The 57,671-nt window shown below is 63.4% G+C and carries 55 protein-coding genes (1 of these 55 running past the window's edge); 42 read left to right on the top strand and 13 right to left on the bottom strand.

What is annotated here, in order from left to right; translation table 11 throughout:
* The 4 genes from RCH11_RS02695 to RCH11_RS02680 all read right to left on the bottom strand — a co-directional run.
* On the bottom strand, positions 1-7 hold the 5' end (the start) of the coding sequence (locus RCH11_RS02695; RefSeq protein ID WP_327055453.1) for a hypothetical protein. The gene continues 131 nt to the left of window position 1, outside the view; only the first 7 of its 138 coding nucleotides appear in the window; its start codon is at positions 5-7; the stop codon falls past the left edge of the window.
* Positions 8-16: 9 nt separating this feature from the next.
* On the bottom strand, positions 17-400 hold the full coding sequence (locus tag RCH11_RS02690; protein ID WP_327055452.1) for an RNA-binding S4 domain-containing protein: 384 nt from the start codon (positions 398-400) through the stop codon (positions 17-19).
* Between the two features lie 53 nt (positions 401-453).
* Complete coding sequence (locus RCH11_RS02685) at positions 454-960, bottom strand: hypothetical protein (RefSeq protein WP_327055451.1); 507 nt, start codon at positions 958-960, stop codon at positions 454-456.
* A gap of 254 nt (positions 961-1,214) precedes the next feature.
* A complete protein-coding gene (locus RCH11_RS02680) occupies positions 1,215-1,340 on the bottom strand; it encodes a hypothetical protein (protein ID WP_327055450.1) in 126 nt (41 codons plus the stop codon).
* 45 nt (positions 1,341-1,385) lie between these two features.
* Here RCH11_RS02680 and RCH11_RS02675 point away from each other — a divergent pair, with 45 nt between their 5' ends.
* The 4 genes from RCH11_RS02675 to RCH11_RS02660 all read left to right on the top strand — a co-directional run bounded on the left by RCH11_RS02675 (position 1,386) and on the right by RCH11_RS02660 (position 3,974).
* Entirely contained in the window at positions 1,386-2,003 is a 618-nt protein-coding gene (locus RCH11_RS02675) for a CDP-alcohol phosphatidyltransferase family protein (RefSeq protein ID WP_327055449.1), read from the top strand.
* Positions 2,004-2,074: 71 nt separating this feature from the next.
* Positions 2,075-2,551 carry an FHA domain-containing protein gene (locus RCH11_RS02670; RefSeq protein ID WP_327055448.1) on the top strand — a complete coding sequence of 159 codons (477 nt, stop codon included), beginning with the start codon at positions 2,075-2,077 and terminating at the stop codon, positions 2,549-2,551.
* The gene (gene ftsR, locus RCH11_RS02665) at positions 2,551-3,252 is read left to right on the top strand and encodes a transcriptional regulator FtsR (protein ID WP_327055447.1); all 702 of its coding nucleotides are present in this window, start codon (positions 2,551-2,553) and stop codon (positions 3,250-3,252) included. Before RCH11_RS02670 ends, ftsR begins: the two co-directional genes overlap by 1 nt.
* 173 nt (positions 3,253-3,425) lie before the next feature.
* Positions 3,426-3,974 (top strand): MerR family transcriptional regulator, encoded by a 549-nt coding sequence (locus RCH11_RS02660; protein WP_327055446.1) that lies wholly within the window; start codon positions 3,426-3,428, stop codon positions 3,972-3,974.
* Between the two features lie 565 nt (positions 3,975-4,539).
* Here RCH11_RS02660 and RCH11_RS02655 read toward each other — a convergent pair.
* Together RCH11_RS02655 and RCH11_RS02650 are read right to left on the bottom strand one after the other, a co-directional pair.
* Positions 4,540-4,698: a hypothetical protein gene (locus RCH11_RS02655; RefSeq protein ID WP_327055445.1), complete on the bottom strand. Its 159-nt coding sequence runs from the start codon at positions 4,696-4,698 to the stop codon at positions 4,540-4,542.
* 94 nt (positions 4,699-4,792) lie between these two features.
* Positions 4,793-5,599 carry a ParA family protein gene (locus RCH11_RS02650; protein ID WP_327055802.1) on the bottom strand — a complete coding sequence of 269 codons (807 nt, stop codon included), beginning with the start codon at positions 5,597-5,599 and terminating at the stop codon, positions 4,793-4,795.
* A 122-nt stretch (positions 5,600-5,721) separates the two neighbouring features.
* On the opposite strand from RCH11_RS02650, the gene RCH11_RS02645 reads away from it, so the two are divergent.
* From RCH11_RS02645 to RCH11_RS02635, 3 genes are all read left to right on the top strand, one after another.
* On the top strand, positions 5,722-9,126 hold the full coding sequence (locus RCH11_RS02645) for a pyruvate carboxylase (protein ID WP_327055444.1): 3,405 nt from the start codon (positions 5,722-5,724) through the stop codon (positions 9,124-9,126).
* Between the two features lie 98 nt (positions 9,127-9,224).
* Positions 9,225-10,553 (top strand): MinD/ParA family ATP-binding protein, encoded by a 1,329-nt coding sequence (locus RCH11_RS02640; RefSeq protein WP_327055443.1) that lies wholly within the window; start codon positions 9,225-9,227, stop codon positions 10,551-10,553.
* 76 nt (positions 10,554-10,629) lie between these two features.
* Positions 10,630-11,118 (top strand): peptide deformylase, encoded by a 489-nt coding sequence (locus RCH11_RS02635; protein ID WP_327055442.1) that lies wholly within the window; start codon positions 10,630-10,632, stop codon positions 11,116-11,118.
* A 37-nt stretch (positions 11,119-11,155) separates the two neighbouring features.
* On the opposite strand, the gene RCH11_RS02630 is transcribed toward RCH11_RS02635, so the two are convergent.
* Complete coding sequence (locus RCH11_RS02630; RefSeq protein WP_327055441.1) at positions 11,156-12,976, bottom strand: AMP-dependent synthetase/ligase; 1,821 nt, start codon at positions 12,974-12,976, stop codon at positions 11,156-11,158.
* 194 nt (positions 12,977-13,170) lie between these two features.
* Between RCH11_RS02630 and RCH11_RS02625 the strand changes: the two genes are divergently transcribed.
* The 3 genes from RCH11_RS02625 to RCH11_RS02615 all read left to right on the top strand — a co-directional run bounded on the left by RCH11_RS02625 (position 13,171) and on the right by RCH11_RS02615 (position 16,305).
* Complete coding sequence (locus RCH11_RS02625) at positions 13,171-14,118, top strand: ROK family glucokinase (protein ID WP_327055440.1); 948 nt, start codon at positions 13,171-13,173, stop codon at positions 14,116-14,118.
* Between the two features lie 51 nt (positions 14,119-14,169).
* Positions 14,170-14,859 carry a lysophospholipid acyltransferase family protein gene (locus tag RCH11_RS02620; protein WP_327055439.1) on the top strand — a complete coding sequence of 230 codons (690 nt, stop codon included), beginning with the start codon at positions 14,170-14,172 and terminating at the stop codon, positions 14,857-14,859.
* 72 nt (positions 14,860-14,931) lie between these two features.
* On the top strand, positions 14,932-16,305 hold the full coding sequence (locus RCH11_RS02615; RefSeq protein ID WP_327055438.1) for a class II 3-deoxy-7-phosphoheptulonate synthase: 1,374 nt from the start codon (positions 14,932-14,934) through the stop codon (positions 16,303-16,305).
* A 196-nt stretch (positions 16,306-16,501) separates the two neighbouring features.
* On the opposite strand, the gene pknB is transcribed toward RCH11_RS02615, so the two are convergent.
* Positions 16,502-18,451 (bottom strand): Stk1 family PASTA domain-containing Ser/Thr kinase, encoded by a 1,950-nt coding sequence (gene pknB, locus RCH11_RS02610; protein WP_327055437.1) that lies wholly within the window; start codon positions 18,449-18,451, stop codon positions 16,502-16,504.
* A gap of 99 nt (positions 18,452-18,550) precedes the next feature.
* Entirely contained in the window at positions 18,551-19,873 is a 1,323-nt protein-coding gene (locus RCH11_RS02605; protein ID WP_327055436.1) for a LysM peptidoglycan-binding domain-containing protein, read from the bottom strand.
* A 189-nt stretch (positions 19,874-20,062) separates the two neighbouring features.
* On the opposite strand from RCH11_RS02605, the gene RCH11_RS02600 reads away from it, so the two are divergent.
* Positions 20,063-20,404: an Rv2175c family DNA-binding protein gene (locus tag RCH11_RS02600; protein ID WP_327055435.1), complete on the top strand. Its 342-nt coding sequence runs from the start codon at positions 20,063-20,065 to the stop codon at positions 20,402-20,404.
* A 14-nt stretch (positions 20,405-20,418) separates the two neighbouring features.
* On the opposite strand, the gene RCH11_RS02595 is transcribed toward RCH11_RS02600, so the two are convergent.
* Positions 20,419-21,540: a polyprenyl synthetase family protein gene (locus RCH11_RS02595; protein ID WP_327055434.1), complete on the bottom strand. Its 1,122-nt coding sequence runs from the start codon at positions 21,538-21,540 to the stop codon at positions 20,419-20,421.
* A 77-nt stretch (positions 21,541-21,617) separates the two neighbouring features.
* On the opposite strand from RCH11_RS02595, the gene RCH11_RS02590 reads away from it, so the two are divergent.
* From RCH11_RS02590 to dnaE, 21 genes are all read left to right on the top strand, one after another.
* Positions 21,618-21,983, top strand: coding sequence for a DUF3040 domain-containing protein (locus tag RCH11_RS02590; protein ID WP_327055433.1), 366 nt, complete (start codon positions 21,618-21,620; stop codon positions 21,981-21,983).
* 229 nt (positions 21,984-22,212) lie between these two features.
* The gene (gene mraZ / locus RCH11_RS02585) at positions 22,213-22,644 is read left to right on the top strand and encodes a division/cell wall cluster transcriptional repressor MraZ (RefSeq protein ID WP_327055432.1); all 432 of its coding nucleotides are present in this window, start codon (positions 22,213-22,215) and stop codon (positions 22,642-22,644) included.
* Between the two features lie 106 nt (positions 22,645-22,750).
* Positions 22,751-23,704 carry a 16S rRNA (cytosine(1402)-N(4))-methyltransferase RsmH gene (rsmH, locus tag RCH11_RS02580; RefSeq protein ID WP_327055431.1) on the top strand — a complete coding sequence of 318 codons (954 nt, stop codon included), beginning with the start codon at positions 22,751-22,753 and terminating at the stop codon, positions 23,702-23,704.
* Positions 23,701-24,294, top strand: a complete 594-nt coding sequence (locus tag RCH11_RS02575; protein ID WP_327055430.1) for a hypothetical protein — start codon at positions 23,701-23,703, stop codon at positions 24,292-24,294. The genes rsmH and RCH11_RS02575 overlap by 4 nt, the downstream gene beginning before the upstream one ends.
* 82 nt (positions 24,295-24,376) lie before the next feature.
* Positions 24,377-26,164 carry a peptidoglycan D,D-transpeptidase FtsI family protein gene (locus RCH11_RS02570; RefSeq protein ID WP_327055429.1) on the top strand — a complete coding sequence of 596 codons (1,788 nt, stop codon included), beginning with the start codon at positions 24,377-24,379 and terminating at the stop codon, positions 26,162-26,164.
* 13 nt (positions 26,165-26,177) lie between these two features.
* Positions 26,178-27,716, top strand: a complete 1,539-nt coding sequence (locus RCH11_RS02565) for a Mur ligase family protein (protein WP_327055428.1) — start codon at positions 26,178-26,180, stop codon at positions 27,714-27,716.
* A complete protein-coding gene (locus RCH11_RS02560) occupies positions 27,717-29,123 on the top strand; it encodes a UDP-N-acetylmuramoyl-tripeptide--D-alanyl-D-alanine ligase (protein ID WP_327055427.1) in 1,407 nt (468 codons plus the stop codon). It abuts the gene before it with no gap.
* Entirely contained in the window at positions 29,120-30,223 is a 1,104-nt protein-coding gene (gene mraY, locus RCH11_RS02555) for a phospho-N-acetylmuramoyl-pentapeptide-transferase (protein WP_327055426.1), read from the top strand. Before RCH11_RS02560 ends, mraY begins: the two co-directional genes overlap by 4 nt.
* Complete coding sequence (murD, locus tag RCH11_RS02550; RefSeq protein WP_327055425.1) at positions 30,223-31,746, top strand: UDP-N-acetylmuramoyl-L-alanine--D-glutamate ligase; 1,524 nt, start codon at positions 30,223-30,225, stop codon at positions 31,744-31,746. Before mraY ends, murD begins: the two co-directional genes overlap by 1 nt.
* Positions 31,736-32,953, top strand: coding sequence for a putative lipid II flippase FtsW (gene ftsW / locus RCH11_RS02545; RefSeq protein ID WP_327055424.1), 1,218 nt, complete (start codon positions 31,736-31,738; stop codon positions 32,951-32,953). Before murD ends, ftsW begins: the two co-directional genes overlap by 11 nt.
* The gene (locus tag RCH11_RS02540; RefSeq protein WP_327055423.1) at positions 32,950-34,041 is read left to right on the top strand and encodes a UDP-N-acetylglucosamine--N-acetylmuramyl-(pentapeptide) pyrophosphoryl-undecaprenol N-acetylglucosamine transferase; all 1,092 of its coding nucleotides are present in this window, start codon (positions 32,950-32,952) and stop codon (positions 34,039-34,041) included. Before ftsW ends, RCH11_RS02540 begins: the two co-directional genes overlap by 4 nt.
* Positions 34,038-35,456 (top strand): UDP-N-acetylmuramate--L-alanine ligase, encoded by a 1,419-nt coding sequence (murC, locus tag RCH11_RS02535; RefSeq protein ID WP_327055422.1) that lies wholly within the window; start codon positions 34,038-34,040, stop codon positions 35,454-35,456. Before RCH11_RS02540 ends, murC begins: the two co-directional genes overlap by 4 nt.
* Before the next feature lie 260 nt (positions 35,457-35,716).
* Positions 35,717-36,478 carry an FtsQ-type POTRA domain-containing protein gene (locus RCH11_RS02530; RefSeq protein WP_327055421.1) on the top strand — a complete coding sequence of 254 codons (762 nt, stop codon included), beginning with the start codon at positions 35,717-35,719 and terminating at the stop codon, positions 36,476-36,478.
* Between the two features lie 146 nt (positions 36,479-36,624).
* Positions 36,625-37,785, top strand: coding sequence for a cell division protein FtsZ (gene ftsZ / locus RCH11_RS02525; protein WP_327055420.1), 1,161 nt, complete (start codon positions 36,625-36,627; stop codon positions 37,783-37,785).
* A complete protein-coding gene (locus RCH11_RS02520; RefSeq protein WP_327055419.1) occupies positions 37,763-38,458 on the top strand; it encodes a YggS family pyridoxal phosphate-dependent enzyme in 696 nt (231 codons plus the stop codon). The genes ftsZ and RCH11_RS02520 overlap by 23 nt, the downstream gene beginning before the upstream one ends.
* 35 nt (positions 38,459-38,493) lie before the next feature.
* Positions 38,494-38,982: a cell division protein SepF gene (locus RCH11_RS02515; protein ID WP_327055418.1), complete on the top strand. Its 489-nt coding sequence runs from the start codon at positions 38,494-38,496 to the stop codon at positions 38,980-38,982.
* 185 nt (positions 38,983-39,167) lie between these two features.
* Positions 39,168-39,473: a YggT family protein gene (locus RCH11_RS02510; RefSeq protein ID WP_327055417.1), complete on the top strand. Its 306-nt coding sequence runs from the start codon at positions 39,168-39,170 to the stop codon at positions 39,471-39,473.
* Positions 39,474-39,656: 183 nt separating this feature from the next.
* Positions 39,657-40,505 (top strand): DivIVA domain-containing protein, encoded by an 849-nt coding sequence (locus RCH11_RS02505; RefSeq protein WP_327055416.1) that lies wholly within the window; start codon positions 39,657-39,659, stop codon positions 40,503-40,505.
* Positions 40,492-41,109 carry a signal peptidase II gene (gene lspA, locus RCH11_RS02500; protein WP_327055415.1) on the top strand — a complete coding sequence of 206 codons (618 nt, stop codon included), beginning with the start codon at positions 40,492-40,494 and terminating at the stop codon, positions 41,107-41,109. The genes RCH11_RS02505 and lspA overlap by 14 nt, the downstream gene beginning before the upstream one ends.
* Positions 41,110-41,117: 8 nt before the next feature.
* A complete protein-coding gene (locus RCH11_RS02495; RefSeq protein WP_327055414.1) occupies positions 41,118-42,038 on the top strand; it encodes an RluA family pseudouridine synthase in 921 nt (306 codons plus the stop codon).
* 71 nt (positions 42,039-42,109) lie between these two features.
* A complete protein-coding gene (gene dnaE / locus RCH11_RS02490) occupies positions 42,110-45,622 on the top strand; it encodes a DNA polymerase III subunit alpha (protein WP_442788989.1) in 3,513 nt (1,170 codons plus the stop codon).
* Between the two features lie 260 nt (positions 45,623-45,882).
* On the opposite strand, the gene RCH11_RS02485 is transcribed toward dnaE, so the two are convergent.
* Both RCH11_RS02485 and RCH11_RS02480 read right to left on the bottom strand, forming a co-directional pair.
* Complete coding sequence (locus RCH11_RS02485) at positions 45,883-46,200, bottom strand: hypothetical protein (protein ID WP_327055412.1); 318 nt, start codon at positions 46,198-46,200, stop codon at positions 45,883-45,885.
* Between the two features lie 452 nt (positions 46,201-46,652).
* Positions 46,653-47,171 (bottom strand): flavin reductase family protein, encoded by a 519-nt coding sequence (locus RCH11_RS02480; RefSeq protein ID WP_327055411.1) that lies wholly within the window; start codon positions 47,169-47,171, stop codon positions 46,653-46,655.
* A 99-nt stretch (positions 47,172-47,270) separates the two neighbouring features.
* On the opposite strand from RCH11_RS02480, the gene hisD reads away from it, so the two are divergent.
* From hisD to RCH11_RS02465, 3 genes are read left to right on the top strand one after another with little or no spacing between them, the layout of a single operon-like run.
* Positions 47,271-48,581, top strand: a complete 1,311-nt coding sequence (gene hisD, locus RCH11_RS02475; RefSeq protein WP_327055410.1) for a histidinol dehydrogenase — start codon at positions 47,271-47,273, stop codon at positions 48,579-48,581.
* A gap of 43 nt (positions 48,582-48,624) precedes the next feature.
* Positions 48,625-49,098, top strand: a complete 474-nt coding sequence (gene nrdR / locus RCH11_RS02470) for a transcriptional regulator NrdR (protein WP_327055409.1) — start codon at positions 48,625-48,627, stop codon at positions 49,096-49,098.
* Between the two features lie 50 nt (positions 49,099-49,148).
* Complete coding sequence (locus RCH11_RS02465; protein WP_327055408.1) at positions 49,149-50,177, top strand: quinone-dependent dihydroorotate dehydrogenase; 1,029 nt, start codon at positions 49,149-49,151, stop codon at positions 50,175-50,177.
* Between the two features lie 112 nt (positions 50,178-50,289).
* Here RCH11_RS02465 and RCH11_RS02460 read toward each other — a convergent pair whose 3' ends face one another.
* Complete coding sequence (locus RCH11_RS02460) at positions 50,290-50,883, bottom strand: DUF3043 domain-containing protein (protein ID WP_327055407.1); 594 nt, start codon at positions 50,881-50,883, stop codon at positions 50,290-50,292.
* Positions 50,884-50,923: 40 nt separating this feature from the next.
* On the opposite strand from RCH11_RS02460, the gene RCH11_RS02455 reads away from it, so the two are divergent.
* The 7 genes from RCH11_RS02455 to RCH11_RS02425 all read left to right on the top strand — a co-directional run bounded on the left by RCH11_RS02455 (position 50,924) and on the right by RCH11_RS02425 (position 57,571).
* Positions 50,924-52,333 carry a dipeptidase gene (locus tag RCH11_RS02455; RefSeq protein ID WP_327055406.1) on the top strand — a complete coding sequence of 470 codons (1,410 nt, stop codon included), beginning with the start codon at positions 50,924-50,926 and terminating at the stop codon, positions 52,331-52,333.
* A gap of 82 nt (positions 52,334-52,415) precedes the next feature.
* On the top strand, positions 52,416-52,805 hold the full coding sequence (gene erpA, locus RCH11_RS02450; RefSeq protein WP_327055405.1) for an iron-sulfur cluster insertion protein ErpA: 390 nt from the start codon (positions 52,416-52,418) through the stop codon (positions 52,803-52,805).
* 234 nt (positions 52,806-53,039) lie between these two features.
* Positions 53,040-53,924 (top strand): aa3-type cytochrome oxidase subunit II, encoded by an 885-nt coding sequence (ctaC, locus tag RCH11_RS02445; protein ID WP_442788999.1) that lies wholly within the window; start codon positions 53,040-53,042, stop codon positions 53,922-53,924.
* A gap of 10 nt (positions 53,925-53,934) precedes the next feature.
* Positions 53,935-55,692: an aa3-type cytochrome oxidase subunit I gene (ctaD, locus tag RCH11_RS02440; protein ID WP_327055403.1), complete on the top strand. Its 1,758-nt coding sequence runs from the start codon at positions 53,935-53,937 to the stop codon at positions 55,690-55,692.
* A gap of 3 nt (positions 55,693-55,695) precedes the next feature.
* A complete protein-coding gene (locus RCH11_RS02435) occupies positions 55,696-56,163 on the top strand; it encodes a cytochrome c oxidase subunit 4 (protein ID WP_327055402.1) in 468 nt (155 codons plus the stop codon).
* Positions 56,132-56,596 carry a GNAT family N-acetyltransferase gene (locus RCH11_RS02430; RefSeq protein WP_327055401.1) on the top strand — a complete coding sequence of 155 codons (465 nt, stop codon included), beginning with the start codon at positions 56,132-56,134 and terminating at the stop codon, positions 56,594-56,596. The genes RCH11_RS02435 and RCH11_RS02430 overlap by 32 nt, the downstream gene beginning before the upstream one ends.
* Before the next feature lie 591 nt (positions 56,597-57,187).
* Positions 57,188-57,571, top strand: coding sequence for a RidA family protein (locus tag RCH11_RS02425; protein ID WP_327055400.1), 384 nt, complete (start codon positions 57,188-57,190; stop codon positions 57,569-57,571).
* Positions 57,572-57,671 lie beyond the last annotated feature (100 nt).

The raw sequence follows: 57,671 nt of genomic DNA, 5'->3' as shown, positions 1-57,671 counted from the left end.
TTGACACGACCCGGAATCACTCTGGTGAGTCGCGGCCGCGCAGCCTCTCCAGGTCACGTCGTTCGCGTTTGGTTGGACGTCCCGCTCCTCGGTCCCGACGGATCGTCGCCGCCACTTCTTCCTTCGGTGGAGGCGGTGGGGTCAGGTCGATGACGCACTCTGCGGCCACCACCGCGCCGACGCGTTTCGCCACGAGGCGGGCGACCCGAACCGTGCGTTCGAGGTCCGTGTTTCGTAACCGAACCTCATCGCCGATGTGCACAGGCTGGGCGGCTTTGGCTCTCTCGCCATTGACGTGCACGTGTCCGGCACGGCAGGCGGCCGTCGCTGCCGAACGGGTCTTTGAGAGTCGCACGGCCCAGATCCAGCTGTCGACGCGCGTGCTCGACGGGGCATCCATTGTTTGACTCTACGGCCTGGGAAATGCGGTGCAGGTGCGCAATGCGGCGCGGCTCAGGCGTCGGAGAGAGCACCCTTCCAGCTGACAAGTCCGCGTACCGTCTCGCTCCTGTCATCCGCGAGGCGCCTCATCACGTCGGCTGGCGCGAAAAAATTGACGGCGACGAATCCGCGCACGCGCTCTGAAGGATCATTGGCGAGCGAGCGCAGCACGACAAACGGAGCCGTCTCATTCCGGGCGACGCACGCACGAACCCCCTCGTCGGGGTCTTTCGATAGCGCAACGAAGAGATCTTCAGGGGTGTTGAAGCTGCTTGCCGCACTCTCGCGGATCTTTGGGTTTGCATCCGCTGCCAACAGCCGAAGGCGGCGGATCTTGCTTTCGGTCACCAGGGGAGCAGGATGGAGCCTCGACGCATCTTCGCTCGTCAGCATCGACGGACGGTGATCGCGCATGGCCTGGCGCTGGGCGGGGGTATTGAAGCGGATGCACGACATGAACGACACGTTACCGACAGCGCCCGTCGGACGCGCCCAAACACCCCGGCGATCATCGAACACGCATCATTGCTCGGGTGACGGCTCGTACCTGCCGCCGCCGAGCAAATCTCGATAGCACCGAGGGGGATATCCCGGTTCTCCAGCACCGTGAGAGTTGGGAGACTGATCACAGCCAAGCAATGGTCCGCGCTACCCGAGTAGCCGCCCTTCCGGGCGAAGTGAGCCGTGAGCGGGACACCCCAGAGGGTCACGAGCACGCGCATCAGGTCGAGGCGCGCGTGCTGCAGGCCAGCTTTTCCGCCGAAGATCCAGGGTCAGACGACCGGAAGCAACGACCAGAGTCGATCGACCCAGGAGTTATCGCTCGTGAACATCGAGGCGGCCTGGGCGATGACGCATGCCGCCACGAACACGAAAGCGACGATAACCAGCGGTGCCATGAAGCGAAGCTGAAGCTCACCCGGCTCGCGGATAGACTTTGGCTCGTGGAACCTCAGCAGAGCTACCAGGTGAGTTCCCGGATTTTCACGATCCCCAACATCCTGAGCTTCGTCCGGCTCCTTCTCGTCCCTGTCTTTCTCGTCCTCATCGTGCGGGGCGAAGACGGCTTCGCCCTTCTCGTGCTGGTCTTCTCGAGCATCACAGACTTCCTCGACGGGGTCATTGCCCGCAAACTCAACCAGGTCACGCGCCTCGGCCAGTTGCTAGACCCGGCGGCCGATCGACTCTTCATCTTCACTGCGCTTATCGGGCTTGCGGTGCGCGGGGTGATCCCGTGGTGGCTCGTGATCGTAATCGTCGGGCGGGATGTCATGCTCGCGATTCTCGGCGTCACTCTTGCCAACTTTGGATACGGGCCGCTTCCCGTGCATCATCTTGGAAAAGTGGCCACGTTCTGCCTGTTCTACGCGCTACCGATCCTGATGATCGGGCAGGCATTCCCCGCAGCGGCGTGGATCACCGTGCCATTCGGGTGGGCCTTCGCGCTATGGGGAGCCTTCCTGTATTGGTGGGCCGGCGTCATTTATCTGCGTGAAACCGTGCGCGTCACAAGAATTCCGCGACCCGGCGAGGTCATTGAATCCGATACGCTGAAGCGCTAGCAACTGTCGTCGCCCGATGACGACAAAACACACGCCGCTCGTGAGAGCTCGGCGAATATGGGAGGTGCGTTATGGTCGACCCGGTCAACCAGGATGACGCGGCGAGAAACCGGCCGCGCGACACCGACACCACCCTTCACCTGACTACGGACTTTGAAGCACAGCTGGCTGCCCTCGAGGGTGAAGTTTCTCCCGAGGAGAAGTCGTCGATCGCCGCGCTGCCCTCCGGATCTGCTCTTCTCGTTGTGCGCCGCGGCCCGAACACCGGAGCCCGATTTCTGCTCGACGCCGATGTTACGACCGCGGGACGACATCCGGATGCCGACATCCTTCTCGACGATGTCACCGTCTCGAGGCGCCACACCGAATTCCTCCGCCACGGCACCGCCTTTGAGATCAAGGATCTCGGCTCGCTCAACGGCACCTATTTCGATGGCGTCCGCATCGATACCGCTCTACTTCGCGACGGGGCGGAGGTGCAGGTGGGCAAGTTTCGCCTCACCTTCTATGCCTCCAGACTGGATCTCGTTCACCAGGCGAGCAAGTAGTGCCCCGCGCGTCTGCCCAGGCCCGTGTGCCTGGCGCTGCTCCGCTGCTGAGCATCGGCCAGGTGCTTGCCCGCCTCACCGTCGAGTTCCCCGACCTCACCCCCTCGAAGCTGCGTTTTCTCGAGGAGCGCCAGCTCATCTCCCCGGCCCGCACTGAATCCGGCTACCGCAAGTTCTCGCCAAGCGACCTCGACCGCCTGCGTTTCGTGTTGACAATGCAGCGCGATCACTATCTGCCCCTCAAGGTCATCCGCGGCTATCTCGACGAACTGGATGCCGGCCGACCGCCCGCAATGCCGGGCGGTTCCACCTTCGCCTCGCCATCCATTCTCTCGGTGGAGAGGCGGATGTCACGCGACGAGCTCATTCGCGAAGCCGGAGCAACCCCGCAGCTGCTGAACGATGCAGTCTCCTCCTCGCTCGTCGCTCCCGCCGATCTTCACGGTGAGGAGGCTCTCGCCGTGCTTTCCTCGCTCGTCGAACTGCAGCGCTCCGGCATCGAGCCACGACACCTGAGAGGTTTCCGCGCCGCCGCTGAGCGCGAGCTCGGACTCATTGAGAGCGCCCTGATCCCGGTAGCGCGACGAAAAGACGCGTCGAGCCGGGCTAAAGCGAGCGAACTCGCGCGCGAGATCGCCGGACAGCTCGAGATCGTGCGATCGAGCCTGATTCGCTCGGCACTATCTCGCCTAGACCCCTAAGCTGAAATCCCCCCGATTTTCGACGTCGAGAATGCTATCTGACCGACACGCCGACACCTCGGATCGCTAAAGCGACGCAACCGGGTGGTCCTCTCGGTAACGTGGGGAGAGACAGAAGTATCAACCACTCCTTGAGAGTTGAGGGTGGTCGACAACAGGTGGAAGGCAGTTACATGAGTGAGCTCAGTACCCGTAACGAGGATTCTCGCTACGACCTCGGATTGCTCTTCACCGATGGCCTCCCCGACCTCGATAACACCGCGGGCTATCGTGGGGCGGTGGCCGCGCGCGCCGCGGGGATCAGCTACCGCCAGCTGGACTATTGGGCTCGCACCGAGCTTGTCGAACCGACAGTGCGAGGCGCCGCAGGATCCGGCTCCCAGCGTCTCTATGGCTTTCGCGACATCCTCGTGCTCAAGCTCGTCAAGCGCCTCCTCGACACCGGCATCTCCCTGCAGCAGATCCGCACGGCGGTGAACCAACTCCGCGAATCCGGAGTGAGCGACCTCGCCCAGACCACTCTCATGAGCGATGGCGCGAGTGTCTACCTCTGCACCTCCAACGACGAGGTCATCGACCTGGTTAGCCGCGGCCAGGGCGTCTTCGGCATCGCCGTTGGCAAGGTGCTTCGCGAGGTGGAGAACAGCCTTGTCGAGCTCGACTCGGAGCGTCCGGATGTCGCGGACGAGCTAGCCGCCCGCCGCGCCACTCGCGCCTCCTAGCGCCGCCGCGCGGTGCCATCCGCGCGCGGTGCCATTTGCGCGCGGTGCCATCCGCTCGCTGTGCCATCCGCGCGCGGTGTGATTTGCTCGTCGCGCCATCCGCTCGCCGTGCCATTTGCCCCGCGCCTGCGGGTGCAGCCTGGCGCCCTGCCATGATTCGACTCGTGCTCCAATCCCGGCCAGTCTCCCGCGCCCGGTGCGAAATGCAGGAGCGAGTGTGACACGAGTTGCAGGTGAGGCTCATCTGCATCATCTGTCACAGGGCGTCCTGCATTTCGAACAGGCCGGTGGACGATGCGCATGCCCCGCAGGCCGACGGATGCTCCAAGCCCGGCCAGTCTCTCGCGCCCGGTGCGAAATGCAGGAGCGAGTGTGACACGAGTTGCAGGTGAGGCTCATCTGCATCATCTGTCACAGGGCGTCCTGCATTTCGGACAGGGCAGTGGACGAGGCGAACGCCCCTAGGCCGACGGATGCCCCGAGGCCGGCCAGTCTCCCGCGCCCGGTGCGAAATGCAGGAGCGAGTGTGACCTGAGTTGCAGGTGAGGCTCATCTACATCATCCGTCACAGGGCGTCCTGCATTTCGAACAGGGCAGTGGACGAGGCGAACGCCCCGCAGGCCGACGGATGACCCAAGGCCGGCCAGTCTCCCGCGCCCGGTGCGAAATGCAGGAGCGAGTGTGACCTGAGTTGCAGGTGAGCCTCATCTGCATCATCCGTCACAGGGCATCCTGCATTTCGAACAGGCCGGTGGACGAGGTGCATGCCCCGTAGGCCGACGGATGCTCCGAGGCCGGTGAAATCCGGCGGCCTCGAATTACGCAGTGACCGCGTACTCGCCGATCTTGGCGGTGCGCAGCACGCGATCGAGCAGGAGGTCGAAGTTGTGCGCCATCTCCTGTGCGCTCTCGCCCGGCCAGACGTGCAGCGGTTTCGCGGCACCTTGAGCCTGCTGAAGCGAGGTGCGCTCGGGCAGCTGCGGGCTGAGAACGAGCGGGCCGAACATGTCCCGAAGCTCCTTGATGCGGAACTGGTGTTCGAGGGACTGCACGCGGGCCCGATTCACGATGATGCCGAGGGGCTGCAGTCGAGGGGAGAGGCCGCGACGAATCTCCTCGATGGCTCGGAGCGCACGGTCGGCGGCGGCCACGGAGAACAGCCCCGGTTCGGTTACGACGGTCACGCGGTCCGATGCGGCCCACGCAGTCCGAGTGAGTGCGTTGAGCGAGGGGGCACAGTCGATCAGCACGAGGTCGTAGTCGGCCTCGACATTGGAGAGGGCCTCTTCAAGCTTCCAGATCTCTTTGATGCTCGGATGCGGCCCATCGAAGTTGATGGCTGCCGGGCTCCCGATCATCACGTCGATCGTCCCGGGGCGACCCTTGGTCCAGCCGCTCGGCGCGATCGCGGCCCGCACGATCTTTTCCTTGGGCGAGGCGAGCACGTCGGCCACATTGAGGTGACCGGCGACATTGATATCCATGCCGGTGGATACGTCGGACTGGGGGTCAAGGTCGACAACGAGGGTTCGTAAGCCCTTCGAGAAGGCCGCCGAGGCCAGCCCGAGCGTCACCGTTGTCTTTCCGACCCCACCCTTGAGAGAGCTGACGCTGAGTACATGCACGAGGATCCACGATACCTTCACTAGTCTCAAAGAACCTAAATCATGGCCGCCCGCACAGCGCCTTGACGGACTATCGACAGCATCACTCGGCCCTAAACTGGCCGAAGTTCGGAAAGGACCAGATGTTCACCAAGATCCTCGTGGCCAATCGTGGCGAAATTGCCATCCGTGCTTTTCGTGCTGCTTATGAGCTTGGCGCCCAAACGGTCGCTGTCTTCCCCTATGAGGACCGTAACTCCATGCATCGCCTCAAGGCTGACGAGGCCTACCAGATCGGTGAGCCCGGGCATCCGGTGCGCGCATACCTCGATGTCTCGGAGGTCATCCGTGTCGCCCTCGAGTGCGGTGCCGACGCTATCTACCCCGGCTACGGATTCCTTTCGGAGAACCCCGAGCTTGCCGAAGCCGCCGCGGCCGCCGGTATTACCTTTATCGGCCCGGGCCAGCTGGTGCTCGAAATGGCCGGCAACAAGGTCACGGCCAAGGAACACGCGATCGCGGCGGGTGTTCCCGTGCTCGCCTCCACTCCGGCGTCCAAGAACGTCGAGGAACTGCTGGCCGGTGCCGATGCCATCGGTTTCCCGATCTTCGCCAAGGCCGTCGCCGGTGGTGGCGGACGCGGGATGCGACGGGTTGAGAAGAAGGAAGACCTCCGCGCCGCACTCCTCGAGGCCATGCGCGAGGCCGACAGCGCCTTCGGCGACCCGACAATGTTCCTCGAGCAGGCGGTGGTGCGCCCGCGTCACATCGAGGTGCAGATCCTGGCGGATGCAACGGGGGAGACCGTTCACCTGTTCGAACGTGACTGCTCGGTGCAGCGTCGGCACCAGAAGGTGATCGAAATCGCGCCGGCTCCGAATCTCGACGAAGTGACGCGCGAGGCGATGTACCGTGACGCGATCGCCTTCGCCAAGTCGATCGGCTACGTCAACGCCGGCACCGTTGAGTTTTTGCTCGATACGGAGGGGGAGCGTAAGGGCCAGCACGTTTTTATCGAGATGAACCCGCGCATTCAGGTGGAGCACACCGTGACCGAGGAGGTCACCGATATCGACCTCGTTCAGTCGCAGATGCGTATCGCCTACGGGCAGTCGCTCGGTGAGCTCGGCCTTCACCAGGAAGACATCCACCTGCGCGGTGCCGCGCTGCAGTGCCGCATCACGACCGAGGATCCTGCGGCGGGTTTCCGCCCCGACACCGGCATGATCACCACTTATCGTTCGCCGGGTGGTGGTGGTATCCGCCTCGATGGTGGCACGATCGACCCCGGCACCCAGATCAGCCCGCACTTCGACTCCATGCTCGTGAAGATGACCTGCCGCGGGCGTGACTTCCCGGCAGCCGTTGCGCGGGCCAAGCGCGGACTCGCCGAGTTCCGCATCCGCGGCGTCTCCACCAACATCCCGTTCCTGCAGGCAGTGCTCGACGACCCGTCCTTCCAGGCCGGCGACCTCAGCACCGCCTTCATCGAGGAACGTCCGGAGCTCTTCGACACCTACCAGTCGAAGGACCGCGGCACCAAGATCCTCAACTGGCTCGCGGATGTCACGGTCAACCGTCCGTACGGCGACGGTGCGGGTATTCTCAATCCGGCGCTCAAGCTGCCGGACGTCGATCTCAGCCAGCCTGCACCGGCCGGTTCCCGGCAGCGCCTGCTCGAACTCGGTCCGGTCGGGTTCGCCGCCGCCCTGCGCGCCCAGACCGCGCTCGCGGTGACCGAGACCACGTTCCGCGACGCCCACCAGTCGCTGCTTGCGACGCGGGTGCGCACCAAGGATCTCGTGGCCGTGGCCCCCTACGTCGCCCGCATGACCCCGCAACTGCTCTCGGTGGAAGCCTGGGGCGGCGCAACCTATGACGTCGCTCTCCGCTTTCTGGGCGAGAACCCCTGGGACCGTCTCGCCGCCCTGCGTGAGACGCTGCCGAACGTTGCTATCCAGATGCTGCTCCGGGGCCGTAACACCGTTGGCTACACGCCGTACCCCACCGAGGTGACAGATGCCTTCGTGCGTGAAGCGGCCTCCACCGGCGTCGACATCTTCCGTATCTTCGACGCTCTCAACGACGTCTCCCAGATGCGCCCGGCGATCGACTCGGTGCTCGAGACCGGGTCTGCCCTCGCCGAGGTCGCCCTGTGCTACACCGGTGACCTGCTTGATCCGGCGGAAGATCTCTACACCCTTGACTACTACCTCAGGCTCGCGGAGCAGATTGTGGATGCTGGCGCCCACATCATCGCCATCAAGGACATGGCGGGACTGCTGCGCGCGAGCGCCGCCGAGAAGCTTGTGACCGCCCTGCGTGAGCGTTTCGACCTGCCCGTACACGTGCACACCCACGACACGGCCGGTGGCCAGCTCGCCACTCTTCTCGCGGCCAGCCGCGCCGGAGCAGACGCCGTGGACGTCGCGAGTGCGCCGATGGCCGGCACGACCAGCCAGCCCTCGGCATCCGCTCTCGTCGCCGCGCTCGCCCACACCGAGCGGGACACCGGCATCTCGCTGCAGGCCGTCTCCGACCTTGAGCCTTACTGGGAGGCCGTGCGTCACGCCTACAAGCCATTCGAATCCGGGCTGCCGGGACCGACGGGCCGCGTCTACCACCACGAGATTCCCGGAGGCCAGCTGTCGAACCTGCGCCAGCAGGCGATCGCACTGGGGCTCGCCGACCAGTTCGAGAAGATCGAAGACCTCTACGCCGCCGCCAACAAGATGCTCGGTCGCCCGCCCAAGGTCACCCCGTCGTCGAAGGTCGTCGGTGACCTCGCCCTGGCGCTGGCGGCTGCGAACGCCGATCCGGCCGACTTCGAGGCGAACCCCGACAGGTATGACATCCCCGATTCGGTCATCGGCTTCATGGCAGGAGAACTCGGTGACCTTCCGGGGGGATGGCCCGAACCTTTCCGCACCAAGGTGCTCGCCGGTCGCACCGTGAAGATCGGCATCGAGGAGATTACGGATGCCGATCGCGCTGGGCTGGCCGGAGACGCAGAATCCCGGCGAGACACCCTCAATCGACTCCTCTTTGCCGCTCCGACGAAGGCATTTGAAGCGGTGCGGGAGCAGTACGGTGACCTCTCGGTGATCGACACCGTCGACTACCTGTATGGCCTGCGCCAGGGCCAGGAACACGTCATCGATATCGAGAAGGGTGTGAGCCTCTATATCGGGCTCGAGGCAATCGGCGACGCCGATGACATGGGTATGCGTACGGTCATGACGATGATCAACGGCCAGATGCGTCCCGTGTTCGCGCGGGACCGCGGCATCACCGTCGAGACCAAAACCGCGGAGAAGGCGGATGCCTCCGTGGTTGGCCACATCGCCGCGCCGTTCTCCGGCGTCGTGACCCTGCAGGTCACCGACGGCGATTCTGTTGCGGTCGGCCAGAGCGTGGCATCCATCGAGGCCATGAAAATGGAGGCAGCCATCACGGCATCCGTCGCGGGTACCGTCAAGCGTCTCGCTATCCCGCGGACTCAGCAGGTGGATGCCGGAGACCTGCTCGTCGTGATCGAACCGGCCTAATCGCGGGTACAGTCGGCCCCATCCGGTGCTATTCGCCCCTCGCGGTAGAATAGAGGGCCTTTATTGCACCATCTTCAGCACAACGAAGGGTTCTTGGTATGTCGACCAGAAGCAGGGAATCGGAGAGTCGCGACCCGCTTACCGACCCCAAAGTGGGCTACGACTTCGCCGACGCCGCCGGGGACGACCTCACCGTGAGCCTGCCGCAGAGTCTCACCATCGAGGTGAGTCTTCCCACCCCCGTGCATGCCGCGCCCGATGATGAGCTCGCCGTGTCGATCGTAGAAGTGCCTGTGAACCCGGGCTCTGTCGAGGTCGTCCAGCTGTCAACCATGTCCATAGCCGTGGTGGCTCCGACGCCCGCTCCTGAGCCGAAGCCAGAGCCTGTCGTCATCCCCGAGCTGCCGACGAACGATGAACGTGCCCTGAACCGCCGCGATCTCAGTCGACGCGAACGCGCACGCGGCGACGTCCCGACGACGCCAGAGGTCGCGAGCATGCTCACTGCGGAGCGGCTCATCGATGCGCGCAAGAAAAAGCGCGTGAAGCCAGAGGGTGGACTGAACGCCTTCCTTTATGTCGCAACGCTGCACATCGTGAACCGCGGCGACTCGCCGAGGGTTCTCGCCCGAAAGGCCGTGGAGGCCCGCGTCGATAAGAAGTTCGAGGGTGGAGCCCGCTTCATCCCGGTGCTCACGCGCAAGGGTGGCGTGGGTAAGACCACAATCACCGCGCTCCTCGGGATGGCGCTCAGCGACATCCGCGAAGACCGCATCATCGCGATCGACGCTAACCCCGACCGCGGCACGCTGTCCGAGCGTGTCAACAAGCAGACACGCTCGACCGTTCGGGACGTCGTAACACTCGCCCCGACCATCAATAGCTTCAATGACTTCACGACGATGGTGTCGCGCGATGAGACGCGGCTCGACATCCTCGCCTCTGACACTGACCCGCTGCTTTCCGAAGCCTTCGACGAGAACGACTACAACGTGGTCGCCGACCTCGCCGCCCGGTTCTACTCGATCGTGCTCACCGACTGCGGAACGGGAATCGTGCACTCCGTGATGCGGGCGACACTGCAACGAGCCGATTCCGTGGTGATCGTGTCCGGAGGAAGTGTCGACGAGGCTCGACTCGCATCCGAGACGCTCACCTGGTTGGAGGCAAACGGCTACCAAGATCTCGTGAAGAATGCTGTGGTGGCGCTCAACACTGCAACACAGGGCACCAATCTCGTGAAGCTCGAGGAAATCGAGGCCCACTTCAAGTCCCGAGTGCGCGAGATCGTGCGCATCCCCTACGACCCGCAGCTGGCCGCCGGTTCCGTGATCAACTACCGCGATCTCAAGCCACTCACCAAGGCATCGGCCCGCGAACTAGCCGCACTCGTCGCGGACGGCCTCCCCGCTCGCCAGGGTGCCTGACCGACAGCAGTCGAGCGTTCTGCCGGGTTGGCGGCCGGTAATCTCACCCAACCAACCCGGAAGCGAGCGAACGAGCATGACCGAGCGACAGATCCGAATTTTCGGCGATCCGGTGCTGAAGACCGTCTCGGATCTGATCCGCCCGACGGATGACGTGACCGGCCTCATCGAGGATCTGATCGATACGGTGAAAATCCCCGGTCGTGCGGGAGTGGCAGCGCCACAGATCGGGGTAAACCAACGGGCCTTCAGCTACAACGTTGACGGGCAGATCGGGTACATCATCAATCCGGTCGTGGTGGAGCTGTCGGGCGAGCCGGAACTCGTGGATGAAGGCTGCCTTTCGGTGCCGGGCTTCTACTTCGAGCGACTGCGCTATCCATTCGCCCGGGTGACCGGAATCGATCTCGACGGTAATGCGATCGAGCTGAATGGTGAAGGGGTACTGGCTCAGGCGCTTCAGCACGAGACGGACCACCTCGATGGAAAGCTCTATATCGACGGCCTCGAGAAGGGCCTCCGACGAGAGGCGATGCAGGCCATCCGCAACAGCGACTGGTTCTAGCCTCTCCGGCCCGGTACTGGGCTAGCGGCGCGGATCGCTAGTGCGAAACACCCTCCGGTTTAGGTGCGCTTTGGTACATGCTTTCGATGTCAGCGGCGAAGTCGGTGAGAATCACGTTGCGCTTGATACTCAGCTTGGGGGTGAGGTGTCCGCTCGCCTCGGTGAGCTCCCGAGTGAGGATCACGAACTTGCGGATCGACTCCGCCCGGGAGACTGTCGCGTTCGCTGCATCCACCGCCCGCTGAATCTCTGCAACGACCTTCGGATGCCGCGCCGCCTCCTCGATGGACATTGAGGCGTCTTCACTAATGTTGTTGAGCCACACCGGCAGCATCTCGGGATCGAGGGTGATCAGGGCGCCGATGAACGGCTTCTGTTCGCCCACCACGATCACCTGGTCGACGATCGGGTTAGCGCGGATGGGATCCTCGAGCTGGGCTGGTGAGACATTCTTGCCACCGGCGGTGACGATGATCTCTTTCTTGCGACCGGTGATGGAGAGGTAGCCTCCGTCGTCGAACTCGCCAATGTCACCGGTCGTGAACCACTCGCCGTCGAAAACCTTCGCGGTCTCGTCGGGGTTTTTCCAATAACCGTCGAAGATGTTGATGCCTTTGGCCTGGATCTCACCGTCCTCCATAATACGAACGGAGACGCCGGGAAGCGGTGGCCCCACCGTGCCGATTTTGAAGTTCGACGGGCGGCTCACGGAGATCGGCGCAGTGGTCTCGGTGAGCCCATAGCCCTCGAGAATCTTGATGCCGAGACTGCGGTAGAAGTGGCCGAGCCGAAGGCCGAGGGGAGCCGATCCAGACACCGCGAACTTGACCTGACCACCCATCGCTTCGCGGATCTTGGACAGCACGAGACGGTCGAACACGGCAAACTGCAGCTTGAGTCCGAGAGGCACGACTCCGGCATCGAGCGCCTTCGAGTGCTCGATGGCGACAGCAGCGGCGCGGCGGAAGATCTTGCCCTTGCCGCCGCTCTCTGCCTTCTGCTCCGAAGAGTTGTAGACCTTTTCGAAGACGCGAGGCACTGCGAGCAGGAATGTCGGCTTGAAGGAGGCCATGGCCGGGAGTAGTTGCTTCGTATCGGACTGGTGGCCCACCTGCACCCCGCCGTGAATGCTCAGCACGGCGATGAACCGGGCGAAAATATGGGCCAGAGTGATGAACAGCAGTGTCTTCGACTGCGTGTTCACCACCTCAGGGATCGCCAGGGCTGCGTTGCGCGAGAGTTCCACAAAGTTGGAGTGGGTGAGGACACAGCCCTTCGGGCGCCCGGTGGTGCCAGCGGTGTAGATCAGGGTGGCGAGATCTGACCCCTTGGCCATCACGCGGCGTCGTTCAATCTCCTCGTCCGTTACCTCGGCGCCGCTTGCTGCCAGCTTGTCGAGGTCTCCGAGGTTTATTTTCCAGGCGTTACGAATCAGGGGAAGGTCCGCGTAGACCTCGTCAAAGCGGGCAAAATGGTCCGGTGTCTCCGTGATCATGGCAATCGCACCGGAATCGGCGAGATTCCACTGCACCTGGCTGGGGGAGGATGTCTCGTACACGGGCACGAGCACCGCGCCAGCGAACCACGTGGCGAAATCGATGAGAGTCCACTCGTAGCGCGTCTTGCACATGAGCCCGATCTTGTCGCCGGGCTGGATGCCGGCGGCGACGAGGCCCTTCGCGAGAGCAACCACCTGGGCGAGGAACTCGGAGGCGGAAACATCCGTCCAGCCTCCGGATGCGGTGGGGAGCGCGAAGAGCGGGAGATCCGGGGTGGACTTCACCCGGTCGACCAGCAGGTCCGTCGCGTTCGCATCGGGATCGGCTGCGACAAGAGCGGGTACGTCATATTCCTGCACGGCAACTCCTTTGGGGCCGGCACGGGCTCCAGGTTGAAGCCGTTTCGTGCACAATCGGGGCGGGGCGCCAAATAGTGCAAGACACCCCCGTTGACTAAACTCTATGTGGTGCGACGGGGAATCGATCTACCGGTTGTACCTCTCCCACAACTTGCACTCCCCTCATCCCTCCCTCGGAACAAAGGTCATTGCGCGTGCATGCAATCGGAATCGATATCGGCGGCACCAAGATCGCGGGGGCCCTCGTCTCCGAGCTGGGGGAGATCATCGTGGAAGATCGGGTGGCCACTCCAACCACCGGGTCTGAGCAGATCGTCGACGCGGTCGTCGCCATGATCGAGCGCCTGCACGCCGGCCATGAGGTGCAGGCCGCTGGCGTCGCCGCCCCGGGATTCATCGATGCGGCCCAGTCGACGGTGTACTACACGCCGAATATCAGCTGGCGGCACGAGCCACTCCGAGAGCGCCTCACCGACCGACTCGACCTCGACATCACTATTGACAACGATGCCAACGCGGCCGGCTGGGCCGAGTTCCGCTTCGGCGCCGGCCGCCTCTACAGCGACATGACCATGCTCACCATCGGCACCGGGGTCGGTGGGGCCATCGTCACCCAGGACCGCCTGTTCCGCGGCGGGTTCGGCGCGGGAGCCGAGCTTGGCCACATGCGCGTCGTACCGGACGGCCTCCCGTGCGGCTGCGGCGCCCGCGGTTGCATCGAGCAGTATGGCTCCGGTCGCGCGCTGCTTCGTATGGCCAATGAGATTGCGGATATGGACGGCATCGGCCCGGGGCTCGCTGCGGTGCGCGAACAGAAGGGCGTCCTCACCGGGCCGGATGTCGCAGACCTCATCGTTGCTGGGGACGCTGGTGCTGTGCAGGCACTCCGCCAACTCGGCACCTGGCTCGGTCAAGCCTGCGCTTCGCTCAGCGCGGTGCTCGATCCGCAGGTCTTCGTCTTCGGCGGGGGCGTCGCGGTGGCCGGTGACCTTCTGCTCGATCCGATCCGGGAGGCCTACCTCTCCTGCCTCCCTGCACGCGGATTCCACCCCGAACCTGCGTTCGTGATCGCCGAACTGGTGAACGACGCGGGCGTCGTGGGAGCGGCAGACCTGGCGAGACTTCACTCCGAAAGCCGGTAGTCAGGCGCGAAGCCGTTAGAGTAGGGCAATCTCTGAAGGCGTGGGTCACAAATGTTCTACTGGTTCATGAAGAACCTGGTTGCCGGTCCTCTGCTCAAGACCGCCTTCCGTCCATGGGTCACCGGGCACGAGAACATCCCGAAATCGGGCGGTGTGATCATGGCATCCAATCACCTCTCGTTCATCGACTCAGTGTTCCTGCCGCTCGTGATGGACCGCCGCATCAGCTTTCTCGCCAAGAGCGATTACTACACGGGGCGCGGCACCAAATCGTGGATGATCAAGAACTTCCTGACGGCCACAGGGATGATCCCGATCGACCGCTCCGGGGGCAAGGCGTCCGAGGCCTCCTTGCAGACCGGGCTCGGGGTGCTCGCGCGCGGTGAGGTACTCGGCATTTATCCGGAGGGCACTCGCAGCCCCGATGGCCGGCTCTATCGGGGTCGCACCGGTGTCGCCCGCATGATTCTCGAGGGCGGCGTTCCGGTGGTGCCGGTCGCGATGATCGATACCGAGAAGGTGATGCCCATCGGATCGCGCTTGCCGAAGGTGCGCCGAATCGGAATTGTCATCGGAAAGCCGCTCGATTTCTCGCGGTTCGAAGGCATGGAGGGCGACCGCTTCATTCTTCGTTCGATCACCGACGAAATCATGTACGAGCTCAATCGCCTCAGTGGCCAGGAGTACGTGGATGTCTATGCCTCCTCCGTCAAGGAGAAGCAGGCTTCACTCAGCCGGTAGGCTGGCAAGTCGGGCCATTCTCTCTTTCTCTCAGCCCGATCTCACCCCCAGCGCATTGAGGAACCACCCCCTGTGTTTGCCAGCAATGATGACCCGGTCGTACTCGCAGATCCGTCCGTAATCGCCGGTCTCGACCACTGGCGCACACTGCCGATCAAGCAGCAGCCCCAGTGGCCGGATGCCTCGGCGGTGCAGGCTGCTTCAGCAGAGATCGCCACGCTTCCGCCCCTCATCTTTGCCGGTGAGGTTGACGTGTTGCGCGAGCGTCTCGCCGCCGCCGCGCGTGGCCAGGCCTTCCTGCTGCAGGGCGGCGATTGCGCCGAGACTTTCGCCGGGGCGACCGCCGACGCCATCCGCAATCGCGTCAAAACGGTGCTGCAAATGGCTGTGGTGCTCACCTACGGTGCTTCCACCCCGGTGATCAAGATGGGCCGGATGGCTGGACAGTTCGCCAAGCCGCGCTCGAGCGACACCGAGACCCGCGGAGACGTGACCCTACCGGCGTACCGCGGCGACATCGTCAACGGCTTCGACTTCACGCCGGAGTCGCGCGAGGCAGATCCCCGCCGTCTCGTGCAGGGGTACCACACCTCGGCATCCACGATCAATCTCGTGCGCGCCTTCACCCAGGGTGGTTTCGCCGACCTGCGCCAGGTGCACCGGTGGAATCAGGGCTTCGCCCGCAATCCGGCGAACGTGCGTTACGAGCAGATGGCCCACGACATCGACAAGGCCATCAAGTTCATGCAGGCGGCGGGCGCCGATTTCGACGAACTCAAGCGCGTGGAGTTCTACACCAGTCATGAGGGCCTGCTCATGGATTACGAGCGCCCGATGACGCGAATCGACTCGCGCAACGGCACACCGATCAACACCTCGGCACACTTTATCTGGATCGGGGAGCGCACCCGCGACCTCGACGGCGCCCATGTGGACTACATGTCTCGCGTACGCAACCCGATCGGCGTCAAGCTCGGCCCGACGACCAAGATCGACGACATGCTTCGGCTCATCGACAAGCTCGATCCGAACCGCGAGCCCGGACGTCTGACCTTTATTACTCGCATGGGATCTGGCAAGGTACGGGACGCTCTACCGCCGCTTCTTGAGGCGATCAAGCAGGTCGATGCCAACCCGCTGTGGGTCACCGACCCGATGCACGGCAATGGGCTCACCACTCCCAACGGCTACAAGACGCGGCGGTTCGACGACGTCGTCGACGAGGTCAAGGGCTTCTTCGAGGCGCACCGGGCGGCGGGAACCTACCCGGGCGGCATCCACATCGAGCTGACCGGCGACGATGTCACGGAGTGCCTCGGCGGCTCAGAGCAGATCGACGAGGCAACCCTCGCGACCCGGTACGAGTCACTCTGCGATCCGCGGCTCAACCACATGCAGTCGCTCGAGCTCGCGTTCCTCGTGGCCGAGGAGCTCGGCGCGCGCTGACTCGGGTTTCGTGGAACCGCGCGCCCGTTTGTCAGCCGCGCGGCGAAACATTCGACAGCATGGCTGACGAACGGGCGCACGGTCGCGGGGGCACCTTGGAGACCTAGCCACCAGCAGGCGACGACGGTTACCTTCACCAGTGAGTCCGCGTGTTCGCGGTGAGCCATCGTGAAGTCCGTCCCCTCGGTGCCATGGGCTAGCCGGCGATGAGAGCCACCGTGATCGTGGATCCTTTGTCCACAGTGGTTCCTGCAGCCGGATTGATCGACTTCACCCGTGGAAAGGGGAACTGGGAAAGCACCTCGCTGAACCCATCGTTCTTGAACTTGATGGAGAACCCGGCATCGGTCAACACTTTTTTCGCATCCGACCACAGCTGCCCGACAACATCCGGCACGGCGATCTGCTCCTTGCCCTTGGAAATCGTCAGCGAGATCGGATCTCCGGGCCGGATGACGGCTCCGTCGGCGACGTCGATACCGATCACGTTGCCTTTGGGCACGGTATCGCTGTAGTTCTCCCGGCCCGGCGTCGCCGTGAGCCTCACTTCGAGGAGGGTGCTGGTGGCATCTTTGACACTGCGCCCCGCGACATCCGGGATCGCACCGGCGGAGACGACGAGCGAAATCGGCTGGTTCTCGCCATAGGTCTTCACCGTTGCGAGGTCGAGTGCATTGGCGCCGAAGGCCGAGATCACGGTGTCTTTGGACACCTTGGCGTCAAACTGCTTTGTCGAGCCATTCGACTCGTAGCGGAAGCCGGCGTCCTTGATCTTCTGGATGGCGGCGTTCTGTGCCTCGCCCACCAGTGTGGGAACGGCGATGTTCCGTGGCCCGGTAGAGATCAACAGCGTGACCTTGCTGTTTTTGGCCACACGGGTTCCGATGGCGGGAGTGGTCTCTGCAACGGCGCCTTTCGCCACGCTAAGCGACGGCGCCGCTCCGGGTTGGGGGTTGACGGTGAACCCGAGCCTGGTGAGCGCAGCGGATGCCGCAGCGGGGGTCTGCCCGGCGAGATTGGGGATCGCAATCTGTGCCCCGGGTCCGGTGCCGAAGTACCAGGCGGTGCCGCCCACAAGAGCGGTGACGACGATGACGAGGGCGAACAGCCAGAATCCCTTGCGTCGCCTCCGGTCGCTCTTCAGTGCGAGGGTGTTGGCGGTCTCCGTGAGGATCGGACCGGTGCGATGCCGAACCTTCGGCGTGAGGATCTGGGTGTCGCCGGTAGTTGACGGCGGGGCGACTGCGGAGGGCATGATCATCGTGCGCTGGAGAGCGGTGGCCGCGGTGGCAGGCTCATCGAGCCGCAGCAGCGCTTCCGTCTCATGTAGCTGGTCGAGCATGGCCTTCGCGTCGCGGGGACGCTGGTCGGGATCCCGCGCGGTGGCCCACAATACGAGCTCGTCAAGCTCGGCGGGCACGCGTGGGTTCTTGGTGCTCGGTGTCGGCACGGTGTCGTTTGCGTGCTGGTGCGCGATTTGGAAAGCCTGCTCGCCCTTGAATGGCTGCTCGCCGGCCAGCATCTCGTAAAGCATGATGCCGACGGCATAGATGTCGCTGCGGGTGTCAGCCACACCGCGGGTCACGAGCTCGGGGGAGAGGTAGGCGATCGTGCCGAGGAGGGCGTTGCCGGTAGCCGTGTTGGCGGATGCCGCGCGTGCGAGCCCGAAGTCGCCGATCTTGATCCGCCCGTCGTCCGCGAGAAGCACATTTTCCGGTTTGAGGTCGCGGTGAACAATGCCGTTCTTATGCGCGGCGGCGAGCCCGGCAAGGATGGCCTCCATGATGTCCATCGCCTGCATCGTGGTGAGCACCTTGTGCTCCATCAGCAGGTCGCGCAGCGTGATACCCGGCAGGTATTCCATCACCAGGTAGGCGGTCTCGCCGTCCTGCCCTTGGTCGTAGACGTTCACGACGTTCGGATGTGCCAGTCGCGCGGCCGAGCGCGCCTCCTGGATGAAACGCGCCTTGTATTGTGAATCGTCGGCGAGGTGACCGTGCATGACCTTGATCGCGACGCGCCGCTCAAGACGGAGGTCGGTGGCGAGGTACACCGTGGCCATGCCTCCGCGGGCGATGCGTGAGCGCACCTGGTACCGGCCGTCGATGAGACGTCCGATCAGGGGGTCGCTACTGCTGGTGGTCACTGGACAATTCTAGGGATTGACCGGTAAATCATCCGGATAAAACACCGTGCTGCAGCCGCTTCGAATGCGCTTGTGAGCGCAATCGTTATCTCCCACTGGCTACTTGAGTGTCGCGAGCCAGGATCGTGCCGAGGTCTCCCATTTTGCGTAGGCAGCGGGGAAGCCGGACAGCTGCACCGCCTGGGCCGCATCGGTTACAGATTTGGCCTGCCAGCCCGGAATGTCGAGAAGCCCGCGAGTATTCGCGGCGTTGGGATTCTTCGGCCCACCGAAAAACAGACGGCTCGCGTACGTCGGCTCCAGGATCTGCGCCGGAGTACCCCAGCCGGTGCTCTGACGCTGCTGGAAGATGCCGATCGAGTCGCGGTCACCGTAGGTGAGGTTGCGGAGACCCGACTCTTGCGCGGCGGCGGCGAGGGCCACGACCAGGCCATACTCCGGCACGCCGAGGGAGCGGCCGACGGAGACGATGATGCGCGCATTGGTGGCCATTTCGCGGGTGAGAGGCACGACGGCACTCGGCGATGCGGGCACGACGGAAGCAGCGGTCGGGATGACGAGGGTGTGGCCGCCGTAGATGATGCTCGACCAGCTGAGGTTATTGGCGGTGAGGATGGCCTGGGAGGTCACATCGAATTTCGAGGCGATCTTCGCGATGGTGTCACCGCTTGCAATCGTGTAGGTCACGGGGTTACTGCTCGGCGTTTTGGCAGACGGAGCCTCCACGATGCGCACTTGGCTGGCGGGGGTGACGGAGGCCACAGCCGTCGATCCCGGGATGGCAATTGTCTGGCCGGGGTAGATGATGCTGGTCCAGGCCAGCCCGTTGGCGCTCAGCAGGGTTTGGGTGGCGAGCCCGAACTTTGCGGCGATGCCGCCGATCGAGTCGCCCTTCTGGATCGTGTAACGGCTCGTTGGGGTGGAAGCGACGGGAGTGACTGCGGACACTGGCCCGCTTTTGCTCAGCTTCAGCATCTGGCCGGCAAAGATCACCGACTTCCAGCCGAGGCCGTTGAGAGCGAGAACGGAGGCGGTGGCCAGGCCGTAGCGCCCGGCGATGCTCGAGATCGTGTCGCCGGCCACGACCTTGTAGCTGGTGGGCGCGGCAGCCACGATGGTGCTGGCCTGCGAAACGGGGACGGCAACGGGGTTGCGTGCGGCTCGGGCGGCGGCGGTGAACGCGTCGCGGATGCTCTTGCGGAGCTCTATCGGCGAAGACCGCGGTTTTTCGCGCCGAAGGTCGGCGGAGTGCACCGGGCCGGTCACATTGAGCGTCATCGCCATGGAGCCGGCGATCACGATCGGGATGGTGTTGAAGAGACCGCGGGCAAGTTTGCCCTGATCGGCCCGGCTGCCCTGATCCGCGGGGCTGCCCTGCCGCCGACTCGAGCGGTCCCTACGCGGTTCGAATGTGTTCGTCATGCTAAAACCTCGTCTATCTCTCGCCCCCGAGATATGTGCTGCACCCAGGAACAGGCGACACGCCATCGGTAAACGCTGACATAGATTTATAACAGTGTCAATTAGCGGGACGGATGTTGTTTAAGTTAACGCATTCGAAATAAAAAGCCGAAGTTTGCACGGGGCCGCACTTCTGGCAGCATTGCACTCGTGACTACTGCTTCGGACACCCGCTGGCTCACCCTCCCCGAACTCGTCGACATGCTCGGAATCGGCGTGAGCAAAGTGCGTCGGCTCATCGAAGACCACAGCCTGCTTGCCTCGAAGTTCGACGGTGTCTGGAAAGTACCGGAGTCCTTCATCCGTGACGGCGAGCCGCTTCCGGAGCTGCGCGGAACTCTTGTCGTGCTCCATGACAGTGGGTACAGCGACGACGAAGCGATGCACTGGCTGCTCACCGAGGAGGAGAGCCTCGGCATCTCCCCAATCGACGCTCTCCGCGCCGGCCGCAAGGCCGAGGTGAGACGAGTCGCGCAGGCGCTCGGCTTCTAGCGGACCTCCGCGTCTTAGGCGGATCGCTTGATCACGGTGTCTGCGAGCCGAATCAATTGCTCCTTTGATGCCGCGCTGAGTGGAGCAGTTTCGATCGCGGTGATCGCGAGTGTGACGTTGTGGTCAATGATGCGCTCGACATGCTCGACGGCACCGCTCTCGCGGATGGATGCCTGGAGCATCGCCACCTGCTGAGGTGAGAGTTCCGGGTCTCCGAGCAGTTCGTCGAGCAGGCTGGTGGAGTTGGACGACAGCTTGGTGCGAGCGAGGGCGATGAGTACCGTGCGTTTGCCTTCGCGCAGGTCGTCTCCCGAGGGTTTGCCCGTGGTCTCGGGGTCACCGAAGACGCCAAGCAGGTCATCCCGCAGCTGGTAGGCGATTCCCAACGGAAGGCCGAATTCGCGGAGCGCAGCAACCTGCTGGATCGATCCGCCGGCGAGCGCCGCACCGATTGCGAGAGGCGCTTCGATGCTGTACTTGGCCGACTTATAGACGATCACGCGGTGCGCGCGCGAGAGCAGTTCGGGTTCTGGGTAGTTTCTCCAGCTGCGTTCTTCGAGGATGTCGAGGTACTGGCCGACAGTCACTTCTGTTCGCATGAGGTTGAATTCGCGGCGCGCGGCAACGCGGGCCGCGGGCTCGGTGAGCGACTGTAGTCCGGAGTCGAATAGCTCGTCGCTCCAGCTCAGCAAAAGGTCGCCGAGCAGCAGCGCGGCGGACTGGCCGAATCCGCGCGCGCTCCCGGTCCAGCGGCCGTCGTCGTGCAGAGCCTCGAATCGCTTGTGTGCACTGGGCATCCCACGCCGGGTGTCGGAGTTATCCATGATGTCGTCGTGCACGAGTGCCGCCGCGTGAAAGAACTCGAGGGCACTCGCCGCAAGCACGATCGCATCGAGATCGCTGGGGACGCCGCGATCGGGCATCACATCGAAGCTCGTCATGTGTCCGCTTACGGACTGCCAGCCCCAGTAGCAGAAGAGCGCACGAAAGCGCTTGCCGCCCCTCAGGAGCACGCGGGAGAAGTCGATGAACGGGGCAAGGTCCGATCCGATGTGCGCGAGCAATGGCTCCCGCTCGTCCAAAAAAACGTCGATGTCGCTCTGGACAAGGTCAACTAACCGCTTACTCTCAGGCACGGTTATAGCCTAGCTAGGTAGCAGAGTCTACAATTGAGACACACCATAACCGCGTCTCTGGCCTGAAGGGAGTCATCATGCCGCTGTCGGAACATGAACAGCGTCTCCTGGACGAAATGGAGCGCAGTCTCTATCACAACGATGCAGATTTCGTCGCAACTGTCGGCTCGGGCGGTGGACGGCCAACCTACCGGTCAATCGCGATCGGTGCGCTCCTCGGCCTCGCCGGAATCGCGGTGATCGTCACCGGTGTCATGCTCCAATTGGCCGTCCTCGGTGTCGCCGGATTTGTAGTGATGTTCGTGGGCGTTCTCGTGGCCATTTCGTCGCCCAAGCGTCTGGTAGAAGAAGCGCCGCGGCCTGCTGAAGCGCGTTCGAAAGCGTCCTTCATGGATCGCATGAACGAGCGCTGGGACAAGCGCCAGGATGGGCGCGAGCAGTAGCTTCACCCTCAAACGACGGCCGATCGAAAGATCGGCCTTTTTTTGTGCCGTTTTTCGTGGCGGTTTACGCAATCGACTCGATTTTCCTCCACCAGTCATCTGCCAGTAATATCGGGAAGATCTACCCCATTTCGGGGCATTTCGGCGTGCTATTTATTGATTTGTGGTGGAGAGTGGAGTAAAGTGGAGCTTACTTGAATCCAGGCCGGAGAATGAGGGGGAGTTGCCGATGTTTCTTGGCACCCACACCCCCAAGCTCGACGACAAGGGCCGCGTCATCCTTCCGGCCAAGTTTTGGTCAGAGCTCGAGTCCGGCATCGTGATCACCCGAGGCCAGGAGCGATGCCTCTACGTGTTTTCCACTCGCGAGTTCGAAGAGCTGCACGATCGCATCCGTCAGGCTCCCGTCACGAGCAAGCAGGCTCGCGACTATCTCCGTCTCTTTCTTTCCGGAGCGAACGCTGAGGTACCCGACACCCAACACCGCGTCACGATCCCCGCTGCGTTGCGCGCCTATGCCGGTCTCGGACGGGACCTCACCGTGATCGGCGCCGGTAACCGCGCAGAGATCTGGGATACCGCCGCCTGGGAGACCTATTACTCCGAGCAGGAGAGTGCTTTCGCGGACACCACGGAGGAGGTGATCCCCGGGCTCTTCTAGCGCCCTTGTTCCTGACTCCCAGCCGTCGATTCGCCCTGACATCACTTCCCCGGTGACAGGTCGGACGGATGGGGATCAGGAACAAGGAACTGGACCACCGGTCACTATGGTCAGCAACCAGATCCACACCCCTGTGATGCTCGAACGAACCATCGAGCTGCTCACCCCAGCGGTCTCTCAGCCGGGCGCAGTGTTGGTGGATGCAACGCTCGGTATGGCCGGCCACGCCGAGGCCTTCCTGCAGGGCTTTCCCGAGCTGGTGCTCGTCGGTCTCGATCGCGATACCGATGCTCTCGCCATTGCGGGGGAGCGCCTCGCACCCTTCGGCGACCGAGTGCATCTCGTCCACACCGTCTACGACCGGTTCGAGGAGTCCCTCGACTCACTCGGGATCACCGAGGTCTCGGGCATCCTGTTCGACCTTGGCGTGTCTTCCTTGCAGCTCGATCGGGTAGAGCGTGGATTCTCCTATTCGAAGGATGCGCCCCTTGACATGCGCATGGACGCGACATCGCCTCTCACGGCCGAACGAATCCTCGCCGACTACAGCGAGTCCGAGCTGCGGCGTATCTTCTGGGAGTTTGGCGAAGAACGGCTCGCCCAGCGGTATGCAAAGAAGATCGTGGAGTCCCGGGAGGCGAGGCCGCTCGTGCGCTCTGCTGAGCTCGTCGAACTCATCACCGCGGCGACCCCGGTGGCCATCCAACGCAAGGGACATCCGGCCAAGCGGGTTTTCCAGGCACTCCGTATCGAGGTCAACCAAGAGCTCTCGGTACTCGAGCGCGCTATCCCGGCCGCGATCCGCTCCCTCGCCGTCGACGGCCGCATCGTCGTGCTTGCCTACCAGTCGCTCGAAGACCGAATCGTGAAGCGTGCGCTGGCCACAGCGTCGTCATCGACCGCTCCGGTGGGACTCCCGATCGAACTGCCGGAACACCGCGCAGAACTCAGACTGCTCGTCCGCGGCGCCGAACTCGCCAGCGACGACGAGAAGGCCGCAAACCCGCGGTCCACACCCGTGCGGCTGCGTGCTGCCGAACGCATTCGGAAGGCCGCATGAGTAACGCTCTCGCCATCGATCTGCCAGCCTTCGTTCCGGCAGGGCTCGACAGCCATCCCCGTCATATTGAGATCGTCTCCACTCGCCACCAGAGGCGTGCGCGACCTCGCGTGGTCTACGCACTCGTTGCCGTCGTCGGACTCTTCATCATCCTGATGGCCCAACTGCTTCTCAGCATCTGGCTGTCGGATGGTGCGTACCAGATCTCGGGACTCCAGCAGACCCAGCGCGATCTCTCCCGTGACCAGCAGGCTCTGTCCGAATCCCTCAATACCTTGCGGTCACCCCAGAACCTCGCGGGGCGCGCATCTGCGCTCGGCATGGTGATGAATACCGGCAGCCAGGGCTTCCTGAGCCTCACCGGTGGTGTCACCCGGGCTCCCATGGCGGCCACTGCAGATACGACCGTGGCAGCGGATGCCGCGAAATATACCCCGAACGCGCTGATCACCCCCGAGCTTTCGGCTATCGGTGCGGGAGCAACCACAGCCGGGACGGGCGCGCCTGGCACACCACTGACGAACGATTCTGTAGCGTCCACAGCGGGGGTTCCGGCGCCGACTGTAATGCCGTCGCCGATCACCCACTAGAGCATCGGCTCCGGCGTCGGCCGGCGCCGAGAACACCCGTTCCGTGAACCATCCAGTTGCCAAACCATCGGAGGAAGCGCCCGTGACCACCCCGCGCCGCAGCCGTCATCGCCTGGCCCTCGCGATCGTGGTGGTCTTTGCGGTGGTCGGCGTGTTCGCCGTTCGCCTCGTCGACATCCAGCTCGTGCGGGCCGACCAGCTCACCTCTGACGCGCTCAACAAGCGAGCCGTCGTCACCCCCACCTATGCGGCTCGCGGCGGCATCGTCGACACCAACGGGGTTGTTCTCGCCGCCAGCGTCAACCGTTACGACGTGGCGGTGTCTCCGGCGAACTTCGTGAAAATGGATGCGGCGGGCGGATTCGGCGTCGTCGCGAAAGACGGCACGAAGACCACAGTGACCGTGATGCAGGCCGCGACCGAGCTCGCCACTCTCACGAAGCAGGACCCGGCGACGGTGTACCAGTCGCTCACCAAAAATCCGACCTCAAACTATGCTTTGGTCACCAAATCCGTCGACCTCGCGACTCGACGCGCTATCGAGAAGCTCAAGATTCCGGGCATCGTGTTCCAGCTGCATCCGAAGCGCGTCTACCCGAATGGCGCGGTAGCCGGCAACCTCACCGGCTACATGAACACCGAAGGACCGGGTGGCGGTCTCGAGGTCACCGAAAAAAAATGCCTGGCCAGCACCGACGGCAGTTCCACCTATGAGCAGGGCGCCGATGGGGTGCAGATCCCCGGTAGCGCGGTCACCACCAAGGCATCCGTTCCCGGTGGCACACTCAAGCTCGCCCTCGACAGCGACCTCGACTGGTTCTCCACCCAGGCCATCGCCGAGCAGGGCACTGCGATCGGCGCGCAGTCGGGCACGGCCATCGTGCTGCGTGTCAAGGACTTCCACATCATGGCCGCGGCCGACTGGCCAGCGGTCGACCCGAACAACATCGACGGATCGGCCGTCGCCAACTTCGGTTCGCTCGCCTTCTCTGCGGCGTACGAGCCAGGCTCAGTATTCAAGGCGATGTCTGCCGCCATCCTTCTCGACACCGGAATCGGGTCACCGACCATGCAGGCCACCGTTCCGTCGCGGTGGACGACGCCGGAGGGCGGTTTCGTGCGGGACGCGATAGGCCACCCCACCCAGCAGCTCACGCTGACCGGCGTGCTGCAGAACTCGTCGAACGTGGGCATTTCCATGCTCGGTTCGAAGGTGCCGGAAGACGTGCGCCTCGCGTATATGAAGAAGTTCGGGCTCGGCCAGAGGACCGCGGTCGACTTCCTGGGTGAGCAGTCGGGCAGCCTGGGTGTCAGCGGCAGCGCCGCCAAACCCTGGGACGACCAGAGCAAGTACAACGTGCTCTACGGCCAGGGCGTGTCGGCCACAGCCCTGCAGGTGGCCCAGATCTTTGGAACCCTCGGCAACGGGGGAGTCAAACTGCCGCTGACTCTCGTCGAGAGCTGCACAAAGGCCGACGGCACCGTCACCGATCTCCCCTCCGCAACGGGCACACGGGTGGTCACCGAAAACACCGCGAAGACCGTGGTGAACATGCTCGAGAGTGTGATTCAGGGCGGTGAGCTATCCCAGGCCGTGAAGATCCCGGGATACCGCGTCGCGGGCAAGAGTGGCACCGCCGAGGTGGCCGGGCCGGGTGGCTACACCTCCGATCGCATCGTGTCGTTTGCCGGGATCGCGCCCGCCGAGGACCCGCAGTACGTCGTCGTCGTGACCTACACCAAGCCAGCTACTATGAAGTCGTCGGCCGCTGCGGCACCGACTTTCAAGAAGATCATGTCCCAGGTGCTCACAAAGTACCGGGTACCCCCGTCGACAACGCCATCCACCTATCCGGCGACGACCTGGTAAGAAAGTAGACGCTGTGACTGCACGGATCCCCCCGGTTCTACGACCGGAGCATCCGCTGGCCAGGCCTCTAGTCGGACTCGTTTCGGAGTTCGGGCTCGACTCGGTCGGCCAGCTCGACGGTGTCGAAATCACGGGTGTCACCGTGCGCTCCACCGAGGTCGAGGCCGGTGATCTCTATGTGGGGATCCAAGGCCAGAACAGCCATGGCGCCCAGTACTCGAAGCAGGCTGCCGAGAGTGGTGCCGTGGCCGTGCTGACCGATCAGGCCGGAGCCGAACTCGCCGCTGACAGCGGCCTTCCCCTTGTCATTGTCGAGTCGCCACGGAGGGCGCTCGGCGACGTTTCGGCCTGGGTATACCGCACCAACGAGCATCCACCACTCATGCTCGGTATCACCGGCACCAACGGAAAGACCTCGACCGCCTACATCCTTGAGGCGATCCTCAAGCAACTGGGTCTCGTCACTGGACTTTCGTCGACCGCCGAGCGCCACATCGGCGAGGTGAGTGTTGTCTCGAGACTGACCACCCCGGAGGCGAGCGAGATGCACGCCCTCCTTGCCCGCATGCGCGAGAGCGAGGTGCGTGCGGTCGCCGTCGAGGTGAGCGCCCAGGCTCTCACCAAGAATCGGGTCGACGGGCTCTTGTTCGATGTGGTGGCCTTCACCAATCTCAGCCACGACCACCTCGACGACTACGCCGACATGGACGAGTATTTCGAGGCCAAGCTCGCGTTGTTCGACCCGGAGCGTGGCAAGCGCGGAGTCGTCTCGCTGGATACGGCCTGGGGCGAGAAGGTTGTCGATCGCTCCCGCATCCCGGTCACCACGATCTCGTCGACCACCGGCGTCGCGGGGGCGTGGAACGTCGAAATCCTCGACGAACGTGCGTCCGGTGTCGAGTTCACTCTCACCGGACCGGAGGGTCGTTCGATCACAACCCACGTGCCACTCATCGGCCGACACATGGCGGCCAACGCGGCCCTCGCGGTCGTGATGCTGGTGGAGGCCGGTTTCGAGCTCGAAGCCATCGGCCAGGCAATCGAGCACGGCATCGACGCTTATCTTCCCGGACGCACCGAGAGAGTTTCCGGCGATCGCGGGCCGAGCGTGTATGTCGACTTCGGACACAGCCCGGATGCCTTCCTCAATACTCTCGACGCGGTGAGCAAATTCACCACGGGCCGCGTGATCATGGTGTTCGGCGCTGACGGGGACCGCGACGCGACCAAACGTCACGAGATGGGGCGGGTCGCCTCTGAGGGTTCCGACATCCTGGTGATCACCGATCACCACCCACGCTTCGAAGACCCGGAAGCGATTCGAGCGACGCTGATCGAGGGCGCGAATCGTGCCGAGCACCAGGCCGAGCTTCACGAGGTCAGCCCGCCGGAGAAGGCGATTCGCGTGGCGGTGGCGCTCGCGCAGGAGGGTGACTCAATCCTCTGGGCTGGCCCCGGTCATCAGGACTACCGCGACATCCGCGGTGAGCGCACGCCATATTCCGCACGCGCCGAGGCCCGTGAGGCCCTACGAGAGGCGGGGTGGGCTTAAGTGATCTCTCTCACGCTTGCCGAACTCGCGGCGGCCGTCGGCGGCACGCTGCGCCTCGCACCCGGCTCCCATGACTTCGACGAGGTCTCCGGAACGGTTCACGCCGATTCGCGTCTCGTCACCCCCGGATCGACTTTCATCGCCCTGCCCGGCGAGGTATCCGATGGCCACCTGTTCGCTCAGGCCGCGATCGACAACGGTGCCGCCGTGCTGCTCGTCGACCATGAACTCGAACTCGCGGCGTCCCAGGTCGTGGTTGAAGATACCCTCACCGCCCTCGCCGATCTCGCTCGATTTGTCGTCGCAACCGTTCGCGCCAGGGGAGCGCTCAAGGTCATCGGCATCACCGGGTCGAACGGCAAGACGACCACCAAGAACATGCTGCGCGCGGTGCTCGAGACCGCCGGCGCCACCATCGCCCCTCCCGGCTCATTCAACAACCACGTCGGGGCGCCTCTCTCCATGCTGTCGATCGACCTCGACACGCGCTTCCTCGTGGTGGAGATGGGAGCCTCCGGAATCGGAGAGATCGCCCGAACCGTCGGAATCGTCATGCCCGACATCTCTGTCGTGCTCAAAGTCGGCCTTGCTCATGCCGGCGAATTCGGCGGTATCGAGCAGACCCAGCGGGCAAAGTCTGAGATCGTGACGCAGCTGCCGGCCAGTGCCGTCGCGATTCTCAACCGGGACGACGAACGCGTCGCCGCGATGGCGTCCCTCACGAAGGCCCGCACGGTCTGGTTCGGACTGGATGCCTCGGCAGACGTGCGCGCGGACGACCTGCGCGCCACCGCCTCCGGCACCGCGTTCACGCTCATCGAGGGCGACCTGCACCGGCCGGTACTGCTGCGGATCCTCGGCGAGCATCACGTGATGAACGCCCTCGCGACCCTCGCGGTCGCCCGTGAACTCGGCGTCGACCTCGACACCGCCATCACCGCCCTCGAATCGGTGCCGCGTGCCGAACGCTGGCGGATGGAGGTGCTGACCCGATCCGACGGCATCCTGGTGATCAACGACGCCTACAACGCGAGCCCCGACTCGATGTCCGCCGCACTCAAGACCCTCGCCCAGATCATCGAACCGGGCCAGCGTTCCATCGCGATCCTCGGTGAGATGACGGAGCTCGGGGAGTTTTCCGACGGGGAGCACGATCGCATCGGTCGGCTCGTCGTGCGCCTCAACATCCAGAAGCTCATCGTTGTTGGTCACGGTGCCCGTCACATCCACAATGCTGCAGGGCTGGAAGGCTCGTGGGACGGGGAGTCGATGCTCGTCGCAACCGCCGACGAGGCTTACGATCGGATCCGCGACGATCTGCGCGCGGGCGATATCGTGCTGGTGAAGTCCTCGAAGTCCGCCAATCTGCGCTTTCTCGGCGACCGCATCGGTGAGGTGCCGGAGTGATTGCGCTCCTCACCGCCGGCGGCATCAGCATGGTCTTTACCCTGCTGTTGACACCGCTTTTCGCGAGAGCGTTCCGTCGGCTCAAACTCGGCCAGTTCATTCGCGCGGACACCCCGACCGCGCACGTGATGAAGCGCGGGACGCCCTCAATGGGTGGCATCGTCTTCATCACGGCGGCCATCGTCGGCTATTTCGGCGGCCACCTGGTGGCCGGAGACTCCGTCGCCGGCACCGGGATCCTGGTGCTCGCGATGATGGCCGGACTCGGCTTCATCGGCTTCATCGACGACTTCCTCAAGGTCAAGCGCCAAAACAGCATCGGTCTCGCCGGCTGGTACAAGATTGTCGGCACGGTGATCGTGGCCATCGTGTTCGGAATCATCGCACTGGTCTATCGGGATGCCAACGGACGCACCCCGGCCTCGACCGCGATCTCTTTCGTCCGCGATCTCAACTTCAACTTCGTCGTGCTGTTCGGCGCCACCTTGGGAGTGATCCTGTTCATCGTCTGGATCGTGCTGATCACGACGGCCACCACCAACGCGGTGAACCTTGCCGACGGCCTCGATGGCCTAGCGGCCGGCTCGTCAATCCTCGCGATCGGCTCGTACATCATCATCGGATTTTGGCAGTCCAACCAGTCCTGTTTCAGCACGAAAATTCAAGTTGCCAACCTGTTCAAGTGCTACACCGTCTCCCGCCCGCTCGATATCGCGGTGGTCGCGGCGGCGATCGTCGGCTCGCTCATCGGCTTTCTGTGGTGGAACACCTCGCCCGCCCAGATCATGATGGGCGACACCGGGTCGTTCGCACTCGGCGGGGCCCTCGCCGCCCTCGCCATCCTCTCCCGCACCGAACTGCTCCTCATTCTGATCGGTGGCCTGTTCCTCATCATCACCGGCCAGGTGATCGTGCAGCGCATCTACTTCAAAGCCACCCGAGGCAAACGCATCTGGCGCGCGAGTCCCCTCCATCACCACTTCGAGATGAAGGGCTGGGCAGAGGTCACGATCGTCGTGCGCTTCTGGATCATCTCCGGCCTCTTCGTGGCGGCCGGCGTCGGCACGTTCTATCTCGAATGGCTCTCGCGGGTTCGCTGATGACACGAACTGCGGATGACGTTGCGGCGCTCACGGGCTGGAGCGCCGAGTGGGCGGGACTCCGGGTGGCCGTGCTCGGCCTCGGCGTCACCGGCTTCTCCGTCGCGGACACGCTCGCGGAACTCGGCGCAGAGCTCGTCGTGCTCGCCAATCGTGCCGATGACGAGACCGCCGACCTGCTGGAGGTGATCGGGGTGCGCCTGGTGCTCACCAACCTGGAGTCCGAGCTCGCCGCCTTCGGCCCGGAGCTCGTGGTGGTGTCGCCGGGTTTTGCCCCGACGCATCCGCTCGTCGCCTGGGCAACGGCGGCGGGCATTCCCGTGTGGGGAGATGTCGAGCTGGCGTGGCGCCTGCGCGATCGATCGGGCACTGTTGCCGAGTGGATCGCAATCACCGGCACCAACGGCAAGACGACCACGACCCAGCTGACCACCGCCATGCTCATTGCGGGAGGCAGGCGAGCGATTGCCTGCGGCAACGTAGGCATACCCGTGCTCGATGCGGTGCGCGACCCCACCGGTTTCGACGTGCTCGTCGTGGAACTTTCGAGCTTCCAGCTGCATTACCTTCAGTCGATGTCGCCGTTCTCCAGCGTGTGCCTCAACCTCGCCGCCGATCACCTTGATTGGCACGGTTCCGCCGCGGCCTACCGCGCGGCGAAGGGCAGCGTTTACGATCGCACTCGAGTTGCCTGCGTCTACAACTTGGAAGACGACGCCACGCGCGAACTGGTCGAAGAAGCCGAAGTGGTGGACGGATGCCGCGCCATCGGATTTGGACGCGGAATCCCCGGTCCGAGTGACATCGGCCTTGTCGACGAGATCGTGGTCGATCGGGCATTCCTCGCCGACCGCTGGCGGGCCGCAATCGAGCTCACCACAGTGGATGAGCTCGAGGCCGTTGGGCTCGGGTCGCCGCACATGATCGCGAATGTTCTCGCGGCATCCGCTCTCGCCCGTTCGTTCGGGGTGGCGCCCGGCGACATCCGCTCCGCGCTCCAGGCCTTCCGAATGGACCATCACCGCACAGAGACGATTCTCGAGCGCGACGGGATCCGCTGGGTGAACGACTCGAAGGCCACCAACCCGCATGCGGCCAAGGCCGCGTTGGAATCCTTCGATTCCGTGGTGTGGGTCGTCGGCGGGCTGCTCAAGGGCGTGGACGTCACCGAACTGGTCTCGGCCACCCGTGCGCGCCTGCGTGCCGCCATCCTCATCGGCACCGACCGCTCGGCTCTGCGCGATGCGTTCGCGCGACACGCGCCGGAGCTGCCGGTGTTCGAGGTCGACACCGCGGACACTAGGGAGGTGATGCCGGTGGTCGTGAGACTGTCGGCCGCGGTCGCCCGACGGGGGGACACAGTTTTGCTTGCACCGGCGGCCGCTTCAATGGACCAGTTCATTGACTACGCCGACCGGGGCAACCGGTTCGCGGACGCGGTACGAGAAGCAGATTCAGCACCACAAGCACGAGGGGATGGCACGGATGACGACGAGCCCTCCTCGCCCGCGGATGAAGACTAAGTCGGTCCAGCGCTCGAGCCCTCCGACGGATTCCCACGGTCCCGCAGCTGTAGTCGCGGTCAAGCGGCTCTTCGCTGCCGAGACCGGCAACTACTTCCTGCTGCTCGGCACGACCCTCTTTCTCGTGGTCTTCGGCCTGATCATGGTGTTGTCGTCCTCGGCCGTTGAGTCATTCAAAGCGAGCGGTGACTTCTTCAACGGCTTCGTGCGCCAGGTGGTTTTCGCGACGGTCGGCGTGCCGCTGATGCTCATTGCGGCTCGGATGCGCGCGAGCTTCTGGAAGCGCTGGTCGGGAATCTTTCTCCTGGTAGCGCTCGGGCTTCAGTTTTTGACCGTTGCTACGCCACTCGGGTCTGAGCGCGGTGGTAATCGAAACTGGATTACCATCGGCACGTTCAGCGGACAGCCGTCTGAGTTCGTGAAGCTCTCTCTGGTGATCTGGCTCGGTTACATCCTCTTCAAGAAGCGCGATGTGATGGACAACTGGCGCGAACTGGTTGTGCCGCTCGTGCCGATCGGTGGGGCAGCCGTCGGACTTGTTCTCCTGGGAGGGGACCTCGGAACGTCGATCATCCTCACCGCGATCGTGATGGGCGCGATCTTCTTCGCGGGCGTCAAACTCCGTTTTCTTGCGGTGCCGATCGTGCTCATCGGCATCGCCGGAGCCATCGCCGCTTCGGCGCGAAGCTCCCGCCAGGACCGCATTCAGGCATTTCTCAGCGGCTGCAAGTCGGCCGATGACCATCTGGGTAGCTGCTGGCAGACCGTGCACGGCTGGTGGGCGTTAGCGTCAGGTGGCCTCTTCGGTTCGGGGCTCGGCAACTCTAAAGCCAAGTGGTCGTGGCTACCGGAGGCGGATAACGACTTCATCTTCGCGATCATCGGGGACGAGCTCGGACTTCTCGGAGCCATCCTCGTGCTTGCGCTCTTCGTCGTACTCGCCATCGCGTTTGTGCGAATCATCCGCGCGAGTACCGACCCTTTCGCCCGGGTCACGGTGAGTGCCGTCATGGTCTGGATCGTCGGTCAGGCGTTCGTCAATATCGCGGTGGTGCTCGGTATCCTGCCGGTGCTTGGCGTACCGTTGCCGCTCATCTCCGCCGGCGGCTCCGCCCTCGTAACCTCGCTCATCGGCATCGGAATAGTGCTGTCTTTTGCACGCCGTGCACCGGATGTCACCACCGCGACCGGCAGTCGACTGAAGTGACGCGGTACCTCCTCGCCGGCGGGGGAACCGCAGGCCATGTGAATCCGCTGCTCGCGGTCGCCGACCGCATCGTTGTCCGCGAACCGGATGCAGTGATCTTGGTGTTGGGCACGGCGGAGGGCCTCGAGTCCCGACTTGTGCCAGCCAGAGGATACGAGTTGCTCGTCGTGCCCCGGCTGCCCTTCCCTCGTCGCCCGAACCTCGAAATACTGCTTTTTCCCTCTCGGTTCGCGCATCTGGTCGCACAGATCCGTGGCCTGGTTCGTGAACACCGCATCGATGTGGTGGTCGGCTTTGGAGGGTACGTCTCCGCGCCCGCCTATCTCGCAGCACGGCGCGAAAAGGTGGCGATCGCGATCCATGAGGCGAATGCGCGCCCGGGAATGGCAAATCGCCTTGGCGCTCGCCTCACCCGTTTCGTGGGCACCGCTTTTCGGTCAGTCCGACTGCCGCATGCTCGGTTTGTGGGGATGCCTCTGCGACAGGAGATCGAATCCCTCGATCGGCCGATCGTGCGGAGGGAGGCATTGGCATTCTTTGGACTCTCTCCGGCTCGTCCGACCCTTCTCGTGACCGGGGGCTCGCAGGGTGCCAAACATGTCAATGAGACGGTCTATGCGGCAGCCGCAACGATCATCGGCGCCGGCTGGCAGATCCTTCACATCACAGGAGAGCGGTCGGAGTTGCCGCCAACCGAGCTTGCGAACTACGTGATAATTCCCTACTGCGACCGCATGGATCTGGCTCTTGCCGCAGCGGATCTTGCTGTCGCTCGCGCCGGTGCCGCAACCGTCAGCGAGTTCAGTGCGCTCGGTGTGCCCGCGGTGTACGTGCCCCTCGCCATCGGCAATGGCGAGCAGCAGCACAATGCCCGTGATGTCGTCGCGGCCGGCGGCGCGCTCATTGTGGAGAACGCCATCTTCACTCCCCAATGGATTCTCGACCGTCTGGTGCCGCTGCTGGAAGACCGGGCGCTCATCGCGGGGATGGCCGCGCGAACGCTGTCCGTCGGAGTTCTCGATGGCGCGGATCGCATGGTCGACCTCGTCGGGGATGCGCTCGCCTCCACCGTAGGTTTGAGCACGTGATCAAGTCAGACTTTTCCCAGACCGTGCCGGCCGACCTCGGTCAGGTTCATTTCGTCGGTATCGGCGGCGCGGGTATGAGCGGTATCGCACTTCTTTTTCTCGAGGCTGGCGTGGCGGTGACCGGGTCGGACATCCGCGTGACGGAAACCGTCGAAGCACTTCGTGCGAAGGGGGTCGTGGTGGCGATCGGACATGACGCCGCCAATATCGAGGGCGCAGACACGCTCATCGTGACGGGAGCAATCGCCGAAGACAACCCTGAATACCTCGCCGCCCGCGAGCGCGGTATTCCGATTGTGCATCGCGCCAGGGCACTCGCCTGGCTCACCCGCAATCATCGCGTCGTCGCGGTCGCCGGCGCCCATGGCAAGACCACCTCGACCGCGATGATCGTCACCGCGATGCTCGCGCTTGAGGCCGATCCGAGTTTCGTCAACGGGGGAGTGATTCGCTCACTCGGTGTGAGCGCGGCCACCGGCACCGGTGACACATTCGTGGTCGAAGCGGACGAGTCAGACGGCTCCTTCCTGCTCTACGACACTGCGATCGCTCTCATCACCAATGTCGACCCCGACCACCTCGATCACTACGGCTCTGAGCAGGCATTCGAGGAGGCATTCGTGACCTTCGCGCGCGCCGCATCCGAGCGGGTCGTCATCTCGAGCGACGATCCACGGGCGGTGGCAGTCACCAGCCGCCTTGGCGATCGCAGCGTGCTCACCTTCGGCCAACACGCGGATGCCGACATCCGGCTGCATTCGATCGACAGCACCGAGACGGTCGCCTTCACCCTCCGCTATCACGGCGTCGACTTCAGTACCCGACTTCGTGTCGCAGGGCTACACAACGCGATCAATGCGGCCGGGGCTTTCGGAGTGCTCGTCTCGCTCGGCTTCGAACCACAGTCCTCCCTCGACGCGATCTCACTTTTCGACGGAACGGAGCGTCGATTCGAGTGGCGCGGCAGCGTGCGCGGGGTCAGCGTCTACGACGACTTCGCCCACCATCCCACGGAAATCAAGGCCGCTCTCTCCGGCGCGCGCGGAGCCGTGGGCGCCGGCCGCCTGATCCCCATCTTCCAGCCGCATCTCTACTCACGCACAAAGCAGATGGCCGTGGAGTTCGCGCAGACATTCGAGTCGCTCGCCGACATCACGATCGTCGTGCCAATCTACGGGGCCCGCCAAGACCCGGAGCCCGGTGTCACCGGTGAGCTCATCACTCGACTGTTCCACGACCGGTCGCGCGTGCACTATTTCGACGAGTGGCAGGATGCCGTTGACTGTGCCGCTTCACTTGCTCGAGAGGGCGACTTCGTGATTCCGATGGGCGGCGGCGATATCCACCGGATCATCCCGCAACTACTCGAGACCCTCTCGCTGCAGCCCGGTTCGACCAGTCCTGGGGCACGATGAAGAGGCCCGAGGGTTTCGACCGCCCACCCGCCTCGACCACGGGGGAGACGCCACCGCGCAGAGGCCACACGAAGAAACCCGCCGCGCCGGAAGCAGCCCTGCCACAGCTACAGCCACAGCCACAGCCACAGCCACACCGCCCTGCCAGGCCGAAGTCGGCATCGCGAGTGGAAGCTCCGGCGGCAAAGCCCGAGCCGACCGCACCGATTGCCCGCAGGCATCCACGACGTGTCCCCACGGCTGAACGTCCGTTGGATGCGGTGGCCCGACACGACCTGAAGCGCGCCGAGAAGGCCCGCCGAGCCTATGAACGCGGGGAAGCGCGACGATTCACGCGACGCTCCCGCCGTCGGCGGATCACCTGGATCGTCAGCGCGGTGTCCGTTCTGTTTGTGGTCGGTTTCGTCACAGGAGCGGTCTATTCGCCTCTGCTCTCGCTCAAAATCATCCAGGTCGAGGGTGCGTCGCGGGTGAGCTCGGCGAGCGTGCGCGCTGCCGTAGACGGACAGCTCGGTCGGCCGCTCGCACTCGTCGACTTTGATGCGATCACCCGATCGATCAGCAAGTTCCCTTTAATCCGCAGCTTCGTCACCGAGACGGTACCTCCCGACACGCTGATCATCCGGATCGCGGAACGAGCGCCGATCGCTACTCTCGCGACGTCGAGCGGCTTCTCTGTTGTCGACCCGGCTGGCATCGTGATTGAGAGCGGGGCAGAACGCCAACCGGGCCTTCCCCTGATAGAACTCGGGGCGGCGACCAGGGGCAGTCCGGCCTTCACGGCATCAGTCGGAGTGCTGCTCGCGCTGCCGTCCACTCTCCTCAAAAGGATTGACACTGTCACCGCCCAGACCTCGGATGACGTGACACTGACTCTGACAGGCGGCCAGTCGGTGGTCTGGGGAAGTGTGGAACAGTCAGCACTCAAGGCCAAAGTTCTCGCGGCGGTCATCGCCGTGGGCGGCACGACGATGAAGTACGACGTGTCGGCACCAAATCATCCGGTGCTCGCCGGCAACTGAGACCAATCTGATGGGTGACTTGGCGACACGCTGGACGGCCTCTCGGCGGCAGGGTGCCCGGCCCCTTAACTTCGAGACAAGAAACCTATACCGGGCATAACTTTAACGCTCAGGTAAAGGTTGAAAGTTCCTACCGGAGGCCGGACGTGACAACGAACCAAAACTACCTTGCCGTGATCAAGGTCGTCGGCATAGGCGGCGGCGGAGTCAACGCCGTCAACCGAATGATCGAACTCGGTCTGCGAGGTGTCGAATTCATCGCGATCAATACCGATGCCCAGGCCCTGTTGATGAGCGACGCCGACGTCAAGCTCGACGTCGGCCGCGAGCTGACTCGCGGACTCGGGGCCGGAGCAGATCCCGAAGTCGGTCGTCGCGCGGCGGAGGATCACGCCGAGGAAATTGAGGAGGCACTCGCCGGCGCTGACATGGTGTTTGTTACCGCGGGAGAGGGTGGTGGAACCGGTACCGGTGGTGCGCCCGTCGTCGCGCGGATCGCGAAATCGATCGGTGCGCTGACCATCGGAGTCGTCACGCGGCCGTTCGGATTCGAAGGCAAACGTCGCGCCGCGCAGGCCGACGTGGGGATTTCCGCCCTGAAGAGCGAGGTCGACACTCTCATCGTCGTGCCCAATGATCGTCTCCTCGAAATCAGTGACCGTGGCATCTCGTTTCTCGAGGCTTTCGCAACAGCCGACCAGGTGCTTCTGGCGGGCGTGCAGGGTATTACCGACCTGATCACGACCCCTGGCCTGATCAATCTCGACTTCGCCGATGTGAAGTCAGTGATGCAGGGAGCTGGATCTGCCCTCATGGGCATCGGCTCCAGTCGCGGTGCCGACCGGGCGATCAAGGCCGCGGAGCTCGCCGTTGCGAGCCCGCTGCTCGAAGCATCCATCGATGGAGCGCACGGAGTGCTGCTCTCGATCCAGGGCGGTTCCAACCTGGGAATCTTCGAGATCAACGACGCCGCGCGGCTCGTGCAGGAGGCCGTGCATCCTGAAGCGAATATCATCTTCGGTGCCGTCATCGATGACACGCTTGGTGACGAGGTTCGCGTTACGGTAATCGCCGCGGGGTTCGACGGTGGCGAACCGGTCGTCAAGAAGGACGACCGTCGGGGCGCTACCGGGGATGTCACTGCACCGGTTGCCGCATTCGCCGCTACCGCCGCCACCGGTGTCGTCGAACCCGAGACGAGCAGCGTGCCCAACTGGGCTGCCGAGTCCGAGGTGCCGACCGCTGCAAAGGACCCGGTCTTCGATGACGGCGATGATGATCTGGATGTTCCCGATTTCCTCAAGTAGCCCCTCCCTCGCCGAACGCCTGGAAGAGGTTCGCGCGGGCGTAGTGGCGGCAGCGGCGGAGGCGGGGCGCGGGGTGGACGACATCACGATGATCGTCGTGACCAAGTTCTATCCGGCATCCCTCGTTCGAGAGCTCTACGCCCTCGGCGTGCGAGAGGTCGGAGAGAATCGCCACCAGGAGGCCCAGGCCAAGGCAGCGGAACTCGCCGACCTCGATGTGGGCTGGAACTTCATCGGCCAACTCCAGAGCAAGAAGGCAAAGCAGGTGCGGGCGTACGCGCACTCGGTGCATTCGCTCGACCGCGCATCCGTCATCGAAGCCCTCGGCAGCAGCGACGGCACGACAATCGAGTGCTTCGTACAGCTCAATCTCACCGACGACCCGGGCCGCGGGGGTGTGCAGCCCGCTGAACTCGAGCGCACCACGGAGCTGGTGCTCGCGACACCGGGGCTCGAACTGCTCGGCGTGATGGCGGTCGCCCCGGTGGGCGAAGAGCCTCGTCCCGCGTTCGTGCGGGTGCGCGAGGCCTCCGAGCGGATGCAGCGGCTCGCGCCCGGCGCGCACTACATCTCCACCGGAATGTCGGGCGACTACCGCGAGGCCATTCTCGAGGGCGCGACACACCTGCGGATTGGTTCCGCAATCACGGGAAACCGCCCAACACCCGGTTAATCTGAATCCATCAGTTCCATCACAGGAGGCACGTAATGGCTAACCCACTTCGCAAGACCATGGTCTACCTTGGCCTCGCCGATGAGGAGTTCGACTACGAGGATGCCGCTCCCGCCGCACCGGCACCTGTCGCCCGCGAGCCACGTGAGTCCCACCTCGCGCCACAGGTAACTGGCACCCGTGCTCCCGTCACTCCACTCCGCCGTGCACCATCGCAGAAGAATGCCTCCCACGCCGATATGAACGAGATTCTCACAGTCCACCCTCGCCAGTACAAGGATGCTCAGGCCATCGCCGAGGCGTTTAGGGATGGTATCCCCGTGATCATCAACCTCTCCCAGATGAGCGAGCCGGACGCACGTCGTCTCATCGACTTCGCGAGTGGACTTTCTCAGGGCCTCTACGGCAAGATCGAGCGCGTAACGAGCAAGGTCTTCCTGCTGTCTCCGGCGCACGTCGCCGTGAGTGGTGACCAGGCCGGAGTGGACTCAGACGTCGATGCCTCGTTCTTTGCCCAGTCCTGAATAGTTCTGTCCTGAATAGTTCTGTCCTGAATAGTTCTGTCCTGAATAGTTCTGTCCTGAATAGTTCTGTCCTGAATAGTTCTGTCCTGAATAGTTCTGTCCAGTCCTGTCAATTCCCCCTCAGTGCGCAGTGCCCAACACTGTCTCGGTATTTCACTGCATCCTCCTCGGCCTAGTCTGACAAAGTGACCCCGAACCCCTTCGCCATCCCGGCTAGCATCGCGTACTTCCTGTTGTTGCTGTATTTCTTCGTGCTCTGGGGGCGCTTCATCCTTGATCTCGTAGGCAATTTTTCGCGAGGATGGCGTCCGCGCGGTTTCGGGCTGGTGGTCTCCGAGTTCGTTTTCGCTCTGAGTGATCCACCGATCAGACTCGTGCGGCGAGTGATCCCCACCATTCGTATCGGTGGCTTCGCACTGGATTTCGCGTGGAGCATCGTCATGATCGTCACGCTCATCCTGCTGTCGGTCGCATCCGCGCTCAGCGTCTAACTTTTCTGGTGGCGCTCGGTCGGGCTACGGCGCGCCGTTTACCGGCAAGCGCGGGTCTCCCTGTGTACTCTGGGAGCGTGGTCGAATACCACGTGGTCTCCTGTCCCGATGGGGCCGCCAGTTTGCTAGCGTTAGCTAACTGTAATTAGCGCTGTACCAGATGAATTTTTTGAGGTGGCACCCATGGCTCTTACGCCTGAAGATGTAGTCAACAAGCGATTCCAGCCGACCAAGTTCCGCGAAGGATACGACCAGGATGAGGTCGATGATTTCCTGGACGAAGTCGTTGTGGAGCTCCGTCGTCTCAACCAGGAGAACGAAGAACTTCGCCAGCGCCTTGTCGCGGGCGAGTCTCGTATCAGCGAGCTTCAGCGCAGTGCCGCGCAGCCCTCTGCTCTGACTGAGGCACCTCCGGCCCACGTCCCTGCAGAGCAGGGACAGCTCGCCGCGCAGGCGCTGCCCCGATTCGGCGAAACCCCTGTCGCTGCTCCCGTCGAACCAGTCCCCGCCCCGGTGCCGGCTCCGATTGCCTATCCGTCGTCTGACCAGAATGCGATCGATTCCGGCAGCACCAATAACCTGCTGCAGCTCGCGCGCAAGCTTCATGAGGAGCATGTGCGAGAGGGCATCGAGAAGCGCGACGCGCTCATCGCCGAGGGGCACGCCACGGCTGCGCGCGTCGTGAGCGAGGCCGAGGCCTCCCAGCGCTCGCAAATATCCCAACTCGACAGTGAGAAGGCCGCCCTCGAGAGCCAGAAGACGACGATCGAGCACCAGATCGACGACCTGCGTACGTTCGAACGCGAATACCGCCAGAAGCTCAAGGGATACATTGAGGGTCAGCTCAAGGAGCTTGACGCTACGGAGCCCGCTCCTGCTTCCCGCGAGACTTCAGCGCCGGTCTCCGCCGCTCCTGCCGCTGCATCCCCGTTTGAGAGCGTGCCAGCAACCAGCGGGTCATACGACCTCGGGGGTTCGGACGGCGTCCCGACGCCGCCGTCGGCCACCTTCAAGGGTTTTGGCGGTAACTGAGCCGCAGGCGAATGCCCCCGCGTCGAAGGGCAGCGGCTCGACGGTTAGCGTCAGGGCGCTGATCGCGCTGGCTCTCGTTGCGGTCGTTGTTTATCTTCTCGATCAGGCCACTAAATTTTTCATCGTTAGTAATCTGTCGGAGGGCGAGCAGGTCAAGGCAATCGGACAACTTCTCCAGTTTCATTTCGTCAAGAATTCTGGTGCGGCCTTTTCCATTGCGAGCGGGTCAACCTGGATCTTCTCTATCGCGGCCAGCGCGGTCACCATCTTCATCATCGGTTTCGCTCGCCGCATCCGTTCGGTGGCTTGGGCAGTGCTGTTCGGGATGTTGCTGGGCGGCACCACCGGAAACCTCACAGATCGTCTGTTCCGGGAGCCTGGCTTCGGGGTCGGACACGTCATCGACTTCATCCAGGTGCAAGGTTTCCCCGCCATCTTCAATATCGCCGACTCATTCATCGTCGCGAGCATGGGGCTGTTTATCCTGCTATCGGTCCGCGGAATCGGGCTCGACGGCCGCCGAACGTCCGAGCGCCACGCTGCGGCAAGGGGCGATGTTCCCACCGAGACGGAACGCCCGATCAGCAGCACCGACAATAAGTAGGCACGTAAATGGAATCGCGTAGCCTCCCGGTTCCGGACGGGCTTGCTGGGGAGCGCGTCGACGCGGCCCTTGCGAAGCTCATGGGCTTCTCCCGCAGTTTTGCCGCCGAGGTGGCCGAAGCGGGGGGAGTGGTCGTCGACGGGCTGACACTCGGCAAGTCGGATCGGCTGCGTTCCGAGAGCTGGCTCGAGGTAACCTGGCAGCCTAAGGTCGCCCCGTCGATCGAGCCGGTTATCGTGCCCGATCTTGGCATCGTCTACGACGATGACGACATCGTGGTGGTCGACAAACCGGTGGGAGTGGCTGCTCACCCCTCGGTCGGTTGGACCGGGCCGACCGTGCTCGGGGCTCTTGCGGGTGCGGGATTCCGCGTCTCCACGTCGGGGGCGTCAGAGCGGGCCGGTATCGTGCATCGCCTCGATGCCGGCACGAGCGGGCTGATGGTCGTGGCGAAAAGCGAGCGCGCCTATACGGAACTCAAGCGACAGTTTCACGATCGCGAGGTCGACAAGATCTATCACGCGGTCGTGCAGGGGCATCCGGATCCGCTGTCCGGCACGATCGACGCGCCGATTGGGCGTCATCCGTCGTCGAGCTGGAAGTTCGCGGTGACCTCCGACGGTAAGAATTCGGTGACCCACTACGAGACACTCGAGGCGTTTCCCAGCGCCTCACTGCTCGAGGTGCACCTCGAGACTGGCCGCACGCACCAGATCAGAGTGCATATGGCCGCCCAGCGGCATCCTTGTGTTGGCGACGCGATGTATGGAGCGGACCCCACAATCTCGGCACGGCTCGGTCTCACCCGGCAGTGGCTACACGCCAAACAGCTCGGGTTTACGCACCCGGGAACGCAGGAACGGGTGCTCTTCACCAGCGAATATCCCGCCGACCTGCAACACGCACTCGACGTGCTCCGCGGGGACTGACCGAGGCTTAAGCTGGATCCCCGCCACCCGTGAACCAGAGGGACGAATTGCCTGACAGCAACGATTCATTCGTGCATCTGCACGTGCACAGCGAATACTCGATGCTCGATGGCGCTGCCAGGATCGGCCCGCTGATGAAGGCCGCGGCAGAGCAGGAGATGCCGGCGATCGCGATGACCGACCATGGCAACATGTTTGGTGCCTACGACTTCTGGAAGCAGGCCACCGCCAACGGAGTGAAGCCGATCATCGGTACCGAGGCGTACATCACCCCTGGCACTGCGCGACAGGATCGCACGAGGGTGAAGTGGGGCGCAAACCACCAGAACCAGGATGACGTCGGCGGCTCCGGTTCTTATACCCATATGACACTGCTCTCGGAAAACAACGAGGGCATGCACAACCTTTTTCGCCTTTCATCTCTTGCATCGATCGAGGGGTACTACTTCAAGCCCCGCATGGATCGAGAGCTGCTCAGCCGTTACGGCGCGGGGATCATCGCCACGACCGGCTGCGTGGGTGGCGAAGTGCAGACCCGACTGCGTCTCGGCCAGTACGAGGAAGCACGAAGGGCCGCCGCCGACTTCCGGGACATCTTCGGTGAGGGCAACTTCTTCGCCGAGGTCATGGATCACGGCATCGATATCGAACGCCGAACGATGGAAGACCTGCTCCGGCTCGCCAAAGACCTCAATCTGCCGCTCCTCGCCACGAACGACCTGCACTACACGCACGCCCACGACTCGACTGCCCACGCGGCCCTTCTCTGCGTGCAGTCCGCTTCCACGCTCGATGATCCCAACCGGTTCAAGTTCGACTCGAACGAGTTCTATCTCAAATCGGCCGCGGAGATGCGGCATCTGTTCAGCGATCATCCCGAGGCCTGCGACAACACCCTGCTGATCGCTGAGCGCTGCGACGTATCCTTCGAACACCGCAATCTCATGCCGCGCTTCCCGGTGCCCGAAGGCGAGACGGAGGCCACCTGGTTCGAGAAGGAGGTGAACGCCGGCATGCTCCGGCGCTTCCACAACGCCCCATCCGAGGCGCACCTCGCGCAGGCGAAGTACGAGGTCGACGTCATCAAGCAGATGGGATTCCCCGGCTACTTCCTCGTCGTCGCGGACTTCATCACCTGGGCGAAGGCACAGGGTATTCGTGTCGGGCCGGGTCGAGGATCGGCCGCCGGTTCGATGGCCTCGTATGCCATGGGCATCACCGAACTCGATCCGCTGGCGCACGGCCTCATCTTCGAGCGTTTTCTGAATCCCGAGCGCGTGTCAATGCCCGATGTCGACGTCGACTTCGACGATCGGCGACGCGGCGAGGTTATCCGCTATGTCACCGAAAAATACGGGGACGACAGGGTCGCCCAGATCGTGACCTATGGCACGATCAAGGCGAAGCAGGCGCTGAAGGACTCGGCCCGCGTGCTGGGGATGCCCTACTCGGTGGGCGAGAAGCTCACCAAAGCGATGCCGCCGACAATCATGGGCAAGGACATCACCCTGAGCGAGGTGCTTGACAAGGCCTCCCCGCGCTGGAAGGAGGCCGCGGACTTCCGTGCGGTGCTCGAGACGGATCGGGATGCCGCGACGGTCTTTGAGACCGCGCAAGGCATCGAGAACCTCAAGCGGCAGTGGGGAGTGCACGCTGCGGGCGTGATTCTCTCGGCAGAGCCACTCATCGACGTGCTTCCGATTATGAAGCGCGAAGACGACGGCGCGATCATCACGCAGTTCGACCAGCCACCGCTGGAGTCTCTTGGCCTCATCAAGATGGACTTCCTCGGACTGCGAAACCTCACGGTGATCGAGGACGCGCTGCGGATGATCGAGAAGAATACGGGCGGAAAGCTCGTGATCGAAGACCTTGACCTCGACGCCGACCAGAAGACCTACGACCTGTTGGCCAGGGGAGACACTCTCGGCGTGTTCCAGCTGGATGGTGGACCGATGCGTTCGCTCCTCAAGCAGCTCAAGCCCACCAACTTCGAGGACATCTCCGCCGTCATCGCGCTTTATCGCCCGGGCCCGATGGGCATGAACTCGCACACGAACTATGCCCTGCGAAAGAACGGGCTGCAGACGATCGACGCGATCCATCCGGAGCTCGCGGAGCCGTTGCGCGAGAGTCTCGGCATCACCTATGGGCTCATCGTCTACCAGGAGCAGGTGATGTCCGTCGCGCAGAAGGTGGCCGGATTCACGCTCGGCCAAGCCGACGTGCTGCGGCGGGCGATGGGAAAGAAGAAGAAATCAGAGCTCGACAAGCAGTACGCCAACTTCGAGGCCGGGATGACCGGCAACGGCTACAGCGCGCAGGCGGTCAAAGTGCTCTGGGACACCCTCATGCCCTTCGCCGACTATGCCTTCAATAAGGCTCACAGCGCTGGCTACGGCGTTCTGAGCTACTGGACCGCCTACCTCAAGGCGAACCATCCCGCCGAGTACATGGCGGCGCTCCTGACGAGCGTCGGAGACTCCAAAGACAAGCTCGGGATGTACCTGAGCGAGTGTCGCCGGATGGGCATCCGGGTACTGGCTCCGGACGTGAACGAGTCGAGCGGGGACTTCACCGCCGTTCCGAGCGAGGTCGGTATCGGCGACATCCGCTTCGGTCTCGGTGCGATTCGCAACGTCGGATCTAACGTTGTCGAGGCGATCGCTAAGTCTCGGGACGAGAAGGGCCGCTTCGAGTCGTTCCACGACTTTCTGCGCAAGGTGCCGATCCAGGTAGCGAATAAACGTACCGTCGAGTCGCTCATCAAGTCGGGCGCGTTCGATTCGACCAGGGCAACCCGCCGGGCACTGCTGGAGATCCACGAGGATGCGATCGACTCGGCAGTGAGCGACAAGCGCGCCGAAGCGAACGGCCAGGTCGGTTTCGACTTCGACAGCCTCTGGGACGAGCCGCAGGCCGTCAACCAGGTTCCCGACCGTCCGGAGTGGTCGAAGCGCGACAAGCTCGCTTTCGAGCGTGAGATGCTCGGGCTCTATGTGTCCGATCATCCGCTTGCCGGGCTCGAACTGCAGCTTGCCAAGCACGCCGGCAACAGCATCACCGAGGTGCTTGGCGGCGAGGTCGCCGGCGACGGAGAGCATGTGACGATCGCCGGCCTCATCACGTCAGTGCAGCACCGAACGGCGCGCAATTCCGGCAACCAATACGGACTCATCACCGTGGAGGACTTCGCGGGGGAGATCACCGTGATGTTCCTCGGCAAGGCCTACCAGGAGTTCTCGCCCGCCCTCACGAACGACGCGATCGTGGTGGTGCGCGGCCGCGTGAGCATGCGGGACGACGGCATGAACCTGCATGCCTCGAGCATGTTCACCCCCGATCTCGGCCAAAGCCTCGGCTCAGGGCCGCTCACCATCTCGATGCCGGAGTTTCGGGCGACGACGGATGTGGTGACGCAGCTCAATGACGTGCTGATCCGGCATTCGGGAGACACCGAAGTGCGGCTCAAGCTCGTCAAGGGGGAGACCGCCCGCGTGTTCGAGATCCCGTTCCCGGTCTCGGTCAACGCCGATCTGTACGGCGAACTCAAGTCGCTCCTCGGTCCGAACTGCGTGGTCTGAGCGTCCGTTCCGCGGCGTCAGCCCTGAAGCTGTGAACCGAGAACGACTCAACATGCAGGGCGGGTGCGTCGTCGTAGTCGGCGATTCCTCTGCGGGTTGGGTTCATTCCGGTACCAACAGGCGCGCGGAAGGCGTGTCAGATACCCGTGGAGAAAGTCCCGCCGCTGCCCGATCCCCGTGCGCCTCGGGTCCTTCTGCAGTTCCTTGTTGTGGCTCTCTGTGAGCGCTACCGATCCGCGTTCGAAATGCAGGACGCAAAGTTACTGGAGTGACGGATGGGGCACACCAACCACATCCGTCACGTCCCGTCCTGCATTTCGAACCGGCCGAGACAGGGCGCGGATGCCGCAGCGGAATCGAGCGGGCCGAGCGGGCCGGAGTCGAGCGGATGCCGGACCGGGATGAATAACTGCGCGGGGGTTGCGGCTCGATGTCGCGGGGGGATCGAAGCCGGCAGAGGGTGTCGTGGCATCCGTCTGCATGATCGTGGGCATGGTGAAGGGGAAATTGGCGCGACCGAAACAGACGGTCTTGGTCGCGCTCAGTGTCGATGGCGCGAAGCGGTCGGCGGGGTGCATCTCTTTGCCCGATCGCTCAGGTTGACGGTGTGGGGAAAGGTGTTGAATCCCGCGGAGTTGCAGTCGAAATCGTCGTGGTTGGCCGAGGCCGATCGCGGGCGCGTCATCGTGGACAGGGAATCTTTCAGTGGATCGGGAGGGAATCTTCCTGGTCACTTCGGGAACGTGGAACGGCGCGTCAGAACCGAAAGTCCCGGCGCCACCACACCCGTGTGCCGCTCCGATCCGTATGCGCTGCGGATCCGTGTACGAAATGCAGGAAGCAGTGTGACTGGAGTGACGCATGGGCCACACCAACCACATCTGTCACGTCACGTCCTGCATTTCGAACCGGCAGGACGCGGATGCCGGACCTGAGCCCGAGCCTGAGCCGGACCGGCGCCGGCCGACCGGCCGGCCCGAGCAGGCTGTCCTAGCCGACCGAGTCAATCGGACCAGCCAGACCGAGTCGATTAGACGACGTCGCCCGGCTTCAGGTAGGTGCGCTCGTGGTACAGCAGGGCGTCATCCGGCTCGCCGAGTGCTCCCTCTTCGATCTGCACCACGATCACGGCATTGTGTGCCACCGGGAAGCGTTCGACGATGCGCCCCACCATCCAGGAGGTGACTCCCTCGAGGATCGGCAGGCCGTGCGGGCCGGGCGCCCAGTGGTCGCCCGTAAAGCGCAGGTCGTGATCGCCGGACATCCGTTCGGCGAGGTGACGGGTTCGCGCGCCCATGGTCTGGATTGCCACCCAATCCGTTCCAGCGATGGCGGGCCAGGCGCTGGCGACCTTCGCCATGTTGAAAGTCGCGAGAGGAGGGACCGCAGCAAGCGAGGCGAGGGATGTCGCGGTGAACCCGACCGGCTTTCCCTCCGGGGTCAGCGCGGTGATCACCACCACTCCGGCGGCGTGCCGACGGAAGGCGTGCTTGAATGCCGCATTGCCGTCCGGTTCTCCCGAAGCGATCACGGGCGCTGTCTCATCCATACCGGTGTATCAATTTCCTGTCAGCAGTGATTATTCCTCTGGCGAGGCCGGCGGGCTCTCGCTCAGCACACAGAGTGTTTCCCCTAGGCTTACGTGGCCATGATCAAGACGATTGACCTTCGAGACCTCAAGCCTAGCCGCGCCGAACTCCTCGCCCTGGTTCCGCGATCGCTGACGGATGTCTCGGCTGCGACTGAGATCGCCCGGGAGCTCATCAGCGACGTGCGAGAGCGCGGTGAAGCTGCACTGCTCGACCAGGCCGAACGTCTCGACGGGGTGCGCCCGCCGCGCGTGCGGCTAGATGTCGCGGATGTCGCGGCCGCCGTCCGCGCTCTCAGCGTGCCGATTCGTGATGCGCTCGAGGAAGCGATCGCACGAGTGCGCGCAACCTCCGAAGCCCAGCTGCCCACGTCACGCATCACCACTTTCGGGCCGGGCGCAGAGGTGATCCAGCGCTGGAGCCCGGTCGCTCGTGCTGGCCTCTATGTGCCCGGTGGCAAGGCCGCTTATCTGTCGAGCGTGGTGATGAACGTCGTGCCAGCGCAGGTCGCCGGTGTTTCGTCGGTGGCGCTGGCCTCCCCGGCGCAACGGCAGTTCGACGGAAGCATCCACCCCGCCATCTTGGGAGCCGCCGGACTTCTCGGCATCGATGAGGTCTACGCGATGGGCGGTGCCGGTGCAATCGGTGCCTTCGCCTGGGGCGTGCCGGGGCTGAGCCTCGATCCAGTGCAGGTGATCACCGGACCCGGCAACGTTTACGTCGCGGCCGCCAAGCGAATCGTGCGCGGGCAGGTCGGAATCGACGCCGAAGCCGGTCCCACCGAGATCCTCGTGATCGCGGATGCCACGGCCGATCCCTTTCTCATCGCGACGGATCTCATCAGCCAAGCCGAACACGACGAACTCGCCGCCGCAGTGCTCGTCACCGACTCCGCGGACCTGGCCGACAGCGTGCAGGCTGAGCTCGCCCGGCTTGTAGTCCTCACCCCGCACAGCGCCCGCGTCGACATCTCGCTCCGAGGCATCCAGTCAGCCCTCGTGCTGGTCGATGACATGGCGGCGGCGGCGGCCTTCAGCAACGTCTACGGTCCAGAGCACCTCGAGATCCAGACCGCCGACCCGGGGGACGTGCTCGATCTCATCGAGAGTGCCGGAGCGATCTTCCTCGGCCCGCACTCTCCCGTGAGCCTCGGTGACTACCTGGCGGGCTCGAACCATGTGCTGCCGACCGGTGGGCAGGCACGGTTCACTCCGGGCCTGGGGGCGCACACCTTCCTCCGGCCACAGCAGGTCATTCGCTACGATCGCGATGCCCTCAAGGCGGTGGAAGACAAGGTCGTTGCGCTCGCCACCGCCGAAGACCTTCCCGCTCACGCGGCGGCGATAACCGCACGGTTCTCGGCGAACTAGGCTGCCGCTCGGATAAGGCTGCGCACGGTATCCTGACACCACCATGTTCTGCCCCTTCTGCAGGTATCCCGATTCACGCGTCATCGACTCGCGCACCAGCGACGACGGCATGTCCATCCGTCGCCGTCGCCAGTGTCCGGACTGCGGGCGGCGCTTCTCCACGACCGAGACAGCGAGTCTCAACGTCGTCAAGCGCAGCGGCGTAGTGCAGCCCTTCAGCCGCGAGAAGATCGTCTCCGGAGTGCGAAAGGCCTGCCAGGGACGACCGGTCACCGATACCGACCTCGCAATGCTCGCCCAGCGGGTGGAGGAGACGATCCGGGCGACGGGTGCCTCTCAGGTGGATGCAAACGACATCGGTCTTGCGATCCTGCCCCCGCTGCGCGAACTCGACGAGGTCGCCTACCTGCGCTTCGCCAGCGTGTACCAGGGCTTCGACTCACTCGAGGATTTCGAGGCCGCCATCACCCTGCTACGCGTTGAGCACGACGCGTCGGCAGAAGTCACCGAGAACTGAGAGCGCTGACGGGCCTGAGTGTGCTGGCGGGCCAGTAACCTGAAGGTGGCATGTATCGAATACTTTTCAGGCTGTTCCTCACCCGGCTCGAACCGGAGACCGCCCACCACCTCGCGTTCGACGTAATCCGCTGGCTCCCTCGCATCGGGGTCGGCGCCATCCTGCGCCGACTCAGCCGACCGGATCCGTCCCTCGCGGTCGACACCCTCGGCCTGCGGTTCGCCTCGCCATTTGGCGTCGCGGCCGGTTTCGACAAGGATGGCCGTGCCATCCGGGGACTCGGCCAGCTCGGATTCGGTCACGTCGAAGTCGGCACCATCACGGCAATCGCCCAGCCGGGTAATCCGAGCCCTCGGCTCTTCCGCCTCGTTGCGGACAGCGCAGTGATCAACCGCATGGGATTCAACAATCGGGGAGCGGCGGATGCTGCACCTCGGTTCGCTCGAGAGCTCGCCCGCGGCATCCGCCCCATCATCGGTGCGAACATTGGCAAGAGCCGCGCAGTCGAGGTGGATGACGCGATTGCCGACTATCTCGTGAGCGCACGCTTGCTCGCTCCGGTGAGCGACTATCTCGCCGTCAACGTGAGTTCCCCCAACACTCCCGGCCTTCGGGGACTGCAGGAGCTCGACAAGCTCACCCCGCTGCTCACCGCGGTGAACGACGCGGCGGCAGACACTCCCGTACTGGTGAAGATCGCCCCCGACCTCACCGACGACCAGGTGCGGCGCATCGCTGAACTCGCAGTGGAACTCGGGCTGGCGGGCATCATCGCCACCAACACGACCCTGTCACGAGAGGGCCTTGTGACGGATGCCGCGATCGTCGAGGCTGCCGGAGCCGGGGGCCTCTCCGGCGCTCCGCTCGCCGCGCGGTCGCTGGCCATCCTGCGCATCATCCGCGCCGCAGTTCCGGTGGACTTTTGCGTGATTTCCGTCGGGGGAGTCGACACTGCCGCCGACGTCGCCGAGCGACTGGCCGCCGGAGCAACCCTGGTGCAGGGCTACACGGCGTTCCTGTACCGCGGACCGCTGTGGGCACGCTCCGTCAACCGTGGCTTGGCGGAACTCCGCCGCTGACGATCTCCTTGGCGGGGGATACGTCCGCCCGTGGCGGGCTCAGGACCTCGCGGATGGGGTTACAACCCCCGCCGGGAGGTCGTGCACCCGCCGGGAGGATTGCGGGGCAGGACTAGGCCGGGAAGGCACCACGCTTCACCTGCGGCTTCGGTAGCCGCATCGGGCGCAACTGCAGGGTGCGCATGGCGGTGTACCAGCGGTTTCCCTTCTGCACTTTTTCTGCACCGAACTTCGCGGCCAATTTCCTCTGGATGAGCAGCCCTGCAATGATGCAATCGATCACGGCTATGAGGAAGAATCCCCACAGCACGAATATTGCGATGCTGCTCACCGCCGTGTTTCTTTCGAAAGCGAAGGTGAGGATGATCACCAGGAACATGACCGGGAGAATAGCCTCGCCGACACTCCACCGCGCATCCGTGTAATCCCGGATGTAGCGACGCTGCGCACCCTTGTCCCTGATCGGTAAGAATTTCTCGTCGCCATTCGCCATGCCGACTCTGGCCTTCTCGCGGGCCTCATTTATCCTGGCCCGGGATGCCTTGTTGCCGGCCTTGCGGTCACTGGAGACGAGCGGTCGCAGGTTTGCGGCTTCGCGCTCCTTGCGAGTCGGGGTTGCGCGACCTTTGCTGCTCGAGATGCTGTCGGTGTTGAGGTCGTACTCGGCCGCGGGGTCGGCCTTATTCGAACTATTGAGCTTAGCCACGAGGATTCCTACCGATCTATGTCTCGTTAAGATTACCTTCATGTCTTCTCCAGCACCCACACGTCCAGAACTCCTGCAGGCTCTTCGCGACTCGGTCGCAGGCGGCTTTCCCGTGGCTGTCGCCGACCTGTCGAGACTGGTACGCATTCCGTCGGTTTCCTGGGCGGCGTTCGATCCGCAGCATGTGAGCGACAGCGCGGATGCCGTAGCAGCCCTCGTCACCGGTCTCGGTGTCTTCGAGACGGTGCAGGTAGCCCGCGCTCCCATCGGCAGCGGCGCGGATGCCCCGCTCGGCCAGCCTGCCGTGCTCGCCACGCGCGCCGCTCGTAACGGTCGGCCGACCATCCTGCTCTATGCGCATCACGACGTGCAGCCGCCCGGAAAGGATGAGGACTGGGACTCCTCGCCGTTCGAGCCCACCGTTCGCGGCGACCGCCTGTACGGGCGCGGTGCCGCGGATGACAAGGCAGGGGTACTCGCCCACGTCGCCGCCATCCGCGCCTTCGTCGAGACCGTAGGGGAGGACTTCGACCTGGGACTCGCGCTCTTCATCGAGGGGGAGGAGGAGTTCGGCTCGCGATCGTTCACCAACTTCCTCACGGCGCATCAGGCGGAGCTCGCCGCGGACGTGATTGTTGTCGCCGACTCCGATAACTGGAACATCACCACTCCTGCCCTTACCGTTGGCCTTCGCGGCAATGTCACTTTCCGCCTCACCGTGACCACCCTTGAGCATGCGTCGCACTCGGGCATGTTCGGCGGAGCGGTTCCGGATGCGATGCTCGCCACCATCCGTCTTCTCGCGACTCTGCACGGACTCGACGGCTCGGTTGCTGTCGAAGGACTGGTCTCGCGGGACGCCGAGACCCCGGACCACACGGAGGAGCAACTTCGCCGCGAAGCCGCACTTTTGCCCGGAGTAACTCCGATCGGCACGGGCACCATCCTCAGCCGCATCTGGTCGAAGCCGGCCATCACCGTCACGGGCATCGATGCTCCGAGCGTGGCCAACGCATCAAACACCCTGGCTCCGTCCATCAGCGTCAAGATCAGCGCTCGCATCGCTCCCGGCCAGCAGGGCACCGAAGCGTTCGCCGCACTCGAGACTCACCTCCGCGCCCACGCGCCCTTCGGCGCCCGGATCGAAATCGACGACGTCGACACCGGCAATGGCTTCCTCGTCGACACGAGTGGCTGGGCCGTGGCCGAGGCGAAGACGTCGATGACGGATGCCTGGGGTGCGGACGCTGTTGAGATGGGAGTTGGTGGTTCCATTCCGTTTATCGCGGATCTCGTCGAGCTGTTCCCCGCTGCGCAGATCCTCGTGACTGGCGTCGAGGATCCGGATTCCCGCGCGCACAGCCCCAACGAATCCCTGCACCTCGGTGTGTTCAAGCGCGCCATCCTCACCGAGGCCGTTCTGCTCGCTCGTCTCAATGAACGCGTCTGACCCATGGCAGGAGTCACGGGAACAATCCGCAGCCTTCGGTGCTTAGACTTCTTAGGAGCACTTGTAAACCTAAGGAGTTGCCATGACCGACACCACGCTGACTAACGCCACGGTGACTGACGCCACGTCGACCGAGACCTCTGCCGCCCACGGTGTCGGTCTCACCGACACTGCAGCAACCAAGGTGCGCAGCCTCTACGAGCAGGAGGGTCGCGACGACCTCCGACTGCGCGTCGCAGTACAGCCCGGCGGATGCTCCGGACTGATCTACCAGCTCTACTTCGATGAGCGACTGCTTGACGGCGATGCCACCGTCGACTTCGACGGTGTTGAGGTCGTAGTAGACAAGATGAGCGTGCCATACCTCGATGGGGCGACCATCGACTTCGAAGACACCATCCAGAAGCAGGGCTTCACCATCGACAATCCCAACGCCTCGGGAAGTTGCGCCTGTGGAGACAGCTTCCACTAGGGCGTCGCTAGCAGGCGTGGTGCGCGAGCTAACAGCAAGTTCCCACGCGACGCCAAGAGACGGGAATCGCCACTGGCGGTTCCCGTTTTTGCCGCTCCCTTTCAGGGAACTAACCGTTTCGGTTGCCATTCCGGTCGGGGAGCGCGCGTCCTGCGGAGTAGGCTCGAATTACCAAATAAATTGGGGTTCGAACCAAAAGTCGTCCCCAAGTCCGTGTCATCCGAGAGGTTCCAGGTGCGCTCCAACCGCCGTCTTCGATGGGCAGTAGCTCCAATCGCTGTCACGCTCGTCGTCATTCTGGCCGGCTGCAGCCAGCAGCAGCTCCGGGGTTTCCTTCCGGCGGGTTCCGAGGGCGCGACTAAACACACCGATGGAATCACCGGCCTCTGGGTCACCTCGTGGATAGTGCTGCTCGCAGTGGGAATCATCACTTGGGGACTCATCATTTGGGCGGCGATCGTCTATCGTCGCCGCAAGGGCCAGACCGGTCTGCCGGTGCAACTTCGCTACAACCTGCCGATCGAGATCTTTTATACGATCGTCCCGCTGATCCTTGTGCTCGGCTTCTTTGCTTTCACCGCTAAAGAGCAGAATTCGATCGAGCACGTGGTGAAAAACCCCGACGTCAAAGTCGAGGTCTATGGCAAGCGCTGGGCCTGGGACTTCAACTATCCCGGAGTCGGACCGGGCAACAACGGGGTCAACTCCCCAGGGATTCAGGCACAGCAGATTCAGAACGGCGACGGCAGTGTCGATCGTGCCAAAATCCCTACCCTGTATCTGCCGATCAACAAGAGTGTGCAGATCAAGATCGAGAGCCGGGATGTGATCCACTCGTTCTGGGTGATCGACTTCCTGTATAAGAAAGACAACATCCCCGGCAAGAACAACTACGAGTACGTCACGCCGACCAAGCTCGGAACCTTTCAAGGAAAGTGTGCTGAGCTGTGCGGGGACTACCACTCCGTCATGCTGTTTCAGGTAAAGGTCGTCACCCAACCGGAGTTCGACACCTACATCCAGAGCCTCGCTGACAAGGGCCAGACCGGCATTCTCGGCCCCGAGTACAACACAAACACCAACCTGCCGAGCAACAAAGTACCGCAAGCCAAGAACTAGGGCGATCACCATGAGCACAGCGACAATTTCTGCACCACCGTCCACCGGGGCACCCACCACCGCGGGCCAATTCACCACCTCGAGTGTTGGCCCCAAGGGGAACGTGCTGGTCGGCTGGATTACCACCACAGATCATAAGAAGATTGGGTACCTCTACCTGATCACCTCGTTCCTGTACTTCCTTCTCGGCGGAGTGATGGCGCTTGTCATTCGGGCCCAGCTGTTCGAGCCTGGCCTTCAGATCGTGGGGACCAAGGATCAGTACAACCAGCTGTTCACGATGCACGGCACGATCATGTTGCTTATGTTCGCCACGCCGCTGTTCGCAGGCTTCGTAAACTTCCTGATGCCGATTCAGATCGGAGCTCCGGACGTCGCATTCCCGCGCCTGAACGCTTACGCATACTGGCTTTACAGCTTCGGGTCATTGATCGCTGTCGCCGGATTCCTCACCCCGCAGGGTGCAGCCTCGTTCGGGTGGTTCGCTTACGTCCCGTTGTCAACCACGACCTTCTCCCCGTCTCTCGGGGGAAATCTCTGGGTCTTTGGCTTGGCGCTGAGCGGGTTCGGCACCATTCTCGGTGCGGTCAACTTCATCACAACCATCGTCACGATGCGTGCTCCCGGAATGACCATGTTCCGCATGCCGATCTTCGTCTGGAATTCGCTCGTCACATCGATCCTGATCCTGATGGCTTTCCCGGTGCTCGCCGCTGCGCTGTTCGCGTTGGGATCGGACCGAGTATTCGGCTCCCACCTCTATAACGTTGAGGCTGGTGGAGCCATTCTCTGGCAGCATCTGTTCTGGTTCTTCGGACATCCGGAGGTCTACATCATTGCGCTGCCGTTCTTCGGAATTATCTCCGAGGTGATCCCCGTCTTCAGTCGCAAGCCAATTTTCGGCTACAAAACGCTGGTCTATGCAACCATCACGATCGCGGCACTGTCCGTCACGGTATGGGCCCATCACATGTATGTCACCGGATCGGTGCTTCTTCCGTTCTTCTCCCTCATGTCGATGCTCATTGCGGTTCCTACCGGAGTGAAGATCTTCAACTGGGTCGGCACGATGTGGCGTGGGTCGATAACCTTTGAGACGCCGATGCTGTGGGCGATCGGATTCCTCATCACCTTCGTATTCGGGGGGCTTACCGGGGTCATCCTCGCGTCACCGCCGCTCGATTTCCATGTCTCCGATAGTTACTTTGTCGTGGCGCATTTTCACTATGTTGTCTTCGGCACGGTCGTCTTCGCAATGTTCAGTGGGTTCTACTTCTGGTGGCCCAAGTGGACGGGCAAAATGCTCAACGAGCGGCTCGGCAAGATTCACTTTTGGCTTCTGTTCATCGGTTTCCATATGACCTTCCTTGTGCAGCATTGGCTCGGGGTCATGGGGATGCCCCGTCGCTATGCCAGCTATCAGCCGCAGGACGGTTTTACCTGGATGAATCAGCTCTCTACAGTCGGCGCTATGATCCTCGGTGTCTCGATGCTGCCGTTCATCTTCAACGTCTACGTCACGGCTCGGACGGCACCGCGTGTAACGGTCAACGACCCGTGGGGCTACGGGCGGTCACTCGAGTGGGCGACATCCTGCCCGCCACCGCGGCATAATTTCACCTCGATCCCGCGGATCCGTTCCGAGTCGCCGGCTTTCGACCTGAACCATCCTGAGGCCGGGATTCCGGTCGGGATCGGCGGCTTGGGCGCATACAAGGACGCTCCGCAGGCCGCGACCTACGATGTTGCGGACGGACAGGTCAAATAGAGCATGAATGCCCAAGCTCGAATATTCTGGATCCTCTCTGCTTTTTTTGTCATCGTTGATATCGCCTACGTCACCTGGAGCATCGCCCAGCACAACAACGGATATGTCACCCAGCTCGCCGGGACCGAAGGCAGGGGGCAGGGATCCCCGGTCGAATGGGCGGGTACCGTCACAATCGGGCTTTCGGCAATCCTCTCGGCGTTTGTCGGCTTCTACCTTGGCCGCACGAGCAAGTCAGTCGGGGGAGTGCTTCCCGAGGATCGACTGGATGCAAATATTGATGACGGCGATTCGGAGCAGGGGTTTTTCAGTCCTTGGAGTTGGTGGCCGATCCTGCTCGCAGCCGGGGGCGCTCTCCTGTTCATGGGAATCGCAATCGGTATCTGGATTGCCTTCTTCGGTGCTGCCCTTACGATCATCAGTCTCGTAGGGTGGGTTTATGAGTACTACCGCGGAAATTTTGCCCGTTAGCTCCACAAGCGTGCGACTGGCGGTTCCGGCCGATGTCGATGCTGTGTTTGCTCTTGTCGCGCAGCTCGGCATAGGTGAGAAACCCAATCGTGATTCTTTCACCGAGGCGTTCGCTCATGCCGTACAGCCGAGCCGAGAGCACGTCCTTCTTGTGGCTGATCTCGACGGTGTCGTGTCGGGTTACGCCTATACAACGATCGAGCGATTGCTCTATACGAATGGTGACTCTGCGCAGATCCAAGAGCTCGCCGTAAACACGCCGGCCAGGGATCGTGGCCTCGGCAGCCTGCTCGTTTCGGCCATCGAAGAGGAATGCCGCTCGCGCGGCGTGCGTCAGCTCACGGTGGCGAGCAGCCATGCGGCGCGGTTTTACGAGCGCCTCGACTATCGTTCAACCTCCGACTTCCTGAAGAAGAGCTTCGTCAGCGACTGACCTGTTTCGGGCTGCTTGACCGGGCGGTGAGGTCTGGGGTTTCCTGCCTCCTCGTGTCCATAGCGGATTTCGGAACGGAGGGGATCTGCCGCGAAAGCCCGGCACGCAAAGCGCGGAAGCAAACGGCGATTACCGCCCGGGCAGAGGAAAAGAAATGGATAGGCCCGCGAAGCTGTCCGCTGGTTAAGCAGACCAAATTGCAGGAGTCATGGGAGGACTCCGCATCTCAGTCGATGACGGCGATCACGGCCATTGGAGTTAACAGCCCGGGGCGTCGTCGGAGCGAGAGAGCAACACGTGAACCATGTCGGTCTCCGCAAGCTCCGCTCCCGCTGCGTGGAGGATCGATTGGCAATTCAGCAGAGACTGACGTGCCTGCTCCAGAAGCGCCGGCCGGCGAACTGACCCGTTTACATATCCACGTCCATCGTCCCGCCGACGCAGACCGTATTACCTGCCCTCACCGCCTGGCTGTAACGCGGGTCGTATTCGGGGGCTTCGGGAAGAGAAATACCTTGCTTGGTCAGTGAGGGGCTCCTTTGTTGTCCCGAAGCGAGTCGACTTGTCCAAGGCGAGCGATAGAGTCTGCGCATGACGAAGCAGATCATCTCAACGCCGAACGCACCGACCTCGTCGCTTTACAGCCAAGGAATCAGGGTCGGTTCGACGATTTACGTTTCCGGGATGATCGGCATCGACCAAACGACCACCGAGTTGGCGGGCCCGACAATCCAGGAACAAACCCGGCAAGCTGTGCGCAACTGCGTAGCGGTCCTCGAAGCAGGAGGCGGCATCCGCGACGATATCGTGCAGATCACAGTCCTTCTCACCAACCCCGGCGACTTCACGGGGATGAACGAGGCATACGCTGACGAATTTCCCACCGAGCAACCCACACGGGCGGTCGCCAAACTGGGCGTCGAACTGCCAGGTGTGCTCGTCTCGATCATGATGACCGCGCAGCTCAGCGACTAGGCCGCTCTTAGCCTCGATCCACCGACCGACTCGGGGTGGCTGCCTGATTTCGATTTAGGTGGGATTGTTGGTCGCGGGCAGGACTGAGCGTCGGGCCTCG

This window comes from Glaciihabitans sp. GrIS 2.15 (genome assembly GCF_035984695.1).
Taxonomy (GTDB): Bacteria; Actinomycetota; Actinomycetes; order Actinomycetales; family Microbacteriaceae; genus Lacisediminihabitans.
This window is presented reverse-complemented; position numbering and strand designations above follow the sequence as displayed.

What these genes read in the sequence shown, in the direction of transcription:
- RCH11_RS02690 (WP_327055452.1), bottom strand. Translation starts at nt 400, where the DNA reads ATGGATGCCCCGTCGAGCACGCGCGTCGACAGCTGGATCTGGGCCGTG.
- RCH11_RS02680 (WP_327055450.1), bottom strand. Translation starts at nt 1,340, where the DNA reads ATGGCACCGCTGGTTATCGTCGCTTTCGTGTTCGTGGCGGCATGCGTC.
- RCH11_RS02670 (WP_327055448.1), top strand. Translation starts at nt 2,075, where the DNA reads ATGGTCGACCCGGTCAACCAGGATGACGCGGCGAGAAACCGGCCGCGC.
- RCH11_RS02660 (WP_327055446.1), top strand. Translation starts at nt 3,426, where the DNA reads ATGAGTGAGCTCAGTACCCGTAACGAGGATTCTCGCTACGACCTCGGA.
- RCH11_RS02645 (WP_327055444.1), top strand. Translation starts at nt 5,722, where the DNA reads ATGTTCACCAAGATCCTCGTGGCCAATCGTGGCGAAATTGCCATCCGT.
- RCH11_RS02640 (WP_327055443.1), top strand. Translation starts at nt 9,225, where the DNA reads ATGTCGACCAGAAGCAGGGAATCGGAGAGTCGCGACCCGCTTACCGAC.
- RCH11_RS02635 (WP_327055442.1), top strand. Translation starts at nt 10,630, where the DNA reads ATGACCGAGCGACAGATCCGAATTTTCGGCGATCCGGTGCTGAAGACC.
- RCH11_RS02620 (WP_327055439.1), top strand. Translation starts at nt 14,170, where the DNA reads ATGTTCTACTGGTTCATGAAGAACCTGGTTGCCGGTCCTCTGCTCAAG.
- RCH11_RS02605 (WP_327055436.1), bottom strand. Translation starts at nt 19,873, where the DNA reads ATGACGAACACATTCGAACCGCGTAGGGACCGCTCGAGTCGGCGGCAG.
- RCH11_RS02590 (WP_327055433.1), top strand. Translation starts at nt 21,618, where the DNA reads ATGCCGCTGTCGGAACATGAACAGCGTCTCCTGGACGAAATGGAGCGC.
- mraZ (WP_327055432.1), top strand. Translation starts at nt 22,213, where the DNA reads ATGTTTCTTGGCACCCACACCCCCAAGCTCGACGACAAGGGCCGCGTC.
- rsmH (WP_327055431.1), top strand. Translation starts at nt 22,751, where the DNA reads ATGGTCAGCAACCAGATCCACACCCCTGTGATGCTCGAACGAACCATC.
- RCH11_RS02575 (WP_327055430.1), top strand. Translation starts at nt 23,701, where the DNA reads ATGAGTAACGCTCTCGCCATCGATCTGCCAGCCTTCGTTCCGGCAGGG.
- murD (WP_327055425.1), top strand. Translation starts at nt 30,223, where the DNA reads ATGACACGAACTGCGGATGACGTTGCGGCGCTCACGGGCTGGAGCGCC.
- ftsW (WP_327055424.1), top strand. Translation starts at nt 31,736, where the DNA reads ATGAAGACTAAGTCGGTCCAGCGCTCGAGCCCTCCGACGGATTCCCAC.
- RCH11_RS02520 (WP_327055419.1), top strand. Translation starts at nt 37,763, where the DNA reads ATGTTCCCGATTTCCTCAAGTAGCCCCTCCCTCGCCGAACGCCTGGAA.
- RCH11_RS02515 (WP_327055418.1), top strand. Translation starts at nt 38,494, where the DNA reads ATGGCTAACCCACTTCGCAAGACCATGGTCTACCTTGGCCTCGCCGAT.
- RCH11_RS02505 (WP_327055416.1), top strand. Translation starts at nt 39,657, where the DNA reads ATGGCTCTTACGCCTGAAGATGTAGTCAACAAGCGATTCCAGCCGACC.
- RCH11_RS02495 (WP_327055414.1), top strand. Translation starts at nt 41,118, where the DNA reads ATGGAATCGCGTAGCCTCCCGGTTCCGGACGGGCTTGCTGGGGAGCGC.
- RCH11_RS02485 (WP_327055412.1), bottom strand. Translation starts at nt 46,200, where the DNA reads ATGCACCCCGCCGACCGCTTCGCGCCATCGACACTGAGCGCGACCAAG.
- RCH11_RS02480 (WP_327055411.1), bottom strand. Translation starts at nt 47,171, where the DNA reads ATGGATGAGACAGCGCCCGTGATCGCTTCGGGAGAACCGGACGGCAAT.
- hisD (WP_327055410.1), top strand. Translation starts at nt 47,271, where the DNA reads ATGATCAAGACGATTGACCTTCGAGACCTCAAGCCTAGCCGCGCCGAA.
- nrdR (WP_327055409.1), top strand. Translation starts at nt 48,625, where the DNA reads ATGTTCTGCCCCTTCTGCAGGTATCCCGATTCACGCGTCATCGACTCG.
- RCH11_RS02465 (WP_327055408.1), top strand. Translation starts at nt 49,149, where the DNA reads ATGTATCGAATACTTTTCAGGCTGTTCCTCACCCGGCTCGAACCGGAG.
- RCH11_RS02455 (WP_327055406.1), top strand. Translation starts at nt 50,924, where the DNA reads ATGTCTTCTCCAGCACCCACACGTCCAGAACTCCTGCAGGCTCTTCGC.
- erpA (WP_327055405.1), top strand. Translation starts at nt 52,416, where the DNA reads ATGACCGACACCACGCTGACTAACGCCACGGTGACTGACGCCACGTCG.
- ctaD (WP_327055403.1), top strand. Translation starts at nt 53,935, where the DNA reads ATGAGCACAGCGACAATTTCTGCACCACCGTCCACCGGGGCACCCACC.
- RCH11_RS02435 (WP_327055402.1), top strand. Translation starts at nt 55,696, where the DNA reads ATGAATGCCCAAGCTCGAATATTCTGGATCCTCTCTGCTTTTTTTGTC.
- RCH11_RS02430 (WP_327055401.1), top strand. Translation starts at nt 56,132, where the DNA reads ATGAGTACTACCGCGGAAATTTTGCCCGTTAGCTCCACAAGCGTGCGA.
- RCH11_RS02425 (WP_327055400.1), top strand. Translation starts at nt 57,188, where the DNA reads ATGACGAAGCAGATCATCTCAACGCCGAACGCACCGACCTCGTCGCTT.